The 54,893-nt window shown below is 70.2% G+C and carries 59 protein-coding genes and 5 pseudogenes (1 of these 64 cut by a window edge); 40 read left to right on the top strand and 24 right to left on the bottom strand.

Annotation, left to right across the window (positions count from 1 at the left end):
• Positions 1–24 precede the first annotated feature (24 nt).
• Positions 25–204, top strand: a complete 180-nt coding sequence (locus BN971_RS25235) for a hypothetical protein (protein WP_170322223.1) — start codon at positions 25–27, stop codon at positions 202–204.
• Complete coding sequence (locus tag BN971_RS23725; protein ID WP_090350663.1) at positions 201–1,109, top strand: sigma-70 family RNA polymerase sigma factor; 909 nt, start codon at positions 201–203, stop codon at positions 1,107–1,109. Before BN971_RS25235 ends, BN971_RS23725 begins: the two co-directional genes overlap by 4 nt.
• A gap of 81 nt (positions 1,110–1,190) precedes the next feature.
• On the opposite strand, the pseudogene BN971_RS23720 reads toward BN971_RS23725, so the two are convergent.
• A pseudogene (locus BN971_RS23720) lies at positions 1,191–1,799 on the bottom strand (carboxymuconolactone decarboxylase family protein); the annotation flags it as partial.
• Positions 1,800–1,888: 89 nt separating this feature from the next.
• Between BN971_RS23720 and BN971_RS23715 the strand changes: the two are divergent.
• On the top strand, positions 1,889–3,091 hold the full coding sequence (locus BN971_RS23715; protein ID WP_085182138.1) for a GGDEF domain-containing protein: 1,203 nt from the start codon (positions 1,889–1,891) through the stop codon (positions 3,089–3,091).
• Between the two features lie 4 nt (positions 3,092–3,095).
• Here the strand turns inward: BN971_RS23715 and BN971_RS23710 are convergent, their stop codons facing one another.
• Genes BN971_RS23710 through sdhC form a run of 4 tightly spaced genes read right to left on the bottom strand, consistent with a single transcriptional unit; the run spans position 3,096 to position 6,432 of the window.
• Positions 3,096–3,869 carry a succinate dehydrogenase iron-sulfur subunit gene (locus tag BN971_RS23710; RefSeq protein WP_085182137.1) on the bottom strand — a complete coding sequence of 258 codons (774 nt, stop codon included), beginning with the start codon at positions 3,867–3,869 and terminating at the stop codon, positions 3,096–3,098.
• Positions 3,869–5,623 carry a succinate dehydrogenase flavoprotein subunit gene (sdhA, locus tag BN971_RS23705; protein WP_085182136.1) on the bottom strand — a complete coding sequence of 585 codons (1,755 nt, stop codon included), beginning with the start codon at positions 5,621–5,623 and terminating at the stop codon, positions 3,869–3,871. Before sdhA ends, BN971_RS23710 begins: the two co-directional genes overlap by 1 nt.
• Positions 5,624–5,626: 3 nt before the next feature.
• A complete protein-coding gene (locus BN971_RS23700) occupies positions 5,627–6,097 on the bottom strand; it encodes a succinate dehydrogenase hydrophobic membrane anchor subunit (RefSeq protein ID WP_085182135.1) in 471 nt (156 codons plus the stop codon).
• On the bottom strand, positions 6,094–6,432 hold the full coding sequence (gene sdhC / locus BN971_RS23695; RefSeq protein WP_245836948.1) for a succinate dehydrogenase, cytochrome b556 subunit: 339 nt from the start codon (positions 6,430–6,432) through the stop codon (positions 6,094–6,096). Before sdhC ends, BN971_RS23700 begins: the two co-directional genes overlap by 4 nt.
• Positions 6,433–6,675: 243 nt before the next feature.
• Here sdhC and BN971_RS23690 point away from each other — a divergent pair, with 243 nt between their 5' ends.
• The 3 genes from BN971_RS23690 to BN971_RS23680 are packed head-to-tail and all read left to right on the top strand — an operon-like array spanning position 6,676 to position 9,487.
• On the top strand, positions 6,676–7,071 hold the full coding sequence (locus BN971_RS23690) for a cytidine deaminase (RefSeq protein ID WP_085182133.1): 396 nt from the start codon (positions 6,676–6,678) through the stop codon (positions 7,069–7,071).
• The gene (locus tag BN971_RS23685) at positions 7,068–8,387 is read left to right on the top strand and encodes a thymidine phosphorylase (protein WP_090350661.1); all 1,320 of its coding nucleotides are present in this window, start codon (positions 7,068–7,070) and stop codon (positions 8,385–8,387) included. The genes BN971_RS23690 and BN971_RS23685 overlap by 4 nt, the downstream gene beginning before the upstream one ends.
• A complete protein-coding gene (locus BN971_RS23680) occupies positions 8,384–9,487 on the top strand; it encodes an adenosine deaminase (RefSeq protein WP_085182131.1) in 1,104 nt (367 codons plus the stop codon). Before BN971_RS23685 ends, BN971_RS23680 begins: the two co-directional genes overlap by 4 nt.
• 66 nt (positions 9,488–9,553) lie before the next feature.
• On the opposite strand, the gene BN971_RS23675 is transcribed toward BN971_RS23680, so the two are convergent.
• Both BN971_RS23675 and BN971_RS23670 read right to left on the bottom strand, forming a co-directional pair.
• Positions 9,554–9,838 (bottom strand): GlsB/YeaQ/YmgE family stress response membrane protein, encoded by a 285-nt coding sequence (locus BN971_RS23675; RefSeq protein WP_085182130.1) that lies wholly within the window; start codon positions 9,836–9,838, stop codon positions 9,554–9,556.
• A gap of 89 nt (positions 9,839–9,927) precedes the next feature.
• Positions 9,928–10,605, bottom strand: a complete 678-nt coding sequence (locus BN971_RS23670; protein WP_090350659.1) for a GntR family transcriptional regulator — start codon at positions 10,603–10,605, stop codon at positions 9,928–9,930.
• Positions 10,606–10,752: 147 nt separating this feature from the next.
• On the opposite strand from BN971_RS23670, the gene BN971_RS23665 reads away from it, so the two are divergent.
• Together BN971_RS23665 and BN971_RS23660 are read left to right on the top strand one after the other, a co-directional pair.
• Positions 10,753–11,802: a cupin domain-containing protein gene (locus tag BN971_RS23665; RefSeq protein WP_245836943.1), complete on the top strand. Its 1,050-nt coding sequence runs from the start codon at positions 10,753–10,755 to the stop codon at positions 11,800–11,802.
• Between the two features lie 45 nt (positions 11,803–11,847).
• Positions 11,848–12,855: a VWA domain-containing protein gene (locus BN971_RS23660; RefSeq protein WP_085182128.1), complete on the top strand. Its 1,008-nt coding sequence runs from the start codon at positions 11,848–11,850 to the stop codon at positions 12,853–12,855.
• A gap of 4 nt (positions 12,856–12,859) precedes the next feature.
• On the opposite strand, the gene BN971_RS23655 is transcribed toward BN971_RS23660, so the two are convergent.
• Genes BN971_RS23655 through BN971_RS23645 form a run of 3 tightly spaced genes read right to left on the bottom strand, consistent with a single transcriptional unit; the run spans position 12,860 to position 16,135 of the window.
• On the bottom strand, positions 12,860–13,843 hold the full coding sequence (locus tag BN971_RS23655; protein ID WP_085182127.1) for a VWA domain-containing protein: 984 nt from the start codon (positions 13,841–13,843) through the stop codon (positions 12,860–12,862).
• A 59-nt stretch (positions 13,844–13,902) separates the two neighbouring features.
• On the bottom strand, positions 13,903–15,231 hold the full coding sequence (gene satS / locus BN971_RS23650) for a protein export chaperone SatS (protein WP_085182126.1): 1,329 nt from the start codon (positions 15,229–15,231) through the stop codon (positions 13,903–13,905).
• A gap of 46 nt (positions 15,232–15,277) precedes the next feature.
• Positions 15,278–16,135 carry an alkaline phosphatase family protein gene (locus BN971_RS23645; RefSeq protein ID WP_085182173.1) on the bottom strand — a complete coding sequence of 286 codons (858 nt, stop codon included), beginning with the start codon at positions 16,133–16,135 and terminating at the stop codon, positions 15,278–15,280.
• A gap of 96 nt (positions 16,136–16,231) precedes the next feature.
• On the opposite strand from BN971_RS23645, the gene upp reads away from it, so the two are divergent.
• Positions 16,232–16,855 carry a uracil phosphoribosyltransferase gene (upp, locus tag BN971_RS23640; protein WP_085182125.1) on the top strand — a complete coding sequence of 208 codons (624 nt, stop codon included), beginning with the start codon at positions 16,232–16,234 and terminating at the stop codon, positions 16,853–16,855.
• Here upp and BN971_RS23635 read toward each other — a convergent pair.
• Positions 16,856–17,044: pseudogene (locus BN971_RS23635) on the bottom strand (phospho-sugar mutase); the annotation flags it as partial.
• A gap of 43 nt (positions 17,045–17,087) precedes the next feature.
• Here BN971_RS23635 and BN971_RS23630 point away from each other — a divergent pair.
• Entirely contained in the window at positions 17,088–18,233 is a 1,146-nt protein-coding gene (locus BN971_RS23630) for an amidohydrolase (protein ID WP_090350655.1), read from the top strand.
• Positions 18,234–18,240: 7 nt separating this feature from the next.
• On the opposite strand, the gene BN971_RS23625 is transcribed toward BN971_RS23630, so the two are convergent.
• Positions 18,241–19,035 carry an SDR family NAD(P)-dependent oxidoreductase gene (locus BN971_RS23625; RefSeq protein ID WP_085182119.1) on the bottom strand — a complete coding sequence of 265 codons (795 nt, stop codon included), beginning with the start codon at positions 19,033–19,035 and terminating at the stop codon, positions 18,241–18,243.
• An 11-nt stretch (positions 19,036–19,046) separates the two neighbouring features.
• Entirely contained in the window at positions 19,047–19,520 is a 474-nt protein-coding gene (locus BN971_RS23620; RefSeq protein WP_085182118.1) for a gamma-glutamylcyclotransferase family protein, read from the bottom strand.
• A gap of 78 nt (positions 19,521–19,598) precedes the next feature.
• On the opposite strand from BN971_RS23620, the gene BN971_RS23615 reads away from it, so the two are divergent.
• The 15 genes and pseudogenes from BN971_RS23615 (at position 19,599) to rplO (ending at position 30,443) form a co-directional block, all read left to right on the top strand.
• Positions 19,599–21,014 carry an NAD(P)H-quinone dehydrogenase gene (locus tag BN971_RS23615; RefSeq protein WP_085182117.1) on the top strand — a complete coding sequence of 472 codons (1,416 nt, stop codon included), beginning with the start codon at positions 19,599–19,601 and terminating at the stop codon, positions 21,012–21,014.
• A gap of 56 nt (positions 21,015–21,070) precedes the next feature.
• On the top strand, positions 21,071–22,825 hold the full coding sequence (locus BN971_RS23610) for a glycerol-3-phosphate dehydrogenase/oxidase (RefSeq protein ID WP_085182116.1): 1,755 nt from the start codon (positions 21,071–21,073) through the stop codon (positions 22,823–22,825).
• Positions 22,822–23,679, top strand: a complete 858-nt coding sequence (locus BN971_RS23605) for a pseudouridine synthase (protein ID WP_085182115.1) — start codon at positions 22,822–22,824, stop codon at positions 23,677–23,679. The genes BN971_RS23610 and BN971_RS23605 overlap by 4 nt, the downstream gene beginning before the upstream one ends.
• Positions 23,648–24,550, top strand: a complete 903-nt coding sequence (locus BN971_RS23600; RefSeq protein ID WP_085182114.1) for an alpha/beta fold hydrolase — start codon at positions 23,648–23,650, stop codon at positions 24,548–24,550. The genes BN971_RS23605 and BN971_RS23600 overlap by 32 nt, the downstream gene beginning before the upstream one ends.
• Before the next feature lie 39 nt (positions 24,551–24,589).
• Positions 24,590–26,087, top strand: a pseudogene (locus BN971_RS23595) (HNH endonuclease signature motif containing protein).
• A gap of 193 nt (positions 26,088–26,280) precedes the next feature.
• The gene (rplN, locus tag BN971_RS23590) at positions 26,281–26,649 is read left to right on the top strand and encodes a 50S ribosomal protein L14 (protein ID WP_085179181.1); all 369 of its coding nucleotides are present in this window, start codon (positions 26,281–26,283) and stop codon (positions 26,647–26,649) included.
• On the top strand, positions 26,650–26,967 hold the full coding sequence (gene rplX / locus BN971_RS23585; RefSeq protein ID WP_065145034.1) for a 50S ribosomal protein L24: 318 nt from the start codon (positions 26,650–26,652) through the stop codon (positions 26,965–26,967).
• Entirely contained in the window at positions 26,967–27,530 is a 564-nt protein-coding gene (rplE, locus tag BN971_RS23580) for a 50S ribosomal protein L5 (protein WP_085179180.1), read from the top strand. The genes rplX and rplE overlap by 1 nt, the downstream gene beginning before the upstream one ends.
• A gap of 3 nt (positions 27,531–27,533) precedes the next feature.
• Positions 27,534–27,719: a type Z 30S ribosomal protein S14 gene (locus tag BN971_RS23575; protein ID WP_011739072.1), complete on the top strand. Its 186-nt coding sequence runs from the start codon at positions 27,534–27,536 to the stop codon at positions 27,717–27,719.
• 15 nt (positions 27,720–27,734) lie between these two features.
• Positions 27,735–28,133, top strand: coding sequence for a 30S ribosomal protein S8 (gene rpsH / locus BN971_RS23570; protein WP_085179179.1), 399 nt, complete (start codon positions 27,735–27,737; stop codon positions 28,131–28,133).
• An 11-nt stretch (positions 28,134–28,144) separates the two neighbouring features.
• Positions 28,145–28,684, top strand: coding sequence for a 50S ribosomal protein L6 (gene rplF / locus BN971_RS23565; RefSeq protein WP_085179178.1), 540 nt, complete (start codon positions 28,145–28,147; stop codon positions 28,682–28,684).
• Between the two features lie 38 nt (positions 28,685–28,722).
• On the top strand, positions 28,723–29,091 hold the full coding sequence (gene rplR, locus BN971_RS23560; RefSeq protein WP_085179177.1) for a 50S ribosomal protein L18: 369 nt from the start codon (positions 28,723–28,725) through the stop codon (positions 29,089–29,091).
• Between the two features lie 40 nt (positions 29,092–29,131).
• Positions 29,132–29,803 carry a 30S ribosomal protein S5 gene (rpsE, locus tag BN971_RS23555; protein ID WP_085179176.1) on the top strand — a complete coding sequence of 224 codons (672 nt, stop codon included), beginning with the start codon at positions 29,132–29,134 and terminating at the stop codon, positions 29,801–29,803.
• On the top strand, positions 29,800–30,006 hold the full coding sequence (gene rpmD, locus BN971_RS23550) for a 50S ribosomal protein L30 (RefSeq protein ID WP_085179175.1): 207 nt from the start codon (positions 29,800–29,802) through the stop codon (positions 30,004–30,006). Before rpsE ends, rpmD begins: the two co-directional genes overlap by 4 nt.
• Positions 30,003–30,443 carry a 50S ribosomal protein L15 gene (gene rplO, locus BN971_RS23545; protein ID WP_085179174.1) on the top strand — a complete coding sequence of 147 codons (441 nt, stop codon included), beginning with the start codon at positions 30,003–30,005 and terminating at the stop codon, positions 30,441–30,443. Before rpmD ends, rplO begins: the two co-directional genes overlap by 4 nt.
• Here the strand turns inward: rplO and BN971_RS23540 are convergent, their stop codons facing one another.
• The gene (locus tag BN971_RS23540) at positions 30,444–31,370 is read right to left on the bottom strand and encodes an LLM class flavin-dependent oxidoreductase (RefSeq protein ID WP_085179173.1); all 927 of its coding nucleotides are present in this window, start codon (positions 31,368–31,370) and stop codon (positions 30,444–30,446) included.
• A gap of 39 nt (positions 31,371–31,409) precedes the next feature.
• On the opposite strand from BN971_RS23540, the gene sppA reads away from it, so the two are divergent.
• A complete protein-coding gene (gene sppA / locus BN971_RS23535; protein ID WP_085179172.1) occupies positions 31,410–33,182 on the top strand; it encodes a signal peptide peptidase SppA in 1,773 nt (590 codons plus the stop codon).
• Positions 33,183–33,184: 2 nt separating this feature from the next.
• On the opposite strand, the gene BN971_RS23530 is transcribed toward sppA, so the two are convergent.
• The 3 genes from BN971_RS23530 to BN971_RS23520 are packed head-to-tail and all read right to left on the bottom strand — an operon-like array spanning position 33,185 to position 35,951.
• On the bottom strand, positions 33,185–34,099 hold the full coding sequence (locus BN971_RS23530) for a class I SAM-dependent methyltransferase (protein WP_085179171.1): 915 nt from the start codon (positions 34,097–34,099) through the stop codon (positions 33,185–33,187).
• A 9-nt stretch (positions 34,100–34,108) separates the two neighbouring features.
• The gene (locus BN971_RS23525; protein ID WP_085179170.1) at positions 34,109–35,014 is read right to left on the bottom strand and encodes a class I SAM-dependent methyltransferase; all 906 of its coding nucleotides are present in this window, start codon (positions 35,012–35,014) and stop codon (positions 34,109–34,111) included.
• Entirely contained in the window at positions 35,007–35,951 is a 945-nt protein-coding gene (locus BN971_RS23520; RefSeq protein ID WP_085179474.1) for a class I SAM-dependent methyltransferase, read from the bottom strand. Before BN971_RS23520 ends, BN971_RS23525 begins: the two co-directional genes overlap by 8 nt.
• 90 nt (positions 35,952–36,041) lie before the next feature.
• On the opposite strand from BN971_RS23520, the gene BN971_RS23515 reads away from it, so the two are divergent.
• Entirely contained in the window at positions 36,042–36,830 is a 789-nt protein-coding gene (locus BN971_RS23515) for an SDR family NAD(P)-dependent oxidoreductase (RefSeq protein WP_085179169.1), read from the top strand.
• Entirely contained in the window at positions 36,827–38,068 is a 1,242-nt protein-coding gene (locus BN971_RS23510) for a zinc-dependent alcohol dehydrogenase (RefSeq protein ID WP_085179168.1), read from the top strand. Before BN971_RS23515 ends, BN971_RS23510 begins: the two co-directional genes overlap by 4 nt.
• On the opposite strand, the gene BN971_RS23505 is transcribed toward BN971_RS23510, so the two are convergent.
• Positions 38,043–38,666, bottom strand: a complete 624-nt coding sequence (locus BN971_RS23505) for a TetR/AcrR family transcriptional regulator (protein ID WP_085179167.1) — start codon at positions 38,664–38,666, stop codon at positions 38,043–38,045. The two genes, BN971_RS23510 and BN971_RS23505, sit on opposite strands and share 26 nt — an antisense overlap.
• 100 nt (positions 38,667–38,766) lie before the next feature.
• On the opposite strand from BN971_RS23505, the gene BN971_RS23500 reads away from it, so the two are divergent.
• A complete protein-coding gene (locus BN971_RS23500) occupies positions 38,767–39,606 on the top strand; it encodes an SDR family NAD(P)-dependent oxidoreductase (RefSeq protein ID WP_085179166.1) in 840 nt (279 codons plus the stop codon).
• Between the two features lie 109 nt (positions 39,607–39,715).
• Here the strand turns inward: BN971_RS23500 and BN971_RS23495 are convergent, their stop codons facing one another.
• Genes BN971_RS23495 through BN971_RS23485 form a run of 3 tightly spaced genes read right to left on the bottom strand, consistent with a single transcriptional unit; the run spans position 39,716 to position 42,263 of the window.
• Complete coding sequence (locus BN971_RS23495) at positions 39,716–40,633, bottom strand: MBL fold metallo-hydrolase (RefSeq protein ID WP_090350653.1); 918 nt, start codon at positions 40,631–40,633, stop codon at positions 39,716–39,718.
• Positions 40,633–41,286: an L-fuculose-phosphate aldolase gene (locus BN971_RS23490; protein WP_085179164.1), complete on the bottom strand. Its 654-nt coding sequence runs from the start codon at positions 41,284–41,286 to the stop codon at positions 40,633–40,635. Before BN971_RS23490 ends, BN971_RS23495 begins: the two co-directional genes overlap by 1 nt.
• On the bottom strand, positions 41,283–42,263 hold the full coding sequence (locus tag BN971_RS23485) for an NAD(P)-dependent oxidoreductase (RefSeq protein WP_085179163.1): 981 nt from the start codon (positions 42,261–42,263) through the stop codon (positions 41,283–41,285). The genes BN971_RS23490 and BN971_RS23485 overlap by 4 nt, the downstream gene beginning before the upstream one ends.
• A 30-nt stretch (positions 42,264–42,293) precedes the next feature.
• Between BN971_RS23485 and BN971_RS23480 the strand changes: the two genes are divergently transcribed.
• Complete coding sequence (locus BN971_RS23480; RefSeq protein WP_085179473.1) at positions 42,294–43,652, top strand: xylulokinase; 1,359 nt, start codon at positions 42,294–42,296, stop codon at positions 43,650–43,652.
• A 9-nt stretch (positions 43,653–43,661) separates the two neighbouring features.
• Complete coding sequence (locus tag BN971_RS23475; RefSeq protein WP_085179162.1) at positions 43,662–44,324, top strand: GNAT family N-acetyltransferase; 663 nt, start codon at positions 43,662–43,664, stop codon at positions 44,322–44,324.
• A gap of 6 nt (positions 44,325–44,330) precedes the next feature.
• On the opposite strand, the gene BN971_RS23470 is transcribed toward BN971_RS23475, so the two are convergent.
• Positions 44,331–45,242 (bottom strand): class I SAM-dependent methyltransferase, encoded by a 912-nt coding sequence (locus tag BN971_RS23470; RefSeq protein ID WP_085179161.1) that lies wholly within the window; start codon positions 45,240–45,242, stop codon positions 44,331–44,333.
• Between the two features lie 186 nt (positions 45,243–45,428).
• Here BN971_RS23470 and secY point away from each other — a divergent pair, with 186 nt between their 5' ends.
• The 5 genes and pseudogenes from secY to BN971_RS23445 all read left to right on the top strand — a co-directional run bounded on the left by secY (position 45,429) and on the right by BN971_RS23445 (position 49,394).
• Positions 45,429–46,754 carry a preprotein translocase subunit SecY gene (gene secY / locus BN971_RS23465; RefSeq protein ID WP_085179160.1) on the top strand — a complete coding sequence of 442 codons (1,326 nt, stop codon included), beginning with the start codon at positions 45,429–45,431 and terminating at the stop codon, positions 46,752–46,754.
• A complete protein-coding gene (locus tag BN971_RS23460; RefSeq protein WP_085179159.1) occupies positions 46,751–47,296 on the top strand; it encodes an adenylate kinase in 546 nt (181 codons plus the stop codon). The genes secY and BN971_RS23460 overlap by 4 nt, the downstream gene beginning before the upstream one ends.
• Before the next feature lie 18 nt (positions 47,297–47,314).
• Positions 47,315–48,055, top strand: a pseudogene (gene map, locus BN971_RS23455) (type I methionyl aminopeptidase); the annotation flags it as partial.
• Between the two features lie 44 nt (positions 48,056–48,099).
• Positions 48,100–48,657: a sigma-70 family RNA polymerase sigma factor gene (locus BN971_RS23450; protein WP_085179157.1), complete on the top strand. Its 558-nt coding sequence runs from the start codon at positions 48,100–48,102 to the stop codon at positions 48,655–48,657.
• A gap of 31 nt (positions 48,658–48,688) precedes the next feature.
• Positions 48,689–49,394: pseudogene (locus BN971_RS23445) on the top strand (anti-sigma factor family protein).
• A 13-nt stretch (positions 49,395–49,407) separates the two neighbouring features.
• Here the strand turns inward: BN971_RS23445 and BN971_RS23440 are convergent.
• Both BN971_RS23440 and BN971_RS23435 read right to left on the bottom strand, forming a co-directional pair.
• Complete coding sequence (locus tag BN971_RS23440) at positions 49,408–50,748, bottom strand: FAD-binding oxidoreductase (protein WP_085179155.1); 1,341 nt, start codon at positions 50,746–50,748, stop codon at positions 49,408–49,410.
• 12 nt (positions 50,749–50,760) lie between these two features.
• Positions 50,761–51,042, bottom strand: coding sequence for a hypothetical protein (locus BN971_RS23435; RefSeq protein WP_085179154.1), 282 nt, complete (start codon positions 51,040–51,042; stop codon positions 50,761–50,763).
• A gap of 168 nt (positions 51,043–51,210) precedes the next feature.
• Between BN971_RS23435 and BN971_RS26815 the strand changes: the two genes are divergently transcribed.
• The 4 genes from BN971_RS26815 to BN971_RS23415 form a co-directional block, all read left to right on the top strand.
• Positions 51,211–51,573 (top strand): methyltransferase, encoded by a 363-nt coding sequence (locus BN971_RS26815; RefSeq protein WP_085179153.1) that lies wholly within the window; start codon positions 51,211–51,213, stop codon positions 51,571–51,573.
• Positions 51,574–51,655: 82 nt separating this feature from the next.
• Positions 51,656–53,386 carry a thiamine pyrophosphate-binding protein gene (locus BN971_RS23425; RefSeq protein ID WP_085179152.1) on the top strand — a complete coding sequence of 577 codons (1,731 nt, stop codon included), beginning with the start codon at positions 51,656–51,658 and terminating at the stop codon, positions 53,384–53,386.
• Positions 53,367–54,002 (top strand): SRPBCC family protein, encoded by a 636-nt coding sequence (locus BN971_RS23420; protein ID WP_085179151.1) that lies wholly within the window; start codon positions 53,367–53,369, stop codon positions 54,000–54,002. Before BN971_RS23425 ends, BN971_RS23420 begins: the two co-directional genes overlap by 20 nt.
• An 8-nt stretch (positions 54,003–54,010) precedes the next feature.
• Positions 54,011–54,893, top strand: partial view of a 3-oxoacyl-ACP synthase III family protein gene (locus BN971_RS23415; protein WP_090350686.1) — the 5' portion only. Its footprint extends 131 nt past the window's final position; the window shows 883 of its 1,014 coding nt (coding positions 1–883); it begins with the start codon at positions 54,011–54,013; its stop codon lies off the right edge, out of view.

Genomic DNA, 54,893 nt, shown 5'->3' with positions numbered 1-54,893 from the left:
CTCGTGAGCGTAGCGCTGGGTTTGATGGCGCGGTTCCTCGCTCGCGCCGTTCCGGCGCTCGCCGTCACCGCGCCGGGTTTGATGGCGCGGTTCCTCGCTCGCGCCGTTCCGGCGCTCGCCGTCACCGCGCTAGGTTTGATGGCGCGGTTCCTCACTCGCGCCGTTCCGGCGCTCGCCGTCACCGCGCTAGGCTCGGTGCCATGACCTCAACGCAGGAGGTCGCCGAATTCGAGGCTCTGCGACCGCATCTCATGGCGGTCGCGTACCGGCTGACGGGCACCGTGGCCGACGCCGAGGACATCGTCCAGGAAGCCTGGCTGCGCTGGGACAATCAGGCCGCCGAGATCACAGATCTGCGTGCCTGGCTGACGACCGTGGTCAGCCGGCTGGGCCTGGACAAGCTGCGGTCGGCCGCGCACCGCCGCGAGACCTACACCGGCACCTGGCTGCCGGAACCCGTCGTCACCGGACTGTCCGACACGACCGACCCGCTGTCGGCGGTGGTATCCCGCGAAGACGCCCGGTTCGTGGCGATGGTGGTGCTCGAGCGGCTGTCACCCGACCAGCGGGTCGCGTTCGTGCTGCACGACGGCTTCGCCGTGCCATTCGCCGACGTGGCGCGGGTGCTGGGAACCACCGAGGCCGCCACCCGGCAGCTGGCCTCGCGCGCCCGCAAGGCCGGCGCGGCGCAGCCACCGCCGAAGCCCGACCCGTCGCACGACGAGGTGGTCGGCCGGCTGCTCGCCGCCATGGCGGCCGGCGACATCGACGCCGTGGTGGCGCTGCTGCACCCCGACGTCACCTTCACCGGCGACTCGGACGGCAAGGCGCCCACGGCGGTTCGGGTCATCCACGGGCGCGACAAGGTGGTCCGGTTCATGCTGGGCCTCATGCAGCGCTACGGCCCCGCGATGTTCGCCGCGTCCGAGCTCGCACGGGTCAACGGCGAACTGGGCTTTTACACGGCCGGCCACCCCGCCGGCGACGGCTACCGCGAGCTCCTGCCCCGGATCACGGCGCTGACCGTGCGCGACGGGAAGGTCTGCGCGCTATGGGATGTCGCCAATCCGGACAAGTTCACCGGGTCTCCGCTGCGCGCGTCGCAGTAGTCGCCGGCTGAAGGTTGCGTACCCCGCGGCAGATTACGGCAGCACGCCCGTTCCCCGATTCGGACGACGGCAGACGAGTCCTTAGCTGGCGCCATCGCCGGAAGCCCACGGAATCCGGCACGCGTCACCCGAGCTGAAGCCCTGCTCGGTGATGCCCAGCGCGCAGTTCATCCGCGCCCGCATGTTCTCCAGTCCGATCTGATAGGTCAGCTCGATCACGCCGGCGTCACCGAAGCGCGCGCGCAGGTCGGCGACCTGCTCGTCGGTGACGGTGTGCGGATCGGTGGACATCGCGTCGGCGTAGGCAATGGCGGCGCGCTCGTCCTCGGTGAACGCGGGAGAGGTTGCGTAGCAGTCGATTTCCCTCAGTCGCGTGACGTCGAGGCCGTCCAGGCGCTGCAGCATCGACCCGAAGTCGACGCACCACGAACAGCCGATCGCCCGCGCGGTCCAGAACACCGCGAGCTCGCGCACGCTGACGGGAAGGGTGCGCGACGCCCACTCGACCATCGTTTCGTGGACCGCGCCGGCGACCATCAGCTTGCGATGGTGCGCGGTGACGGTGAAGGGCTCGGGGACTTGGCCGAAGCGCCGCCTGGCAATCCGGTAGATGGCCCGGTTCAGCAGTCCGGCGCGCTTCGGGGGCAGGGGCTGGATGCGGGTTTTCGGTGTCATACCCGTCAGACGAATTGATCCGCGAAAGTGTGACCATTCCCGCATCGCATGCGGCTAGCCTTTTCCCAGCGAGGGCCGGTGGTGGCGATCGGGGAGAGTCAACGATGACTGTGCTGTTCAGCCGTTGGTGGCGGGGCGATCAGTACGACTGGCTTTCCGGGTACCTCGCCTCGCGGGGCGTCAGCGGCGCCACCCGGGCGCTGATGGCGTTCATCGCGGGGTCGATGGTGTTGTGCCTCCTCGCGCTGCTCGCCGGCTCCGACGGTCCCCGCGGACCGGTGCCGGTGGCGATGACATGGATCGCGGTCGCCGGTGGGATCGCGGGGGCACTGCTGTGGATATGGCGCTGGCCGACGCGCTCGCAATCGGTCCTTTTCGGCGTCACGTGCAACATCTCCGTCGCGCTGGCGTGCCTGGCCCACCCGAACCCGCTGGCCGCGCTCATCGGGTGTGTTGCTTTCGCGAGCTTCGGCGCCTACATGGCGTTCTTCCACACCACGGGAATGGTGCTTTATAACTTCGCGGTGGCCGCCGCCGTCGGCACCTGGGAGGCCGTGTCACTGGCGCGATCGGGCCACACCACCCTCGCTGGGGTCGATTTGTGGCTGGTGATCGAGGTCAACATCGCGCTGCCGCTGGCCATCCGAATCCTGGTGCGCGCCTTGTCGGGAGACCTGCTGCGCGCCGACCGCGATCCTTTGACGGGCTTGCTCAACAGGCGCGCATTTGCGCACGAGGCGCTGGGCATGATGCTGGCCCGACGCGGCATCGACTCCCACCTGGTGGTCATGCTGATCGACCTCGACAATTTCAAGGCCCTCAACGACCGGTGCGGTCACGCCGCGGGCGACCACGCCCTGGTCCAAGTCGCCCAGGCGCTGCTGGCCGCCGCCGACAACCAGGCGGTGGTGTCGCGCAGCGGCGGCGAGGAATTCCTCCTGGCCGGCACGTCGCCGAGCTGCAATGCCGAGTCGCTGGCCGAGCGGGTGTGCGCGGGCATCGCGGCATCCGGCGCGGGCGTCACCGCCAGTATCGGCACCGCCTGCGCCCGCCTCGTCGACACCGGATCCGAACCGCAGTCGGTCCTCGATGCGTTGATCACCGCCGCCGACGCCGCGATGTACCAGGCGAAACGGTTGGGCGGCAACCAAAGTACCCACCACGAACTCTGCGCTTCGCCGGGTGCTCGTCGGGATCGGTCGGCGCCCCCGCACAGGCACTTGTTTTTCGGCGCCGGCGGTGCGGGCGAATTGCCCCCGCAGGACACCGGCAGCGCGGTTCCGCCGTACGAGGGTCGGCAGCGCTGACCCCTTAGCGCGAGAACATCAGGGCGCGCTTGACCTCTTGGATCGCCTTGGTGACCTGAATCCCGCGCGGGCAGGCCTCGGTGCAGTTGAACGTGGTGCGGCACCGCCACACGCCGTCGACCTCGTTGAGGATGTCGAGGCGCTCGGCGGCCGCCTCGTCGCGGCTGTCGAAGATGAACCGGTGCGCGTTGACGATCGCCGCCGGGCCGTAGTAGCTGCCCTCGTGCCAGAAGATCGGGCAACTGGTGGTGCAGGCCGCGCACAGGATGCACTTGGTGGTGTCGTCGTAGCGGGCGCGGTCGGTGGGGCTCTGGATGCGTTCGCGCGTCGGCGGATTGCCGGTGGTGACCAGGTAGGGCTTCACCGCCCGGTAGGCGTCGAAGAACGGCTCCATGTCGACCACCAGGTCCTTCTCCACCGGCAGCCCGCGGATCGGCTCGACGGTGACGGTGAGTTGCTTGCCCGGCTTGTCCGGCAGCAGGTCGCGCATCAGCACCTTGCAGGCCAGCCGGTTGACGCCGTTGATCCGCATCGCGTCGGACCCGCACACGCCGTGGGCGCAGGACCGCCGGAACGTCAGCGTCCCGTCGAGATACCCCTTGATGTAGATCAACAGGTTGAGCAGCCGGTCGCTGGGCAGGCAGGGCACCCGAAACGACTGCCAGCCGCCGGTTTTGGCAAACGCGTCGGGATCTTCGGGGTTGAACCGGGCGATCTTCACGGTCACCAGCACCGCGCCTTCGGGAACGGGCGGCAGCGGTGCGTCGTCTTCGGCCATCAGTACTTCCGTTCCATCGGCTCGTAGCGGGTCTGCACGACGGGCTTGAAGTCCAGGGCGATGTCGCTGAGCAGGTCGGTGCCCTGCTTGTAGGCCATCGTGTGGCGCATGTAGTTGACGTCGTCGCGGTTCGGGTAGTCCTGTCGGGCGTGCCCGCCGCGGGACTCCTTGCGGTTCAGCGCCCCGGCCACGGTGACCTCGGCCAGCTCCAGCAGAAACCCCAGCTCGATCGCCTCCAGCAGGTCACTGTTGAAGCGTTTCCCCTTGTCGTGCACGGTTATTCGGGAGTACCGCCCCTTGAGCGCATGGATGTCGCCGAGCGCCTGCTTGAGCGTCTCCTCGGTGCGGAACACCGCGGCGTTGTTGTCCATCGTCTGCTGTAGCGCGCCGCGGATGTCGGCGACGCGCTCGTTGCCGTGCTCGGAGAGGATGTCGCCCACCCAGCCGAGCACCATCGCCTCCGGATTGGGCGGCATGTCGACGAAGTCGTGCCCGCGGGCGTAGTGCACGGCGGCGATGCCGGCGCGGCGGCCGAAGACGTTGATGTCCAGCAGCGAGTTGGTGCCCAGCCGGTTGGCCCCGTGCACCGACACGCACGCGCACTCGCCGGCCGCATAGAGGCCCGGCACCGTAGAGCTGTTGTCGGCCAACACCTGTCCGGTGACGGTGGTCGGGATGCCGCCCATCACGTAGTGACAGGTCGGGTACACGGGGACGAGCTCGCGCACCGGGTCCACGCCCAGGTAGGTGCGGGCGAACTCGGTGACGTCGGGCAGCTTGGCCTCCAGCACGTCCTCGCCCAGGTGGCGGACGTCGATGTAGACGTAGTCCTTGTGCGGGCCGGCGCCGCGGCCCGCCAGGACTTCCAGAACCATCGACCGGGCGACGATGTCCCGGGGCGCCAGGTCGACGATCGTCGGCGCGTAGCGCTCCATGAAGCGTTCGCCCTCGGCGTTGAGCAGCCGGCCGCCCTCGCCCCGCACGGCCTCCGAGATCAGGATGCCCAGCCCGGCCAGGCCCGTCGGGTGAAACTGGTGAAACTCCATGTCCTCCAACGGAAGTCCCTTGCGGAACACGATGCCGAGGCCGTCGCCGGTCAGCGTGTGCGCGTTGGACGTCGTCTTGTACATGCGGCCCGACCCGCCCGTGGCGATCACGACGGCCTTGGCGTGGAAGACGTGGATCTCGCCGGTGGCCAGCTCGTAGGCCACCACGCCGGTGGCCACCGGGCCGCCGGGGGTCTGCGTGAGCACCAGGTCCAGCGCGTAGAACTCGTTGAAGAACTGCACGTCGTGCTTCACGCAGTTCTGGTACAGGGTCTGCAGGATCATGTGTCCGGTGCGGTCGGCGGCGTAGCAGGCGCGGCGCACCGGGGCCTTGCCGTGCTCGCGGGTGTGGCCGCCGAAGCGGCGCTGATCGATGCGGCCCTCGGGGGTGCGGTTGAACGGCATCCCCATCTTCTCCAGGTCGAGCACCGCGTCGATGGCTTCCCGGCACATGATCTCCACGGCGTCCTGGTCGGCGAGGTAGTCGCCGCCCTTGACCGTGTCGAACGTGTGCCACTCCCAGTTGTCGTCCTCGACGTTGGCCAGCGCGGCGCACATGCCGCCCTGCGCGGCCCCGGTGTGGCTGCGGGTCGGATAGAGCTTGGTCAACACCGCGGTGCGCACGCGCGGGCCGGCCTCCACCGCCGCCCGCATGCCGGCGCCCCCGGCGCCGACGATCACCACGTCGTAGCGGTGTTGGGCGATCACGGGTCAGCTCCCGATGTTCGGGTCGAAGGTCATGATCACGTAGGTGCCCAGCGTCAGGGTGAACAGCATCGACACCGCCAGCAGCGAGTTCAGCCAGAAGCGGGTGCTGTCCTTGCGGCTGTAGTCGTCGATGATGATGCGCATGCCGTTGCCGCCGTGCAGCTGAGCCAGCCACAGCAGGAGCAGGTCCCAGGTCTGCCAGAACGGCGAACCCCAGCGCTGCGCCACGAAGTTGAAGTCGATGCGGTAGACCCCGTCGTCCCACATCAGCGTGATGAACAGGTGCCCGAGCGCCAGGACGACGAGCACCACGCCGGAGAACCGCATGAACAGCCAGGCGAACTTCTCGAAGTTGGGGATGCCGGAGCGCCGCCGCGGCGAGCGTGGATTGTCCAGGCCGGCGGGGCGGTCGTGGCTGCGCTGGCGCACGGGCGCGACCTCGCCCCGTCCCAGCTGCAGGTCGGGGCCGCTCATCGGAAGTGGTCCAGCAGGTGGATGCCCAGCACCACGCCGGCCGGGACCAGCAGCAGCGCGTAGACGACGGCGACGATCCACAGCATCGGCCGTTGGTAGCGCGGCCCCTGCGACCAGAAGTCGATGAGGATCACCCGGATCCCGTTGAGCGCGTGGAATCCCACGGCGGCGACCAGTCCGAATTCCATCAGGCCGACGACCGGGGTCTGGTAGTCGTGGATGACCGCGTCGTACGTCTGCGGGCTCACCCGCAGCATCGCGGCGTCGAGCACGTGCACGAACAGGAAGAAGAAGATCGTCGCGCCGCTGATGCGGTGCAGGACCCAGGACCACATCGCGGGGTCGCCCCGGTACAGGGTGCGGGGCGGGCGCCGCCTGCGCGACGGCGCGTGCGAGGTTGTCGCCTGCGTACTCAACCCTGTTCTCACCGCCTTCGCCGGCCACCCGAGCCGGGCAGTCCAGCCTAACCCGGCCGCCCGGATCGAAGTGCCGGCCAGGCGGCTGAGCGCGCCGCGCGCCGGGGCTAGGGTGACGTTCTGAGAGGACCACCAAGGCCCATCGGATCAGCGGGGTTGCGCATGCCGAACATCGACTGGGATATGTTGCGGGACAAGGCGATCGGCGCCGCGTCGGGCGCCTACGCGCCCTATTCCGGGTTCCCGGTGGGGGCGGCCGCGCTCGTCGACGACGGCCGGGTGGTCACCGGATGCAATGTGGAGAACGTCTCATATGGCCTTGGTCTGTGTGCAGAATGCGGGGTGGTGTGCGCCCTGCACGCGACCGGCGGCGGGCGCCTGGTCGCCCTGGCGTGCGTCGACGGGCGGGGGTCGGCGCTGATGCCCTGCGGGCGATGCCGCCAGGTGCTGCTCGAACACGGCGGCCCCGGCCTGCTCGTCGACCACCCGGCCGGACCGCGCCGCCTCGACGCGTTGCTGCCCGACGCCTTCGGCCCCGAAGACCTCGCCCGGGCATGAACGCCTCGTTCGACGCGCCCACGATCATCAGGACCAAGCGCGACGGCGGCCGGCTTTCCGACGCCGCCATCGACTGGATCATCGCGGCCTACACCGACGGCCGGGTCGCCGAGGAGCAGATGGCGGCCCTGGCGATGGCGATCGTGTTTCGCGGGATGGACCGCGCCGAGATCGCCAGGTGGACCGCGGCCATGATCGCCTCGGGGCGGCGCATGGATTTCAGCGACCTCGGCCTGCCGACCGTGGACAAGCACTCCACCGGCGGGGTGGGGGACAAGATCACCCTGCCGCTGGTTCCCGTCGTCGCCGCCTGCGGCGCGGCGGTGCCGCAGGCGGCCGGGCGCGGCCTCGGGCACACCGGGGGCACGCTGGACAAGCTGGAGTCCATCGCCGGGTTCAGCGCCGAACTGCCCGCCGCGCGCATGCGCGAGCAACTCCGCGACGTCGGCGCGGCCATCTTCGCCGCCGGCGAGCTGGCCCCGGCGGACGCCAAGCTGTACGCGCTGCGCGACGTGACCGCCACGGTGGAGTCGCTGCCGCTGATCGCCAGCTCGGTGATGAGCAAGAAGCTGGCCGAGGGGGCGGGCGCGCTGGTGCTCGACGTCAAGGTCGGTTCCGGGGCGTTGCTGGCCTCCGAGCAGCAGTGCCGGGAGCTGGCGCACACCATGGTCGAGCTGGGGGCGGCGCACGGGGTGCCCACCCACGCGTTCCTGACGGACATGAACCGCCCACTGGGGGCGACCGTCGGCAACGCCCTCGAGGTGGCCGAGGCCCTCGAGGTGCTGGCGGGTGGCGGCCCGCCGGACGTGGTGGAGCTGACGCTGCGGCTGGCCACCGAGATGCTCGAGCTGGCCGGCATCGGCGACCGCGACCCCGCCGAGACGCTGCGCGACGGCACCGCGATGGACCGGTTTCGCCGCCTGGTCGCGGCGCAGGGCGGTGACCTGTCGGTGCCGTTGCCGATCGGCGCGCACTCCGAAGTCGTGACCGCCGAGCGGGGCGGCACAATGGGCGATATCGACGCAATGGCGGTGGGGCTGGCGGCCTGGCGGCTGGGCGCGGGAAGAGTCGCCGTGCAGGCGGGCGCCGGCATCCGGATCCACCGCCGCCCGGGGCAACCCGTGGCCCCCGGCGAGCCGCTGTTCACCCTCTACACCGACACCCCGGAGCGCTTCGGGGCCGCCCTGGCCGAGCTGGACGGCGGCTACCGCGTCGGACCCACATCCCTGGTTTCGGGGGCGGACCTGGTTTCGGGGGCGGACCCGGTATCGGAGGCGGCCGCCCGGCCGCTCATCATCGATCGGATCGTGACGTGACAAGACCGCTGGACTTCGAGCAGATCACCCGGGCGCCCAAGGCCCTGCTGCACGATCACCTCGACGGCGGACTGCGGCCGTCGACCGTCATCGACATCGCCGGGGAGATCGGCTACGACGAGCTGCCCGCCACCGAGGCCGACGAGCTCGCGACGTGGTTTCGCACCCGGTCGCACAGCGGATCGCTGGAGCGCTACCTGGAGCCGTTCTCGCACACCGTCGCGGTGATGCAGACCGCCGACTCGCTGCACCGCGTGGCCTACGAGTGCGTGGAGGATTTGGCCGCCGACTCGGTGGTGTACGCCGAGATCCGGTTCGCTCCCGAGCTGCACATCGACCGCAGGCTGACCTTCGACGAGATCGTCGACGCCGTGCTGGCCGGCTTCGCCGACGGCGAGAAGGCCTGCGCCGCGGCGGGGCGCCCCATCGTGGTGCGGCTGCTGGTGACCGCCATGCGCCACGCCGCGGTGTCGCGCGAGATCGCCGAGCTGGCCGTCCGGTGGCGCGACAAGGGCGTGGTCGGCTTCGACATCGCCGGCGCCGAGGCCGGGAACCCGCCGACGCGGCACCTGGACGCGTTCGAGTACATGCGGGACAACAACGCGCGCTTCACGATTCACGCGGGCGAGGCGTTCGGGCTGCCGTCGATCCACGAGGCGATCGCGTTCTGCGGCGCCGACCGGCTGGGTCACGGGGTGCGCATCGTCGACGACATCGCGTTGCTCGACGACGGCGCCGGAGCCGGGAGCGTGCGGCTGGGCCGGCTGGCATCCATATTGCGGGACAAGCGAATTCCGCTCGAGCTGTGCCCCAGCTCGAACGTGCAGACCGGCGCGGTCAAGAGCATCGCCGACCACCCGTTCGACCTGCTGGCCCGCACGCGGTTCCGGGTCACCGTCAACACCGACAACCGGCTCATGAGCGACACCTCGATGAGCCTGGAGATGTCGCGTTTGGCCGAGGCTTTCGGCTACGGGTGGAGCGACCTGGAGCGGTTCACGATCAACGCGATGAAGTCCGCATTCATCCCGTTCGACCAGCGGCTGGCGATCATCGACGAGGTGATCAAGCCGCGGTACGCCGTGCTCATCAGCGGCTAGCGGGCCCCTTCACGCCCGAAAGCCGCCCGCCCGGGGACCGGGCGAGCGGCGATCGGCCGAATATGTCTAGCGGGGCAGCTTCGTGCGGCTACCGCGACCGGTCACGGCCTCGTAGACCGCGATGAGGACGATCGCGCAGACGACTCCGATGAAGAACGGAATCCAGGCGATGCCGCCGTTGGCGTTGTGGTATCCGAATTGGCTGGCGATCACCGAGCCCAGCAGGCCGCCCACGGCGCCGCACGCGATGGTCATGATCATGCCGATGTTCTGCTTACCCGGCATCACGAGACGCGCCACCAAACCGATGATCGCGCCCACCACGATGGCGAGGATTATCGATCCGATCATTTCAGCTCCTGTCGTAGCGGCGCCCGGGGTAGGCGCCATCTTCGACAGGGGTTCCCCAATCCGATGGCTTCGTAACCCCGTCCACGTTCTCACCCGTGCGCCGCGCCGCCGATCACCGACAACTGGTCGCCCGCCACGCCCATGGCCCGCACCGTGCTGGCGAGGTGTGCCCGCACGGCCTCCCGGGCCCGCGCGAGGTCCCCGTCGCGCAACGCCTCGGCGATGCCACGGTGCTCGTCCATGATCCCGGCCGTCCGGCCGGGATCGCGCAGCGCCGACTCGCCGATCATCCGCATCTGCCGGTCCCGCAGCGACGAATAGAAACCGCGCAGGATGGCGTTGCCCGACTCCTCGAGCGTGACCGCGTGAAAGGCGCGGTCGGCCTCCAGGAACCGGACCCAGTCCGCCGCCTCCACCGCGTCGCGCTGCCGGGCCAGTTCGCCGGCCAGTCGCTCGAACACGGCGGCGCAGGCGGCCGGTCCGCGCTCGACCACCTTGGCCGCCGCGAACTGCTCCAACACCCAGCGGGCCTCGATCACCTCCCGCACCTCGTCGGGCGACACCGGCACGACGAGCGCCCCGCGCTGGGGGTACAGCCGCAGCAGGCCCTCGGCCTCCAGCCGCAGGAACGCCTCGCGCACCGGCGTACGCGACATCCCCAGCGCGGTGGCCACGTCGCCCTCGCTGATCAGCTCGCCGCCCGGGAAGGCGCCGGTCAGGACCTGGGTCTTGACGAACTCCAGCGCACGGTCCTTTGCCGAAGCCACCGATCGCCTCCTTGTAGCTGAGTCGTATCCCAACGACACGCCGAACGACCGTACACCGGCCGGAGCGGCCGAGGGGTTCGGTTGACGCTGAGATACAAGAAAGATACGTTAGAGATGTAAGACGCACGCCCTGCCGAAGGAGCTTCCATGAGCGGCTCACCCATGCACACCGCGGGAACCGATCAATCCGTGGTTCCCAATCTGGACCCGACCATTCCCGCCCCGATGATCAACGTCGCCGAGTACGGCTTCGAGGGCCGGTTCGAGGACTGGGCCGACGACGCCGAGTACTTCGAGTACTCCAAGGCCGCCAACCCGATCGGCTCCGGGCACGTCCCGCGCGTGCCGATCACCCGGTTCGACCCCGACGTCTACCTGCACGAGGGGACCGGCGTCATCCCGCTCGACCTGTCCGGCGAGCTGGGCATCACGACCGGCGCGGCGACCAGCCCGGCGTTGCTGGCCAACTTCGTGCGCATCCGCCCCGGCGGGCAGGTCGCCACCAGCCCGAACGCCACCTCGCAGCTGTACTACGTCCTGTTCGGGCGGGGCTTCGCGGCCGTCAACGGCCAGCTGGTGACGTGGGAGAAGGGCGACTTCCTGACGCTGCCCGCCGGCACCCGTGCGGTGTTCTACGGCGCGACCGACACCGCCATGTACTGGGTGCACGACGAGCCGTTGCTGCGCTACCTCGGCGCCGAGGCGACCCAGCCGCGGTTTCGCGCGACGAAGTTCTGCCGTTCGGACGCGGTCGCCAAGCTCGAGGAGATCGCCTCCCGGCCTGGCGCCAACGAGAAGAGCCGGGTCAGCGTGCTGCTGGCCAACGCCGAACAGGAGCAGACCCTGACCATCACGCACGTGCTGTGGGCGATGTTCGGCGTGCTGCCGCCCAACCAGGTGCAGCGTCCGCACCGGCACCAGTCGGTCGCCCTCGACCTGATCCTCGACGCCCCGGAACACGGCTGCTACACCCTGCTGGGCACCCGCCTCGACGAGCGCGGTGACATCGCCGACCCGATCCGGGTCGACTGGCGGGCCGGCTGCGCGTTCACCACGCCCCCGGGCATCTGGCACGCGCACTACAACGAGACCGAGCACCCCGCGCACCTGATCCCCATTCAGGACGCCGGCCTGCAAACCTACCTTCGCAGCCTGGACATCAAGTTCACCCAGCGCCGCGATCTCGTGGCGGGCTGAGGCGGAACACCCCGCCGGCGAAGAAGGCGAATAAGGTGGCTGGACATGAGGCTGCCTCTGCTGGGACCGGTGTCGCTGACGGGCTTCCAGCACGCCTGGTTCTTCCTGTTCCTGCTGGCCGTGCTGCTGGTGCTGGGCATCTACGTCGCGCAGCAGTTCGCCCGCCGCCGCCGGGTGCTGCGGTTCGCCAACATGGAGGTGCTGGAGCGCGTCGCCCCGCCCCGCGCCAGCCGCTGGCGGCACCTGCCGACGGTCCTGCTCGCCGTCTCGCTGGTGTTGCTGACCACCGCGATGGCGGGTCCGACGTCGGACGTGCGCATCCCGCTGAACCGCGCGGTCGTGATGCTGGTGATCGACGTCTCGGAGTCGATGGCCTCCACGGACGTCCCGCCCACCCGGCTGGCCGCGGCGCAGGAGGCCGGCAAGCAATTCGCCGACGAGCTGACGCCGGCGATCAACCTGGGCCTGGTGGAGTTCGCGGCCAACGCCACGCTGCTCGTCCCGCCGACGACCAACCGCGAGGCCGTCAAGAAGGCGATCGACGGCCTGCAGCCGGCCCCGAAAACCGCGACGGGCGAGGGCCTGTTCACGGCGTTGCAGGCGATCGCGACGGTGGGCTCGGTGATGGGCGGCGGCGACGGTCCGCCGCCGGCGCGCATCGTGCTGGAGTCCGACGGCGCCGAGAACGTTCCGCTGGACCCCAACGCGCCGCAGGGCGCGTTCACCGCGGCCCGCGCCGCCAAGGCCGAGGGCGTGCAGATATCGACGATCTCGTTCGGCACGCCGTACGGCACCGTGGACTTCGAGGGCGCGACCATCCCGGTTCCGGTGGACGACCAGACGCTGCAGAAGATCTGCGAGATCACCGACGGCCAGGCGTTCCACGCCGACAGCCTGGAATCGCTCAAGCAGGTGTACACGACCCTGCAGCACCAGATCGGCTACGAGACCGTCAAGGGTGACGCCAGCCTCGCGTGGATGCTGCTCGGTGCGGTGGTCATGGCCGGTGCGATCCTGGCGGGCCTGCTCCTGAACCGCAGGCTGCCCTCCTGAGCGATCAGACGGGCAGGCGCCGGTTGATCAATAGCGCCAGCCCCGTGGCGATCAGGGCGGTGATGACCGCCAGGCGCAGCCACCCCGAACTTCCCGGGCCCGCCACGATGCGGTAGCCGATCTCGCTCTCGATGGCGTCGTAGTCCTTCTCGAGCTCTTTGATGTTGGAGGCGGTGTAGGACTGCCCACCGGACAACTTGGCGATCATCTTCATCTGGTCGGCCGACACCGGGACGGCGACCCGCTGCCCGTTCATCTCGATCTCGCCGTTCTGGGTACCGAACGAGATCGTGGAGATGGGCACCCCCTGGTCCTTGGCCAGGCGCGCCGCGGTGTAGGCGCCGTCGTGCGGATCGCTGGGATCCGTGGGCTTGTTCTCCCGGCCGTCGGAGAGCAGCACGATGCGCGCCGGAGGCGGGTTGTCGCCCCCGGCGATCGCCGTGGCTCCGATCGCGTGCAGGGCGGTGAAGATGGCCTCGCCGGTCGCCGTGCTGTCGGCGAAGTCCAGCTTTTTCAGCGCCTCCAGCGTGGCCTGGTGCTGCGGCGTCGGCGGCACCAGCAGGTACGGCGTTCCGGCGAAACCGACGAGGCCCAGGTTGACGCCCGGGGTCAGCTGGCCGGCGAACTGACTCGCCGCCTGCTCGGCCGCCTTGAGCCGATTGGGCTCGACGTCGGTGGCGCGCATCGACTGGGACATGTCGATCACCAGCATGATCACCGCGCGGTTGCGCGGGATGCGCATGTCGTGGGTGGGCGTGGCCAGCGCGACGGTCAGCAGGACCAGGCTGAGCAGGGCTACCGCGAGCGGGAGGTGCCGCCACCACGATTGCGGCACCCGCTCCTCGGTGTACCGGCGCAGCCGCCGCCGCCGGCCGGCCTGCACCAGCACGTAGCAACCCAGCAGCACGACCGGCACGACCAAAAACAGCAGCATGCCCGGGCGCTGAAACCCGTACAGCGGAAGCGGACCGATGCCGGGAAGCGACACGTGGCCCACCTTCCCCTACGTCTTGATGACCCGTCAAACGCTGGGGCGCCGTAAGCGCCCTACTCGCGGCGCAGCCGCCCGTCGACGAACTGCTCCAGTTTCTCCCACTCGCGCACCGCCGCGGCGTAGGGGGGAGTGGGCTTGCCGATCGAGTCCGGCTCCAGCACGTAGGCGATCAGCTTACCCAGCGGACGGCTGGTCTCCAGCGCCTTGTCGACGGTGCTCTCCTCGGAGTAGTCGCCGATGTCGCGCAGCAGCTCGACGGCCAGGTCCAGCTGGTCGCGGTCCACGGCGTCCGGGCCGTCGGCGAAGTCGTCGGCCAGCCCGCTGAGCACGTAGATGTTGTCGTCGGTGATGTCGATCGCCAGCGAGCCGTCGGTGGCCGCGGTGCGGATGTCGTCGTAGGTGGCCAGGTCCGACAGGTCGTGGTCGTGCTCGTCGGCCAGGTAGCGGGCCAGCGCGCGCTCCGACCCGAACACGCTGATCCGGCCGTTGCGGCCCAAAAAGATCGGCCGGTCGTCGAGATAGCAGCGCAGCGTGTAGAAGGTGCCCGAGCCGGTCATGATCCGGATCGGGTCGATGCCCACCTTGAGCCAGAAGTCCTCGTCGCTGCCCAGCACCGCGCTGTCGCCGGCCGCGCGGGGTTGCTCTTCGTCCTCGTCGGTCTCGTCGTCCTCGTCGGGCGCGTCGGCTGCCGCGGCCTCCTCGGTCTCCCCGGCCTCCTCGCCGTCGGAGTCGTCGGCGGTCGCCTCGGTCGCCTCGGTGGCCTCGTCGGTGTCGGGCTCCTCGCGCTCCTCCTCGAGCTCGTCGGCCGCCTTGGCCGACAGGGCCTCGTCGACCTCGGGGGTGCTGACGATGTCGTCGATCGCGGTCAGCACGTCGTCCCAGCCGCGGGCGATGATCCCGGCGATCGCGTGCCAGCGCTTCTGGCCCGCTTTGCCGGTGAAGTGCTCGATCCCGCCGCTCACGGTGCCCAGGCTGGGGTTGCCGTTGAAGAACTTCGACACGGCGGGCAGCTCGCATACCGAGCCGATGGACGACACGATCGCCAGCACCCCGGCCAGGGCGGCCACCGACTCCTCGGTCGGCTTCTCCGACACCAGCTCCTCGACCACGACCAGATCGAACTGGTCCTTGTCGGCGGGGGAGAACGTGTGCGCGTGCGCCGCGGCGAAGCCCTCCCACGCCGGGTGGTCGGCCAGGTCGTGGTCGGCGCCGGAGCGCACGAACGCCACCAGGTCGGCGACGGTCTCGAAGGCGTACAGGTCCTCGTCCTTGCCCAGGAACGCCTCCCACTCGTCGCCGGCGTCGCGCCAGCGGGGCGCCCAGATGGTGTAGCGCTCACCGGCGGACAGGCTCAGGCGGATCGGCACGAGGTCAGCAGCCATGCGGGCCAGAATAGCGACGGCCGGCCGGGGCGCCCGACGCGCCCGGCTAGCCCCAGACGTCGGTGATCGCGGGAGCGTTGACCGCGTACCCCGTCTTGGGCAGCCCGTACATCTGCTCCAGCGTGGACAGCACGTTGTAGTGGCTGATCTGCTCGGCGTAGTTGCCGGGCTTCACATGCCCGCCGTAGATGACCGTCGGGATCTGGTTGCGCGGGCCGCCGTCGTCCTCGTCCCACGTCACGATCAGCAGGCTGTTGTTGGCCACCGCCCAGTTGGCGTAGCCGGACAACTGGCTGTTCAGCCAGGCGTCGGCCTGCGGGATCGAGCCGTCGTGCATGTTGTCGTCGTTGTTTGGGATGACGAACGACACCGTCGGCAGGGCGGCGTAGTTGCCCATCGGGAACGCCGAGAACGGCAGCGAGTCCGCCGGCGGCACGTTGGTGAAGTTGGCCCACGGCACGTGCTTGCGGGCGTACTTGCCGGCGCTGCACACCGTCGACCCGGCCGCGGGCAGGCCCTCGGCGAACCCGGCGAACGTGTAGCCGGCGGCGAGCAGCTCGGACGCCAGGTTGGGGGCGGCGCCGGCGTCGACGGGGCAGGTGTCGCTGGTCACGCCGAACGTGCTGCCGGCGAACAGGGCCAGGTAGTTCGGCTCGCTGGGGTGCGTCTCGGCGAACGACTGGGTCATGTTCGCGCCGCCGGCCGCCAGCGCGTTGATGAAGGGCGCCGAGTTGTTGCCGATGATGTGGGTCGCCGCGCGGTTCTCCTCGATCACGATCACCACGTGCGCGGGCTGCGGAAGTGCGGCCGCCGCCAGGCTCACCCGCGGGGCCGGCGGCGTGGCCGCCACACCCGCCACCGCCAGCGCGGCGATCAGGGCGCGGGAGGCCCACCGCGTGAGCATGCCGGGACGGAGCACGCCGCGAGTCTAGGGGCGCTTGGCTGCCGCCGACGGCACCGACGCGGGGCGCGGCGCGATCGTTATATAGGGTCGGGCCCCGTGGAGGTACGCGTCGTTGACCACCCGCTGGCGTCGGCCCGGCTGACGACGATGCGCGACAAGCGCACCGACAACGCGGGCTTCCGGGACGCGCTGCGCGACCTGACGGCGATGCTGGTCTACGAGGCCACCCGCGACGCGGCCACCGAGACGTTTCCGGTGCACACGCCGCTGGCCGAGACGCTCGGGGTGCGCCTGGCCGATCCGCCGCTGCTGGTTCCCGTGCTGCGCGCGGGGCTCGGCATGGTCGACCAGGCGCTCGCGCTGATGCCGGGGTGCCGGGTCGGGTTCGTGGGCGTGGCCCGCGACGAGGAAACCCACCGGCCCACCGGCTATTTGGAGTCGCTGCCCGACGACCTGTCCGGCGTCGCGGTCATGATCCTCGACCCGATGCTGGCCACCGGCGGCTCCCTGACACACACGCTCGGCCTGCTGCAGCGCCGCGGCGCCACCGACATCACCGTTCTGTGCGCCGTGGCCGCCCCGGAAGGCGTTGCGGCCCTGGAGAAGACGGCACCGGACGCGCGGCTGTTCACCGCCGCGGTCGACGACCGGCTCAACGAGATCGCCTACATCGTGCCGGGCCTCGGCGACGCGGGCGACCGGCAGTTCGGGCCCCGGTAGTCACCAGCTTTCGACCGCGCCGACCAGCTCGTCGCGCAGCGCGCGGGCCCGGTCGCGCGAGGCGCGCAGATCCCCGCTTACCGCGTGGCGAACCTCGATGTAGCACTTGACCTTTGGCTCGGTTCCCGAGGGGCGCACCACCACGCGCACCCAGCACGCGTCGTCGCCGCCGGTGAAGATCAGCGCGTCGCCGTATCATTAAAAAAACCTCGCCCACACCGCCGAATCGTGGCTGGCCGCGCACGCCGACGACCTCGTCGAGTGGCGCCGGCACATCCACCGCTACCCCGAACTGGGGCGGCAGGAATTCGCCACGACCCAGTTCGTCGCCGAACGGCTGGCCGACGCGGGGCTGAACCCGAAGGTGCTGCCCGGCGGGACCGGGCTGGTCTGCGACCTGGGCCCCGAGGACAAGCCCCGGATCGCGCTGCGGGCCGACATCGACGCGCTGCCCATGGCCGAGCGGACCGGCGCCCCGTACGCCTCGCACATGCCCAACGTCGCGCACGCCTGCGGGCACGACGCGCACACCGCGATCCTGCTGGGCGCCGCGCAGGTGCTGGCGTCCGTGCCGGAGCTGCCGGTCGGGGTGCGGCTGATCTTCCAGGCCGCCGAGGAGCTGATGCCCGGCGGGGCGATCGACGCCATCGCGGCCGGCGCGATCAGCGGGGTGTCGCGGATCTTCGCCCTGCACTGCGATCCGCACCTCGAGGTCGGCCGGGTCGCGGTGCGCCCGGGCCCCATCACCTCGGCCGCCGATTCGATCGAGATCACGCTGCACTCGCCGGGCGGGCACACCTCGCGCCCGCACCTGACCGGCGACCTGGTGTACGGGCTGGGCACCCTGATCACCGGGCTGCCCGGGGTGCTGTCGCGCCGCATCGACCCGCGCAACAGCACGGTGCTGGTGTGGGGAGCGGTCAACGCGGGGGTGGCCGCCAACGCCATCCCGCAGAGCGGGGTGCTGTCCGGCACCGTCCGCACAGCCAGCCGGCAGACCTGGATGGGCCTCGAGGCGATCATCCGCCAGGCCGTCGACGCGCTGCTGTCGCCGCTGGCGATCGAGCACACGCTGCGCTACCACCGCGGCGTCCCGCCGGTGGTCAACGAGGAGGTGTCGACGCACATCCTCACCCACGCGATCGAGGCCGTCGGCCCGGACGTGCTGGCGGACACCCGGCAGTCCGGCGGCGGCGAGGACTTCTCCTGGTACCTGGAGGAGATCCCCGGCGCCATGGCGCGCCTGGGCGTCTGGCCGGGCGAGGGGCCGCAGCTGGACCTGCATCAGCCGACGTTCGACCTCGACGAGCGGGCCATGCCGATCGGCGTGCGCCTGATGGTCAACATCGTCGAGCGGGCGGCCGAGCCGGCCGGCTGACGGGCCGTCAGTCGCCGCCGGGCAGCAGCCGCTGAATGAACCGGTGGGTGCCCAGCACCACCTTCGCGCGGTCCGGGTCGTTGCGGCGCGCCACGTCGTCGGCGTTGCCGCCGGCCACGTACACGGGGCCGTGCGGCAGCTGCGCCAGCCCCTCCCGGGCCACGTCGGCCGGGTCGGCCACCCGCAGACCGGGCACGTCGAAATTCAGCCCGGCCCGCTCCATCGCGGGGGTCCGGGTCACGCCGAGCACGAGTTCGAGCACGTGCACGTCGTACTCGCGCAGCTCGAGCCACAGGCTTTCGGCGAAGATCCGCCCGAACGCCTTCACGCCGCCGTACACGGTGTGCCGCACCGACCCCAGGTAGCCGGCCATCGACCCGACCAGCAGGATGCCGCCGCGCCGCCGCTCGCGCATCGGGCGGCCGAAGTGGTGCACCAGCGCCAGCTGCGCGCTGATGTTGAGGTCGACGACGCGGCCGAAGTCGGCCAGGTCGCCGTCCAGAAATTGCTCGCTGCACGTGTTGGCCCCGGCGTTGTAGACGAGCAGCCCGACCTCCAGGTCGGCCGTCGCCTCGGCGACCGCCGACACGGCGTCCGGTGCGACGAGGTCGAGGGCCAGGGTGCGAACCTGCACGCCCCGCTCGCGGCAGTGTTCCGCGGTGGTTTGCAGCGGGTCGGGTTTGCGCGCGATCAGCACGAGGTTGCGCCCCGCGGTCGCCAGCTGGGTGGCGAATTCGGCGCCGACGCCCTCTGATCCGCCGGCGATCACCGCCCACGGGCCGTACGCGGCCAGATGTTCCATCCGCGGACCGGTCAGGTCCCCGGGCCGATGTTGCTGGCCGGGCGGGTCCGCAGGTCGTGCACGTAATCGGCCGGGGCGCCGGCGATTTCGGCGGCGTCGGCCATCACGCCGAGGTATCGCGCCGACGGCAGGCCGCCCTCCCAGGCGTCCAGCACGTACAGCCAGGCCAGCACCGGGTCGGTGGTGGTGTCCGAGGAAATCCGCTCCACCCGGCAGCGGATCTTCTTGTGGACGCCGAACTCCGATCCCTCCCACCGGTCCAGGTTGTTCTCGTCGGCCGGCGTCATGTCGTAGAGGACGACGAACACCTTGGAATCCGGATCCTCCACGACGGTGGCCAGGGCGCCCTCCCAGCCGATGTCCTCGCCGCCGAAGGTCAACCGCCACCCGTGCAGCCAGCCGGTTCCGGCCATCGGCGAATGCGGCGCGCGCTTGAGCATCTGCTCGGGATCCATGTTCGACCCGTAAGCGGCGTAGAGCGGCACGGGGAAAGCTTAAACGGCCCGCGCTCGCCCGGTGTTCGCGCCGAGCGCTTCGCGCGGCCGCCGACTAGGTTGTGAACCGTGGTGACCCGCATCGTGATCCTGGGCGGAGGCCCGGCCGGTTACGAAGCCGCGCTCGTCGCCGCCACCTCGCACCCCGATTCGGCCCGCGTCACCGTGATCGACTCCGACGGCATCGGCGGGGCCGCCGTGCTCGACGACTGCGTGCCGTCCAAGACGTTCATCGCCTCGACGGGGTTGCGCACCGAGCTGCGAAGGGCGCCGCGGCTGGGCTTCGACATCGACTACGAGGCGGCCACGATCTCGCTGCCCCGGATCCATGAACGGGTCCGGCGCCTGGCCACCGAGCAGTCGGCCGACATCACCGCGCAGCTGCTCAACGTGGGCGTGCAGGTGGTCGCCGGCCGCGGCGAGCTCGTCGACCCCACCCCCGGGCTGGCCTGCCACCGGGTGAAAGCGACCGCCGCAGACGGCTCCACCACCGAACACGAGGCCGACGTCGTGCTGATCGCGACCGGGGCCAGCCCGCGCGTCCTGCCGTCGGCGCAGCCCGACGGCGAGCGGATCCTGACCTGGCGGCAGCTCTACAACCTCGAGTCGCTGCCCGAGCACCTGGTCGTCGTGGGCTCCGGCGTCACCGGGGCGGAGTTCGTCCACGCCTACACCGAGCTCGGGGTGCCCGTCACGGTCGTCGCCAGCCAGGACCGGGTGCTGCCGTACGAGGACGCCGACGCCGCGCTGGTGCTCGAGGAGGCCTTCTCCGAACGGGGCGTCGAGCTGGTCAAGAACGCCCGCGCTGCCTCGGTCACCCGCACCGACACCGGTGTGCTGGTCACCCTGACCGACGGCCGCACCGTCGAGGGCAGCCACGCCCTGATGACCATCGGCTCGGTGCCCAACACCGGCGGCCTGGGCCTGGAACGCGTCGGCATCGAGCTCGGCCGGGGCAACTACATCACCGTCGACCGGGTTTCGCGGACCTCGGTGCTCGGCATCTACGCCGCCGGGGACTGCACCGGCCTGCTGCCGCTGGCGTCGGTCGCCGCCATGCAGGGCCGGATCGCGATGTATCACGCGCTGGGGGAGGGCGTCACCCCGATCCGGCTGCGCACGGTCGCGGCGACGGTGTTCACCCGGCCCGAGATCGCGGCCGTCGGCGTGCCGCAGTCGGCGATCGACGACGGCTCGGTGACGGCGCGGACCATCATGTTGCCGTTGCGCACCAACGCCCGGGCGAAGATGTCGGGCCTGCGGCAGGGCTTCGTCAAGATCTTCTGCCGGCGCTCCACCGGCGTGGTGATCGGCGGCGTGGTGGTCGCGCCGATCGCCTCCGAACTGATCCTGCCGATCGCCGTCGCCGTCACCAACCGCATCACCGTCAACGAGCTGGCGCAGACGCTGGCGGTCTACCCGTCGCTGTCGGGGTCGATCACCGAGGCCGCGCGCCGGCTGATGGCGCACGACGATCTGGATTGAGCGGCTAGCCTTGGGGAACGTCCTACCGACGAGTAACTGGAGGAGGAGTTTCCCTCGTGAGTGACCCGATCCACGCGACCGGCGGGCAGGGCTCGTCGGGTTCGGTGCTGGGACCGCAACAACGCCGGGAGGCCTGGGAACGGCTGGGCGCAGAGCAGTTCGACGTGGTGGTCGTCGGCGGCGGCGTGGTCGGTTCCGGCTGCGCCCTGGACGCGGCCACCCGCGGGCTCAAGGTGGCGCTGGTGGAGGCGCGCGACTTCGCCTCGGGGACGTCGAGCCGGTCGTCGAAGATGTTCCACGGCGGGCTGCGCTACCTCGAGCAGCTGGAATTCGGGCTGGTGCGCGAGGCGCTCTACGAACGCGAGCTGTCCCTGACCACGCTGGCGCCGCACCTGGTCAAGCCGATGCCGTTCCTGTTTCCGCTGACCAAGCGGCTGTGGGAGCGGCCCTATGTCGCCGCGGGCATCTTCCTCTACGACCGGATGGGCGGCGCGAAATCCGTTCCGGCGCAAAAACACCTGACCCGTGCCGGGGCGCTGCGGTTGAGTCCCGGTCTGAAGCGGACGTCCCTGGTGGGCGGGATCCGCTACTACGACACCGTCGTCGACGACGCCCGGCACACCATGACGGTCGCGCGCACCGCCGCGCAGTACGGCGCCGTCGTGCGGTCGTCCACCCAGGTGGTTGCGCTGCTGCGCGAGGGCGACCGGGTGACGGGCGTGCGGGTGCGCGACTCCGAGAACGGCGCGATGACCGAGGTCCGTGGCCACGTCGTCGTCAACGCGACCGGCGTGTGGACCGACGAGATCCAGGCCCTGTCCAAGCAGCGCGGCCGGTTCCAGGTCCGGGCGTCCAAGGGCGTGCACGTGGTGGTGCCCCGCGACCGGATCGTCAGCGACGTCGCGATCATCCTGCGCACCGAGAAGTCGGTGATGTTCGTCATACCGTGGGGCAGCCACTGGATCATCGGCACCACCGACACCGACTGGAACCTCGACCTGGCCCACCCGGCGGCCACCAAGGCCGACATCGACTACATCCTCGGCACCGTCAACACCGTCTTGGCGACCCCGCTGACCCACGCCGACATCGACGGCGTCTACGCCGGGCTGCGGCCGCTGCTGGCGGGGGAGAGCGAGGAGACGTCCAAGCTGTCCCGCGAGCACGCCGTCGCGGTGCCGGCGCCCGGCCTGGTGGCCATCGCCGGCGGCAAATACACCACCTACCGGGTGATGGCCGCCGACGCGATCGACGCCGCGGTCCAGTTCGTCCCGGCCCGGGTGGCGCCGTCGATCACCAAGAAGGTGAGCCTGCTGGGCGCCGACGGCTATTTCGCGCTGATCAACCAGGCCGAGCACGTGGCCGCGGTGCAGGGCCTGCACCCCTACCGCGTGCGTCACCTGCTGGACCGCTACGGATCGCTGATCGGCGACGTGCTGGACCTGGCCGCCGGTGATCCGGAGCTGTTGCGCCCGATCAAGGAGGCACCGGGCTACCTCAAGGTCGAGGCGCTCTACGCCGTCACCGCCGAGGGGGCGCTGCACCTGGAGGACATCCTGGCGCGCCGGATGCGGATCTCGATCGAATACTCACACCGCGGCGTCGACTGCGCCCGCGAGGTGGCCGACGTGGTCGCGCCCGTCCTGGGCTGGAGCGCCGAGGACGCCGAGCGCGAGGTCGCCAACTACGCCGCGCGGGTCGAGGCCGAGGTCCTGTCGCAGGCCCAGCCCGACGACGTGTCGGCCGACGAACTGCGGGCCAGCGCGCCCGAGGCCCGCGCCGAGATCCTCGAGCCGGTGCCCCTCACTTGAGGCCCGCGCCCCTGCCGGTTCGCGACGGCCTTGGGCCCGCCCGGGTGCGGTTGCGCGGCGGCCCGGTGCTGGCCGAATTGACCGCGCGGTTCGGGGAGCCGGCGCGGTGCAAGGTGCTTTCGGGAGAGGTCGTCGACGCCGACGGCGCGGCGGTCGACGGGGCCACGGTCCTGCCCGCCGGGTCGCACGTGTACCTGTACCGCGATCTGCCCGACGAGGTTCCGGTGCCCTTCGACATCCCGGTGCTGCACCGCGACGCGGACGTCGTGGTGGTCGACAAGCCGCCGTTCCTGGCCACCATGCCCCGCGGGCGGCACGTCGCGCAGACCGCGCTGGTGCGGCTGCGGCGCGAACTGGGGTTGCCGGAGCTGAGTCCGGCGCACCGGCTGGACCGGCTGACCGCCGGGGTCCTGGTGTTCACCACCCGCCGCGAGGTCCGCGGCGCCTACCAGACGCTGTTCGCCCGCGGGCTGGTGTCCAAGACGTACCTCGCGCGAGCCGGCGGTGAGCCGGCGGTGACGCTGCCGGTGGTGATCCGCAGCCGGATCGTCAAGCACCGCGGCCGGCTGCAGGCGGTCTGCGAGCCGGGCGAACCCAATGCCGAAACGCTGGTGGAGAGGGTTTCCGGCGGCCTGTACCGGTTGACCCCCCGCACCGGGCGCACCCACCAGCTGCGGGTGCACATGGCGTCGCTGGGGTTGCCGATCGAGGGAGACCCGTTGTATCCCGACGTGATCGACGTTCCCCCCGATGACTTCGGCACGCCGCTGCGGTTGCTGGCGCAGCGTCTGGAGTTCGACGACCCGCTGACGGGAGAGCGGCGTGAGTTCGTCAGCCGCCGACCCGGGCCGTAGCCTGCCGATCCCGCAGGGGGTCGGCACCGGCTGGATGGATGTGCAGGGCATCCGCACCCGGGTGTACGAGGTCGATCCGGGCAACTCGCTCACCCCGCTTGTCCTGCTGCACGGAGCGGGCACCGACTCGGCGCTGGTGTCGTTCGGTTCCGTGCTGGGTTCGCTGGGGAGGCGCCGACGCGTCATCGCGCCGGACCTGCCGGGCTACGGCGACACCCAGTTCACCGCTTCCCCGTATTCCATTCCCTGGTACGCGGATTGGGTCGTCGACCTGATTCGCCGGCTCGGGTTTGATGGGGTCGATCTCGGCGGATTGTCGCTCGGGGGATGGATCACGCTCGAAGTGGCGATCGGTAACCCGGGCGTGGTGCGGCGCATCGTTCCGGTCAACCCCGGCGGCGTCAGCGAGACCGTGCGGTTCATGCGCACCGCCGAGTGGGTGGCCCACCACCCTTTTGTCAATCGGTACATGTATCGGTGGTACGGCCGGTGGGGGCGCGCGCTGGTCCGTCTGCAACTGCGGCAGATCATCGCGAACCCGACGTCGCTGACCGACGACCTGATCGACGCCGTCCTCCTGAACTGCCGGCGCCCCCATGCGGGAGAAGCGTTTTCGGCCACTCAGCGGTGGGCGTTCGGTCTTGGACGGCAGGGCCTGTCGCTCACCTCGCGGCTGTCGCAGGTCCGGGCCAAGACCTTGGTGTTGGCCGGGCGCAACGACAAGATCGTGCCGGTGGCGGACTCCGTCCGCGCCGCTGGGCTGGTTGGGGACGGGGAGGTCCGGGTTTTCGAGCCGTGCGGGCACTGGCTGGTGCGCGACTGTCCCGTCGAGTTCGTCGATGCGGTTGAGCGATTTCTGGATGGCGCCTGACGCGGGGACTTGTCGTACCGCGGTGGCATACTCGCACACATGTTCGAAGATGTGCGGGCGCGGTTCGATGAGCTGATCGAGCGGTGCTATCCGACGACGACGACCGAGTCGGCGGCGTTGGTGGGGCGCATCGGGGTGGCGGCGCGGGTGGAGAATCGGGCGGCGGCTGCGCAGTTGGTGGTGATGGGGGAGTTGTTCGCCTACCGGTTGTCGCGGTGTGCCGAGAGCGAGGACTGGGCGATCGACACCATGGAGGCGGTGGCGGCCGAGGTGGCCGCCGAGCTGCGGATCTCCCAGGCGTTGGCGGCCTCGCGGCTGCGGTATGCCCGGGCGCTGCGGGAGCGGCTGCCCAAGGTGGGGGCGGTGTTTTGCGCCGGGGACATCGATTTTCGGTTGTTCGCCACGATCGTGTATCGCACGGATTTGATCGAGGATCCCGAGGTGTTGGCGGCAGTCGATGCACGGTTGGCGGCGAATGTGGGGCGGTGGCCGTCGATGACGCGCCATCGGTTGGCCGGGCAGGTCGACAAGGTGGTGGCCATGCTCGATGCCGATGCGGTGCGCCGGCGGCAGCGGTTGCGCAGCGACCGGGAGGTGGCCCTCGATGATGTGGTGGGCGGGACCTCGCTGATCCGCGGCAGCCTGTTGACCCCCGACGCCCACGCCCTGGACCGGCGGCTGGACGCGTTGGCCGCCACGGTGTGTGCGCATGATCCGCGCGCGCACGCCCAGCGCCGCGCGGATGCCCTGGGCGCGCTGGCCGCGGGGGCCGATCCTGGGCTGCGGCTGCGGGCGCGCGGACTGCGCCGCGGGCGGGCGCAGACCGGCCTCACCGGTGGTGATTCATGTGATCGCCGAGCAGGCCACGATCGAGGGCAGCGGCACCGCGCCGGGCTCGCTGGTCGGTGCCGACGGGCTGATCACCGCCGACCTCGTCCAGGAACTCGCGGCCACGGCCACGCGGGTGCCGCTGGTGCATCCCGGTGATGCCCCACCCGAGCCGCGCTATACCCCGTCGACGGCGTTGGCCGAGTTCGTGCGGTGCCGGGATCTGACGTGTCGCTGGCCCGGCTGTGACGTGCCGGCCTGGGCCTGCGACCTCGACCACACCATCGCGCACGCCGAGGGTGGGCCGACCCATGCGGGCAACCTGAAGTGTTATTGCCGTACGCATCATTTGCTGAAGACGTTTTGGGGCTGGACCGAGAAACAACTGCCCGACGGCACCCTGATCCTGACCTCCCCGGCCGGGTGCACCTACGTGACCACCCCGGGCAGCGCGCTGCTGTTCCCCAGCCTGTGTTACGCGGTGGGCGGCATGCCCGCACCCGAGGCCGACCCCGCGCCCCCGGACTACTGCGACCAGCGCACCGCCATGATGCCCCGACGCCGGCGCACCCGCACCCAACAGCGCGCAGAGCGGGTCGCCACCGAACGCCGACACAACCGCCAAGCCCGCATGGCGCGCCAGGCCCAAGCCGTGAACCCCACCGGACCCGCCCCACCCCACACCGACGACGACCCACCACCCTTCTGAGTGGGACGCGAATTTGGCGCTGAGCTGGTCGTCGCCTAGACTCTAGGGGTTGCCTTGGGCAGACCTCGGCCGGTGCGTGCAAGCGTTATCGGCCCCGCGTGCCTTTCGGTGACAACTGCTTTTCAAGACCGCGCACGTCAGGCCGTGGGATTCATCCTGCCGTGCACACACGAAACCAGGTCAGGAGACCCGAGTGATTCAGCAGGAATCGCGGCTGAAGGTTGCCGACAACACCGGGGCCAAGGAGATCTTGTGCATCCGGGTGCTCGGCGGTTCGTCGCGACGCTATGCCGGCATCGGTGACGTCATCGTCGCCACGGTGAAGGACGCCATTCCCGGCGGCAACGTCAAGCGGGGCGACGTCGTCAAGGCCGTGGTGGTGCGCACGGTCAAGGAGCGCAGGCGTCCCGACGGCAGTTACATCAGGTTCGACGAGAACGCCGCGGTGATCATCAAGCCCGACAACGATCCGCGCGGCACGCGCATCTTCGGGCCGGTGGGCCGCGAGCTGCGCGAGAAGCGGTTCATGAAGATCATCTCGCTGGCCCCGGAGGTGCTGTAGATGAAGGTCCACAAGGGCGACACCGTCCTGGTCATCGCCGGCAAGGACAAGGGCGCCAAGGGCAAGGTTCTGCAGGCCTACCCGGACCGCAACCGGGTGCTGGTCGAGGGCGTCAACCGGATCAAGAAGCACACCGCGATCTCGACCAACCAGCGCGGAGCCCGCTCGGGCGGGATCGTCACCCAGGAAGCCCCGATCCACGTTTCCAACGTGATGGTGGTCGACTCGGACGGTAAGCCCACCCGGATCGGCTACCGGGTCGACGACGAAACCGGCAAGCGCGTCCGTATCTCCAAGCGCAACGGCAAGGACATCTGATGACGACGGCAGAGAAGGTTCAGCCCCGCCTGAAAGAGAAGTACCGCAGCGAGATTCGTGCCTCGCTGCAGAAAGAGTTCAACTACGCCAACGTCATGCAGGTGCCGACGGTGACCAAGGTCGTCGTCAACATGGGCGTGGGCGAGGCGGCCCGGGACGCCAAGCTGATCAACGGCGCGGTCAACGACCTGGCGCTGATCACCGGGCAACGGCCGGAGATCCGCCGGGCGCGAAAGTCCATCGCGCAGTTCAAGTTGCGCGAGGGAATGCCGATCGGCGTCCGGGTCACCCTGCGCGGGGACAGGATGTGGGAGTTCCTCGACCGACTCACGTCGATTGCGCTGCCCCGCATCCGCGACTTCCGCGGCCTGTCGCCCAAGCAGTTCGACGGACTCGGCAACTACACGTTCGGGCTGGGCGAGCAGTCCGTCTTCCACGAGATCGACGTGGACAAGATCGACCGGGTCCGCGGCATGGACATCAACGTCGTCACCTCGGCGACGTCCGACGACGAAGGACGAGCGCTGTTGCGGGCCCTCGGCTTTCCGTTCAAGGAGAACTGAGCAATGGCTAAAAAGGCACTGGTCAACAAGGCCGCGCGCAAGCCGAAGTTCGCCGTGCGCGGCTACACCCGCTGCAGCAAGTGCGGCCGCCCCCGCGCGGTCTTCCGCAAGTTCGGGCTCTGCCGAATCTGCCTGCGCGAGATGGCGCACGCGGGCGAACTGCCCGGCGTCCAGAAGAGCAGCTGGTGACAGGGGACTGACGATATGACGATGACCGACCCGATCGCAGACTTCCTGACGCGTCTGCGCAACGCCAATTCGGCGTACCACGACGAGGTGACCTTGCCGCACTCCAAGCTCAAGGCCAACATCGCCCAGATCCTCAAGAACGAGGGTTACATCAGCGATTACCGGACCGAAGACGCGCGGGTCGGCAAGGCGCTGGTCGTCCAGCTCAAGTACGGACCCAGCCGGGAGCGCAGCATCGCGGGGTTACGCCGGGTGTCCAAGCCGGGCCTGCGGGTGTACGCGAAATCCACGAACCTGCCGCGGGTTCTCGGCGGCCTGGGAGTGGCGATCATCTCCACCTCCTCGGGCCTGTTGACCGACCGTCAGGCCGCCAGGCAGGGCGTCGGCGGCGAAGTCCTCGCGTACGTGTGGTGAGGGGTTAAAAGATGTCTCGTATTGGTAAGCAACCGATTCCGGTCCCGTCCGGGGTCGACGTAACGATCGACGGCCAGAAGGTGTTGGTGAAGGGCCCCAAGGGCACGCTGGACCTGACGGTCGCCGAGCCGATCACCGTGTCGCGCAGCGACGACGGTGCGATCGTGGTCACCCGGCCCAACGACGAGCGGGAGAACCGCTCGCTGCACGGGCTGTCGCGCACCCTGGTGTCCAATCTGGTCACCGGTGTGACGCAGGGCTACGAGACCAAGATGGAGATTTTCGGCGTCGGCTACCGCGTGCAGCTCAAGGGATCCAACCTGGAGTTCGCGCTCGGATACAGCCACCCCGTGGTGATCGAGGCGCCCGAGGGCATCACGTTCGCGGTCCAGTCACCGACCAAGTTCACGGTGTCGGGCATCGACAAGCAGAAGGTCGGCCAGATCTCGGCGAACATCCGCCGCCTGCGCCGTCCCGACCCGTACAAGGGCAAGGGCGTGCGCTACGAAGGCGAGCAGATCCGCCGCAAGGTCGGAAAGACAGGTAAGTAGCCATGGCGCAAACACAAGCTGACACGGCTCGGAAGCCGGTGGGGCAGAGCGTATCCGCGGCCAGGCGGGTTTCCCGGCTGCGCAGGCACGCGCGGCTCCGCAAGAAGATCGAGGGCACGCCGCAGCGCCCGCGGTTGGTGGTGCACCGGTCGGCGCGGCACATCCACGTGCAACTGGTCAACGACGAGAACGGCACCACGGTGGCGGCCGCGTCGTCGATCGAGGCCGACGTGCGCGGCATGCAGGGCGACAAGAAGGCCCGCAGCGTGCGGGTCGGCCAATTGATCGCCGAGCGGGCCAAGGCCGCCGGCATCGACAGCGCGGTGTTCGACCGCGGCGGATACACCTACGGCGGACGGATCGCCGCGCTGGCGGATGCCGCGCGCGAGAACGGACTGCGATTCTGATGAACAACATCGGTCTGATGACAACTGGAAGGACCGCATAATGGCGGAACAGTCAGCCGGCGGCCCCGAGGCCCGCGGCGACAACCGCGACTCCCGCGGTGATCGCGGACGGCGCGATGGCGGCGGCCGCGGTGGCCGCGATCGCGACGGCGACAAGAGCAACTACCTGGAACGCGTGGTCGCCATCAACCGCGTTTCCAAGGTGGTCAAGGGTGGTCGGCGATTCAGCTTCACCGCCCTGGTCATCGTCGGCGACGGCAACGGCATGGTCGGCGTCGGCTACGGCAAGGCCAAGGAGGTGCCGGCCGCGATCGCCAAGGGCGTCGAGGAGGCGCGCAAGGGCTTCTTCCGGGTCCCGCTGATCGGCGGTACCGTCACCCACCCGGTGCAGGGTGAGGCGGCTGCAGGCGTGGTGTTGTTGCGCCCCGCCAGCCCCGGTACCGGCGTGATCGCCGGCGGCGCGGTGCGCGCGGTGCTGGAATGTGCCGGCGTGCACGACATCCTGGCCAAGTCGCTGGGCAGCGACAACGCGATCAACGTGGTGCACGCCACGGTGGCCGCGCTCAAGATGCTGCAGCGTCCCGAGGAGGTCGCGGCCCGTCGCGGCCTGCCGATCGAGGACGTCGCCCCGCCCTCGATGCTCAAGGCGCGCCGGGAATCCGACGCGCTGGCGAGTGCGGCGGCGGCGAGGGAGGCAAGCGCGCAATCATGAGTCAGCTGAAGATCACCCAGGTTCGCAGCACCATCGGCGCGCGCTGGAAGCAGCGCGAGAGCCTGCGCACCCTGGGCCTGCGGCGGATCAGCCACTCGGTGATCCGCGAGGACAACCCGCAGACCCGCGGCCTGATCGCCGTGGTGAGCCACCTCGTCCAGGTGGAGCCGGCCGAGGCGCAAGCCGGAGGTACTAGCAAATGACCATCAAGCTGCACGACCTGAAGCCCGCGCCCGGGTCCAAAAAGGCGCGCACCCGCGTCGGTCGCGGTGAGGGTTCCAAGGGCAAGACCGCGGGACGCGGCACCAAGGGCACCAAGGCCCGCAAGAACGTGCCGGCGACCTTCGAGGGCGGGCAGATGCCGATCCACATGCGGCTGCCCAAGCTCAAGGGCTTCCGTAACCGGTTCCGCACCGAGTACGCCGTCGTCAACGTCGGCGACATCAATCGGCTGTTCCCCCAAGGGGGTTCGGTCGGCGTCGACGAGCTGGTGGCCAAGGGCGCGGTCCGCAAGAACAGCCTGGTCAAGGTGCTCGGCGACGGCAAGCTGGCCGTGAACGTGAACGTGACGGCACACAAGTTCAGCGGCAGCGCCCGCGACAAGATCACCGCCGCCGGCGGATCGGTCACCGAGCTGTAGTCAGACCAGCCGCGGAATGACTTCCGCGGCAAGGCGTTCCATCTGCTCGCGGTTCTCCGCGACGCCTGCGTCGACGGGGTTGAGCAGCAGGTACTCGGCCCCGGCGTCGATCACCTCGCGCAGCCCGCGGGCCACGTCGTCGGGTGTGCCCGACACCGGGACGGCCTCGACCCCGGGCATCGTGCCGTAGATGCGCCGCAACCCGGCGAGCACCCGCTCGCGGGCGCGCGCCGCGTCGTCGTCGACCATCAGGTAGACGCGCTTGCCGATCGTGAAGCGCGCCGGGTCTTTTCGCTGTCGCTCGAGTTCGTGTCGCACGACGCTGACGGCCCCGGCGAACGCCTCGGTGGTCGACGACCCGGCACCCATGAACGAGTCACCGTGGCGCACCGCCCTGGCCAGCGCCTTGGGCGCCGACCCGCCGAACCAGATCGGGGGGTGCGGTCGCTGCACCGGCTTGGGCTGGATGGGAAGGCCGTCGACGTCGCGGAAACGGCCGTGGAACGTCACCCGCGGCTCGTCGGACCACGCCGCCTTCATCAGCTCGAGCCCCTCGGTGAAATACGAGATGTAGGAGGCTTGCTCGACGCCGAATGCGGCGAACCGGCGGGAACCGCCGCCGCTGCCGACGCCCACGTCGAGGCGCCCGTGGCTGAGCCGGTCGACCGCCGTCACCGACGAGGCCAACTGCAGCGGGTCGTGCAGCGACGTCACCAGCACGGCGACCCCCAGCCGCAGCCGCTCGGTGCCGGCCGCGCACCACGCCAGCAGCTCCAGCGGGGCCAGCAGCGGCGCCTCCCCGGCGATCTGCTCGAGCGCCCAGCCGCCCTCGAAGCCGAGTTCCTCGGCGCGGGCCAGGAAGGACCGCAGCCCGGCGGCGTCGAAGGTGTCGTAGTCGAATTGGGGAATGGCGATCGAATACCTCACCTGACCACCGTACGGTCGTTCGCCGGTACTGTCGCAGGTATGTTCGCATTGCTGCGCTCCCTACCCGGACTCAACGAGCTGCAGGCCCTGGCCGGCAGGGTCGACACCGCCCGCCACCACGGCGTGCCCAACGGTTGCGTGCTCGAGCTCGACGTGCGGACGGTCCCGCCGGAGACGACGGGCTTCGACCCGCTGGCGATCATCAGCGGCAGCCGGCCGATGACGCTGCGCGACACCGTCTCCGCGATCCACCGCGCCGCCGAGGACCCGCGGGTGGCCGGGATGATCGCCCGGGTGCAGTTGGCGGCATCGCCGCCCGGGGCGGTTCAAGAGCTGCGCGAGGCGATCGCGGCGTTCACCGCCGTCAAGCCGTCGCTGGCCTGGGCGGAGACCTACCCGGGCACGCTGTGCTATTACCTGGCTTCGGCCTTCGGCGAGGTGTGGATGCAGCCGGCCGGGACCGTCGGGCTGGTCGGGTTCGCCAGCAACGCCACGTTCCTGCGCGACGCGCTGGACAAGGCCGGAATCGAGGCGCAGATCGTCGCACGCGGCGAATACAAGTCGGCGGCAAACGTTTTCACCGAGCACGGCTTCACCGACGCGCACCGCGAGGCGGTCACCAGGATGCTGGAAAGCCTGCAGGAACAGGTGTGGCAGGGCGTGGCGCGCTCACGCGGGGTCGACGCGGCCGCGCTGGACGCGTTGGCCGACCGGGCGCCGCTACTGCGCGATGACGCCGTCGCCTCGGGACTGATCGACCGGATCGGATTCCGCGATCAGGCCTACTCGCGCATCGCCGAACTCGTTGGCGTGCAGAATCATTCGGAACGAAACTGCCCGCCCCTGCTCTATCTGACCCGCTATGCCGCGGCGTCGCGGCCGCGGTTGGCGCCGCCCGCACCGCCGGTTCCCGGTCGCCGCCCCAAGCCCACCCTCGCGGTGATCACGGTCGACGGCGCGATCGTCGGCGGGCGCGGCGGGCCGCAGATGTTGCCGATCGGCCCGTCTTCCGCGGGAAGCGACACCATCACCGCGGCGCTGCGGGAGGCCGCCGCCGACGATGCGGTGTCCGCCATCGTGCTGCGGGTGGACAGCCCCGGGGGCGCGGTGACCGCGTCGGAGACGATCTGGCGCGAGGTGGCGAGGGCCCGCGAACGCGGCAAGCCGGTGGTGGCGTCCATGGGCGGCGTCGCCGCCTCGGGCGGCTACTACGTCGCGATGGGCGCCGACGCGATCGTCGCCAACCCGGGGACGATCACCGGCTCGATCGGGGTGATCACCGGAAAGCTGGTGGTGCGTGACCTGCTGGAGCGCCTGGGCGTCGGGTCGGACACCGTGCGCACCCACGCCAATGCGGACGCCTGGTCGATCGACGCGCGGTTCACCCCGGAGCAGCGGGCGCACCGCGAGGCCGAGGCGGACCTGTCCTACCGCGACTTCGTCGAGCGGGCCGCCCAGGGCCGCAACATGACGACCGAGGCCATGGATCTCGTTGCGCGGGGCCGGGTCTGGACGGGCACGGACGCCCGCGAGCGCGGCCTGGTCGACGAGCTCGGCGGCTTCCGGACCGCGGTGCGCCGGGCCAAGGTCCTGGCGGGCCTGGACCCGGACACCGACGTGCGACTGATCCGCTATCCGGGTTCCTCGCTGCTGGACATGGTGCGCCCCCGGACCTCGTCGCAGCCCACGGCCGCGTCGCTGCCCGACGCGTTGGGCGGCCTGCTTGCCCGCACGGTGGCCGGAATAGTGGAAAACCTCGAGCGGTCGATGAGCGGCGCCAACGCGCTGTGGCGGGGCTCCTCGCGACTCTAGCCTCAGCCGGCGAGCCGGCCGCTGATGAAGATGATCTCGCCCAGCGGGTCGTCGTTCTCCGGGGCGGGCGCCTCGATCCCGTTGCGCCCGAACAACTCCGTCCGCGTGACGCCCTGCACGTCCCAGCCCTTGGCGCCCAGGTAGTCCAGCACGTGGTTGCGCTCGCCGGCGTAGACCAGGGATGCCATGTCGATGTCGAGCCCGCGCTCCCTGAAGGAACCGGACATCTCCCGGACCCGGTCGGCGTCGAAATCCACGATCCCGGGCACGAATTCGGTCGCGATCGTGCTGCCGGGCACGCTGAGGTCGGTGATGTTGTCGAACAGCCGGTCCTGCGCCTCGGGCGGAAGGTAGATCAGCAGGCCTTCGGCCAGCCAGGCGATCGGCGCGGCGGTGTCGATCCCGGCCGCCTTGAGCGCCGCCGGCCAGTCCGCGCGCAGGTCGATGGGGACGGTCCGCCGGGTGGCGGTCGGCTGGGCGCCGATGTCGGCCAAAGTCGTTGTCTTGAAATCGATCACCCGCGGCTGGTCGAGCTCGTAGACCACCGTGCCGGCCGGCCACGGCAGCCGGTAGGCGCGTGAATCCAGTCCGGAGGCGAGTATCACCGCCTGGCGAACGCCGGCGCCGGCCGCGTCGATGAAGTAGTCGTCGAAAAACCGTGTGCGCACGGCCATCCCGTCGATGATCGCCTGGCGGCGTTCCGGGGGAAAGTCCTCGACCGCCTCGACGTCGAAATCCCCGTCCATCATCTTGACGAACAACTCGATCCCGACCGCCCGGACCAGGGGTTCGGCGAAGGGATCGTCGATCAGGCCGCGGGGATCCTTCGTCGCCATGGCGCGCCCGGCCGCGACCATCGTCGCGGTCGCGCCCACACTGGACGCCAGGTCCCACTCGTCGTCGTGAGTGCGTGGCATGGGGGAACCCTACTTCAGCGTCGCGTCGACGTAGCTCAGGTCTCCGAAGGCCGCGGTGAGCTCCTCGGGGAACTCGAAGCCGTGCCGCTCGTACAGTTCCCGGGCGGGATGGGTCGTCACCCGCCAGCCGTGGCCGGTCAGGTAGTCGACGACGACGCTGCGCTCGCCCCGATAGAACAGGTCGGCGGCGTCGAGGTCGAAACCGGCGCGCTTCCACCGCTCGGTGATGGCCTGCAGGCGCTCGTCGGTGAAGGCGTTGGGGTCCGGCACGTGTTCGGTGGCCAGGCGACTGCCCGGCGCGCTGAGCGCGGTGATGTGGTCGAACAGGCGGTCCTGGGCGTCGGGCGGCAGGTAGGGCAGCAACCCCTCGGCGCTCCACGCGGCGGGCTGGGTCACGTCAAAGCCGCTGTCCCGCAACGCCGCCGGCCAGTCCTCGCGCAGGTCGATGCCGACCGCGCGCCGATCGGCGGTGGGCTGCGCGCCCAGCCCGGCCAGCGTCGTGGTCTTGAAGTCGATGACCCGCGGCTGGTCTATCTCGTAGACCACGGTGCCGGCCGGCCAGCGCAGCCGGTACGGCCGGGTGTCGAGGCCCGACGCGAGAATCACCGCCTGCCGTATCCCCTCGCCGGTGGCGCCGGTGAAGAAGTCGTCGAAGAACCTCGTCCGCACCGCGATCTGCTGAACCCGCGCCTTGCGGTTGAGCAGCGGGTCGTCCTCGAAAGAGGCGTCGCCGTCGATGATCCGGATGAAGGGGTCCAACCCCACGGCGCGCACCAGCGGGTCGGCCAGTGGATCGTCGAGCAGGGCGTCCGGTCCCTGCGAAGCCAGGGCGCGCGACGCCGCCACCATGGTGGCGGTCGCCCCGACGCTCGACGCCAGACCCCAGCTGTCCCCGTCCCTGCGGCCCTTACTCATGGGTGCCGCTGATGTAGAGCACGTCGCCCATGCGGGTGTCCTCGTCCGGCAGCGGGTCGAACCCGTTGGCCTCGAACAACTCCCGGATGCTGCTGGCCTGCAGCCGCCAACCTCGGTCGGCCAGGTACGCGCGGGCCTCGTTGCGGTCACCGAAGTACACCAGCCCCGCCATGTCGAGGTCGAAGCCGTGCGCGCGCCAGCGTTCGGAGATGGTCTGCATGCGCTCCTTCATCTTGGCCTCGTCGCCGGGCTCGGGAGTGGGGGCGCTCTCGGTGGCGAGCCGGCTGCCCGGCGCGCTGAGCTCGGTGATGGTGTCCAGCAGGCGGTCCTGGGCCTCCGGGGGCAGGTAGCCGAGCAGGCCCTCGGCGCTCCATGCCGACGGCTGTGCCGGATCGAAGCCGGCGGCGCGCAGCGCGGCGGGCCAGTCGTCGCGCAGGTCGACGGCCACCACCCGGCGGTCGGCGGTGGGGGCGGCGCCGAGCTCGGCCAGGGTGCGGGATTTGAACTCGATGACCGCGGGCTGGTCGACCTCGTAGACCACCGTGCCGGCCGGCCAGGGCAGGCGGTACGCGCGAGCGTCGAGCCCGGAGGCCAGGATCACCGCCTGCCTGATGCCCGCCTCCGTGGCGCCCAGGAAGAACTCGTCGAAGAACTTGGTGCGCACCGCCATGTTGTCGGCCATGCGGGACATGGCCCCGGCCGACCCGGGCGCGCCGTCGTGGACGTCGTTGAGTTCGGCGGGCTCCAGCTCGCCGCTGGCCAGCCGGGTGAGCAGGTCCACGCCGACCGCCCGCACGAGCGGCTCGGCGAAGGGGTCGTTGATCAGCGGCCGGTCGGCCCGGGTGGCCATCGCGCGGGCGGCGGCGACCATGGTCGCGGTCGCCCCGACGCTGGACGCCAGATCCCAGGTGTCGCCCTCGTACCTGGTCGAGGTCATGTTCATCCCCTGTTCGACGATCGGATACTTAGCCAATATAACAAGCTTCTACCACTGTACGCCGGGGCGCGGACGCGGCAACCTTGACTGATGGCGTACGCGGCGGCGGGCAAACGGGTGCTCATCACCGGTGCCTCGGCGGGCCTGGGAGCGGCGCTGGCCAGGCGGTTGGCCGCGCGGAACGCGGTGGTCGGCCTGATCGCGCGCCGCCGAGATCGCCTGGCCGAGGTGCTGGCCGAGTGCCGGCGGACCTCGCCGGCATCGGCCATGTGGGTGGCGGACTTGGCGGACACCCCGGCGCTATCGGGGCTGGCGCTGCGCGCATGGGACTCGCTCGGCGGCATCGACGTGCTCGTCAACAACGCCGCCATCCCGAAACGGCGCCCGGTCACGGCGCTGGAACCCGGTGAGGTCGAAGACGTCATGCGGGTCAACTTCTTCGCCCCGATGCGGCTGACGCTGGCACTGTTGCCGCGCATGCTGGCGCGGGGATCGGGCATGATCGTCAACGTGTCGAGCATCGGCGGCCGGCTGGGGCTCATCCACGAAACTGCTTACTGCGCAAGCAAGTTCGCGTTGTGCGGCTGGAGCGAGGCGATGGCCGTGGACCTGCACGGCAGCGGGATCGCGGTGAAGCTCATCGAGCCCGGAGCGGTCGACACCGAGATCTGGGACCAACCGGGCAGCGAGGAGCCGCTCTACCGGGGGCCCAAGGCGGCCGCCGACGAGGTCGCCGAAGGCGTCATCGAGGCCTTGGGCGCAGAAGGATTCGAGCATTACATCCCGGATCTACGAGCGGTCGTCGACGCCAAGAACGCCGATATCGACGCGTTCATCGCCGGTGCGGCGAGCCTCGCTAGCGGCGGGTCGCCGCAATGAGGGCCCTGGTCTATGGCGTGCCGCCCGAGCCCTTCGAGGTGCCCGCCGACGCCAACACGCTGACGCGCAACCTCGCCCGGACCCCGACCGCGCTTCGCGATGTGCCCGATCCGGCACTGCCGCACCGCGATTGGGTGCTCACCCGGCCGCGGCTCACCGGCATCTGCGGGTCGGACTCCAAGCAAATTCTGATGGACTTCGGCGAAGGCGACGCCGACAACGCCATGGCCGCCTTCTGCTCGTTTCCGCAAGTGATGGGTCACGAGGTGGTCGCCGACGTGGTGGCCATGGGCCCCGATGCGCGCGGGCTCGAGGTCGGGCAGCGGGTCGTGCTCAACCCGTGGCTGTCCTGCGGGCCGCGCGGCATCGAGCCGTTATGCCCCGCCTGCCGAAGCGGCGACTACAGCCTGTGCTGGAGCTTCACCGACGGCGACATCAAGCCCGGCATCCACACCGGCGTATCCGCCGACGTGACCGGCGGATACGCCGAACTGATGCCCGCCCACGACAGCATGCTGTTCGCCGTCCCCGACTCGATCCCCGACGAGGCGGCCGTGTTCGCCGACCCGTTCTCGGTGTCGCTGCATGCGATCACCCGCCACCCCCCGCCCCGCTCGGGCCGGGTCGTGGTCTACGGCGCCGGCTCGCTGGGGCTGTGCGCGGTCGCGATCCTGCGGGCGCTCTATCCCGATGTGGCCGTCGCCGTGGTGGCGCGCTTCGACGCCCAGGCGGAGTTGGCCCGCCGGTTCGGGGCCGCCGTAGTGCTGGCCCACGAACCGCGCCTGGCCGTCATCGAGGCGCTCGTCGCCTGGGGCGGCGGCCGGCTGCGTCAGCCGCTGCAGGGCCTGCCGATGGCGCACCCCGGGGCCGTCGACGTCGTCTACGACACGATCGGCAAGCCGGAGACCTTCGAGGTCGGTGTGCGGGTCCTGCGCTCGCGGGGCACGCTGGTGAAGGCCGGGGTCCACGCCCCCGGCCGTTGGGAGTGGAGCCCGCTGTACTTCAAGGAGATCGCTTTCGTCGGCAGCAACGCGTTCGGGTTCGAGGAGGTCGAGGGCCGGCGCCAGCACGCCATCGCGCACTACCTCGACCTGGCCGCCGCGGGCCGAATCGAGTTGCGCCCCATGCTGACCCACACCTTTCCGCTGGAGCAGTGGCGAAGCGCCTTCCTGGCGATCGCCGACCAGGGCGAGAGCGGTGCGGTGAAGGTGGCTATTGATCAGCGCCCTGGGCGCTAGTCGGCACGTTGCGCACCCCGTCGACTGCAATTTCGACGGCGCGTTCGGCGACGGCGCGGAGCTGTTCTGTGGTAGCGCCGTTCTGCAGGCACACGAGCGCAGCGGCGATCGCAGCACCCATGACCGAGCCGATGACGGCGGCTGCTGCCGCCAGGTCAACCGCGTCCGCGTAGGCCTGCTGCAGCGCGCGAGCGAGTCGAGCTTCGGCCAGAAAGTAGCGGTGCAGGGTGGCTGCTTGGACGGCGGGCACGGACATGATCATCGGGAGCCGCACCGCCGCCAGACCGCCGTCGACTTCCTCGATAAGTGCGTCGGCCAGCATGTGCTCCATTGCCGCCATAAGGACGTCAGCCATCTGATCATCAGGCGCGCGTTGCTCGATGAGGGCCACCGCGGCGTCGATCCTGCGTGACAGGTGGGGAAAGAGGACCTCATCCTTGCTCGCGAAGTAGTTGAAGAACGTCTTGGTGGAAACCCCAGCGGCAGCGGCGATCTCGGCGACGGTCGTCTGCTCGTAGCCTTTCTTCTCGAAAAGCCGCATGGCCGCGCTGATCAGCTTCTGCCTGGTCTGCTGGCGCTTGCGTTCGCGCAAGCCCACAGTGTTTGCCGTTGCCGTTCCTTCCTGAAAAGCTTATATTTGATGTAATATTACAGCGAGTGTAATCAATTCTTGGGTGGCTCGCCGGAGAGGACCGACCATGCAGCGGTTCGAGAACGCGGTGGCGATTGTCACCGGCGGCGGGATGGGTCTGGGCGAGGCGCTGTGTGAGGAACTGGGGCGTCAAGGAGCGACCGTCGTGGTCGCCGATGTCGACGGCGCCGCTGCGCACCAGGTAGCGGGGCGCCTGAAGCAGACCGGTGCACCGGCACGCGCCGTGCGAGTAGACGTGGCCAACGATGCTGAGGTGGCGCGGCTGATCGAGGGCGCGGTGGCCGAATATGGACGGGTCGACTACATGATCAACAACGCGGGCATCGCCATCGGCGGGGATTCTCGTGACCTCTCGATCCAGCAGTGGCGTCGTGTGCTCGATGTGGACTTGCTGGGTGTCGTGTACGGGACAGTGCACGCCTATCGCGTAATGGCGCGCCAAGGTCATGGACACATAGTCAACGTTTCGTCGCTAAGCGGGCTGGTTCCCCAGCCGGGCAATGTTCCCTATTGCACCAGCAAGCATGGGATCGTGGGGCTTTCGCTTTCGCTGCGGGCCGAGGGAGCAGACCTCGGGGTGAAAGTGAGTGTGGCATGTCCCGGCGATATGAGGACCAAAATCTACGACAACATGGTCGTGGTCAATATGCCGCGCGAGCAGGTGGTGACCTTGAGTCGACGCACCCATTACCTGATGCCGCAGATGAGCGCCGAGGCCGCCGCCCGCGCGATCCTCCGCGGTGTAGGACGTAACTCGCCAGTGATCGTGTTTCCGGCTGCGGTACGAGTCATTTGGCATTTGTACCGCCGGTTCCCGAGCCTGTTACACCGGATCAACATCCATCGCATGAGGCTGCTCCGCACCCTGCGGGCCGTCCCCGGCTGACGCGCCGCGCGCCCCCGAACGACGGCGAGTGTGCACTGGACGTCGTCGTCGCGGGGGAGTGTCGCGTCGCAAAGTTCACACTCGGCACGGCCCCTTGGTCAGCTGCCGCTCACAGGGGATCGAGGTCCAGCCAGCGGTCGACGTCGAATCCGTCGGCGACGGCGCGGATCGTCGCGCCACCGCGGCCGGGGTAGTGCGCGGGAATGACGGCGGCACCGGTCTGCGCGGCCTCGGTGAAGATCCGGCGGCGGGCGGCCGCGGCGGCCGGGGCGTCGATGTCGAAGGCGCAGGCGTCGGCGGGGCGGCGCAGCTGCAGCGGGCTGTGGGTGAGGTCGCCGACGAACGCCGCCGGCGCCCCCGCGTCCAGCCACAGCACCGAGGAGCCCGGCGTGTGCCCGGGGGCGGGTCGCAGCCGCAGCGACGGGCTGACCTGGTGGTCGCCCGACCATTCGACGAGCTGACCCGATTCGGCGACCGGCGCGACGCTGTCGGCGAACACGAGCTGGTCGCCGCGCTGCTGGGCCGCCTCGGCCTCGGTGCGCGGCGATCGCCTGGCCGCGGGGCCGTCGGGCTCGAAGTGGTGGTAGTCGGCCGCGGGCACGACGTAGCGGGCGTTGGGAAACGTCGGGACCCAGGTGTCGTTCTGCCGCATGGTGTTCCATCCGACGTGGTCGGAGTGGACGTGGGTGTTGACCACCACGTCGACCGCCTCGCGCTCGACGCCCGCCGCCCGCAGCGCCGCCAGGAACCCGGTGTTCAGGTGATCAAGCGGCGGCATGTGCGGGCGCGGGCGGTCGTTGCCGACGCCGGTGTCGACGACGACCGTCAGCCCGTCCACCTCGATGACCCAGCTCTGGATCGCGATGTGCCATTGGCAGGTGTCGGGGTCGTAGAAGCCCGGCACCAGCAGGTCGGCGTGGTCGCGCCACCCGGACTCGGGGGTATCGGCGAAAAGCCTTGCCGCCAGGTCGAATTGCAACTCCGGCACGCGCGTCACGGTCGCGCCACCGCACCGGAAACGGTGCATCAGGCGTGTTCGCGCAGGTAGCCGTACACCCCGGCGAAGTTGCGGTTCACGTCCGCCGGGATCGGCACCGGGCCGCCGAGGGCCCTTGCGCCCCAGACGATCTGGGCGGTCCGTTCGACCAGGGCGGTGATGTGCAGCACCTTGTCGGGACGCGGGCCGACGGCCACCAGGCCGTGGTTGGCGATCAGGGCGGCGCCCCGGCCCTCGAGCGCCGTGACCGCGTTGGCGCCCACCTCGGGGGTGCCGGACGCCGCGTACTCGGTGCACCGCACGTCCCCGCCGCAGTAGACGGCGAACTCGTCGATGCAGGCCGGGATCGGCTCGTGCGCGATGGCGAACATGGTCGCCCACACCGGATGGCTGTGGATGACGCTGCCGATGTCGTCGAACGCCCGGTAGCACGCCAGGTGGAGTTGCATCTCCGTCGACGGTGACCGGCCGTCGGCGGCGCGCAGCACGGCGCCGGCCGGGTCGACGAGCACTAGGTCGTCGAGCTGCATGTCGCGGTAGTCCACCGACGACGGCGTGATGACGATGTTCCCGTCGGGCCGCCTGGCCGAGATGTTGCCGGCGGTTCCCTCGACGAGGCCGCGGCGCAGCATGTCCTTGGCCGCGTCCAGTACGGCGGTTTCGGCGTTGTCTACAGACTTCATCTTCCCAGCACCTCCGGGTTGACGATATGCGCCGGCGTGCCGCCGGCCAGCAGGGCTGCCAGGTCGTCGGCCACCATCTGCGCCTGCCGGGCCTCGGTGTTCCAGGTGGCGCCGCCGATGTGCGGGGTCAGGACGACGTTGGGCATGCCCACGAGCGGGTGGTCGGTCGGCAGCCATTCCCCGGCGAAGTGGTCCAGCCCGGCGGCGGCGACCTTGCCGGCGCGCAGCGCGTCGACCAGCGCGTCGGTGTCGTGCAACTGCGCCCGGGCGGTGTTGAGGAAGACCGCGCCCTCGCGCATGGCGGCGAATTGCGCGGCCCCGATCATCCCGACGGTGTCGTCGGTGACGGGGGCGTGCAGCGAGACCACGTCGGCCTCGCTCAGCAGCTCGGAGAGGCCGTGCTCGGCCTCGTCGTTGTACGGGTCGTGCGCGATGACCCGCAGGCCCAGGCCGGACAGCCGCCACCGCGTTGCCCGGCCGACCGCGCCCAGGCCGACCAGACCGGCGGTCAGCCCCGCGATCTCCCAACCGCGGAACCGCTGATACGGGATGCTGCCGTCGCGAAACGTGTTGCCGCTGCGGACATCCGCGTCGGCGCTCAGCAGGTGACGCGTCGCGGCCAGGAGCAGGGCCACCGTCATCTCGGCGACCGCGTCGGCGTTGCGGCCGGGTGTGTTGAGCACCGGGATGCCCGCCGCGGTGGCTCCCGCGACGTCGACGTTATTGGGGTCGCCGCGGGTGGATGCCACGGCGATCAGCCCGTGGGCGAACACCGGTCCGCGCACCGAGTCGCTTTCCACCACAACGATTTCGGCGGACTCGTCCGCGATCCGCTCGGCCAGCTGCTCGGCGCTGTAGATGCGCAGCGGCCGCTGGTCTATCCAGGGGTCGTACACCACCTCGGCCAACTGCCGGAGCTTGTCGAACCCCGGGCCCCGCAGGGGCGCGGTCACCAGGGCGCGTGGTCTTGGCGTCACGAGTGCCAATGCTGGCGTACGGTGACGCCCGTGTCACGCGAAGACGTCACAATCGGCATCGACGTCGGCAGCACCTCGGTCAAGGCGGTGGCCGCCGACGCCGACGGCCGCGTGACGGCGCGGGTGCGCATCCCGCACCGGTTGCGGGTCCCGGCCCCCGACCGGCTGGAGCACGACGCCGACGAGGCGTGGCGGCGCGGCCCCCTGGCGGCGCTGGCGCAACTGGACCGCCCGGGGGCGCGGGCGGTGGCCGTCTCGGCGATGGTGCCGTCGCTGACCGCTGTTGACGCCGAGGGCAGGCCGATCACCCCCGGGCTGCTGTACGGCGACGCCCGCGGGCGGGCGGCGGGTGCCGGCGAGCAGTCGCTCCCCGCCCTGGGTGAGGCCGCGGAGTTCCTGCGCTGGACGGCCGCTCAGGCGCCCGGCGCGGCCGGTTACTGGCCGGCGCCCGCCGTCGCCAACCACGCCCTGGCCGGCGAGGCGGTGATGGACGTCGCGACCGCCGCCACGGCCTACCCGCTGTTCGACGGGACGGCCTGGAACCCGGCCGCGTGCGCGGAGCGGGGGGCGGCCGTGGAGCAGATGCCGCGGGTCGCGCCGATCGGGGCGCCGGTCGGGCGGGTGCGCTCCAACGGCGCCCTGTTGGCGTCGGGCGCCATCGACGCGCTGTGCGAACAGATCGTGGCCGGCGCCGACCGCGAGGGCGACGTGCTGGTGCTGTGCGGCACCACGCTCATCGTGTGGACCACCGTCGGCGAGGCCCGCCAGGTGCCCGGCCTGTGGACCATCCCGCACACCGCCCCGGGCAAGAGCCAGATCGGCGGCGCCAGCAACGCGGGCGGGCTGTTCCTCGGCTGGGTCGACCGCGTGGTGGCCCCGGGCGACCCGGGGACGGCCAGCCCCGGCCGGGTCCCGGTGTGGTCGCCGTACATCCGCGGGGAGCGCACCCCGTTCCACGACCCGGACCGCCGCGCGGTGCTCGACGCCCTGGACCTCACCCACGACGGCGCGGCGCTGCGCCGGGCCGCCTTCGAGGCGTCGGGGTTCGTGGTGCGTCAGCTCATCGAGCTCAGCGGGGCGCCGGTGGCGCGCGTCGTCGCGGCCGGGGGCGGCACCCGGGTCGGGCCGTGGATGCAGGCCATCGCCGACGCCACCGGCCGGCCGGTCCAGGTGTCCGGCGTCGCCGAGGGCGCGGCGCTGGGCGCGGCGTTCCTGGCGCGCATCGGGGCCGGTTTGGAGACGACGATCGCCGACGCGGCCCGCTGGGTGCGCACCGAGCGCGTCGTCGAGCCGGACCCGGCGTGGGCGGTCGCGACCGACGAACGCTACCGGCGCTTCCTGGAGCTGGGGAACAAACCATCCGGCGCGCTGCCGTCGGCGGCGTTCTAGTCTGGTGCAATGACTGACCAAGATCGCAAAGCCGCCCGCCGGGAGATCGCAGACGCGTTGCTGAAAGCGCTCGAGCGCCGGCACGAAATCGCCGACGCCGTGGTCGAGTCGGAGAACAAGGCGGCCGCGCTCGAAGCGGTCGCCGCGCTGCTCGAGACGTCCCACGCGGCCGCCGACGCGGTGATGCGGATGTCCTTCGACATGCTCACCAAGGATTCGCGCAGGAAGATCCTCGCCGAGCTGGAGGACCTGAACAAGCAGCTGAGCTTCACCCTCGGCGAGCGCCCGGCCAGCTCGGGGGAGACCCTCGAGCTGCGGCCGTTCTCCGCGGCGGAGGACCGCGACATCTTCGCCGCCCGCACCCAGGAGATCAAAACGGCCGGCGACGGCCGCGGCGGGCCGGCCGGGCGGTTGGAGGACGAGATCAGCGCCGCGCTGCGACGGGTCGACGACGAGGAGGCGGCGTGGTTCGTGGCCGTCGACTCGGGGCAGAAGGTCGGGATGGTGTTCGGCGAGCTGGTGCACGGCGAGGTGGACCTGCGGATCTGGATCCACCCCGAGCACCGTAAGAAGGGCTACGGCACCGCCGCCCTGCGCAAGTCGCGCTCCGAAATGGCGTGGTGCTTCCCCGCCGTGCCGATGGTCGTCCGGGCCCCGGCCGCCAACATCTGACGCGGGCTAGCTCGAGCCCAGCGTGGCCGTGACGGCGATGATGTTGCGGAGCTGGGACTCCTCGTCGTCGGGGAACACCAGGCCGTAATCGGCGAAGAACTCGCGCCGGGGCCGGGTGCTGACCTGCCAGCCGCGCTCGGTCAGGTAGTCGACGACGTTGTTGCGCTCGCCGTCGAAGAACAGCCCGGACAGGTCGATGTCGCAGCCCAGGCCCGCCCACCGCTTGTTGAACTGCTGCGCGCGCTCGCTCATCGTCCGGCCCGAATCGCCGTGGTATTCGGTCGCCAGCTTGCTCCCGGGCGCGCTGAGATCGGTGATTTTGTCGAAGAGCCGGTCCTGCGCCTCGGGCGGCAGGTACATCAGCAGCCCCTCGGCGCTCCAGGCCGTCGGTTGCGTGGTGTCAAAACCGGCGCGCCGCAACGCCTCCGGCCAGTCGTCGCGCAGATCGACGCTGACGGTCCGCCGGTCGGCGGTCGGTTCGGCACCCAGGTTAGCCATGGCCGTCGTCTTGAACTCCACGACCTTGGGCTGATCCACCTCGTACACCACGGTTCCGGGCGGCCAGGCCAGCCGGTAGGCGCGCGCGTCGAGCCCGGCGGCCAGGATCACCGACTGCCGGACGCCGTCGCGGGCGGCGTTGAGGAAGAAGTCGTCGAAGAACCGGGTCCGCACCGCGATCGAATCGGTCTCCAGCTGCAGGTCCCGCTGCCCCGCCTCGGGGTCGTCGGTGACCACCTCGCCGTCGACGAGGCGGCGGAAGAAGTCCAGCCCGACCGCTCGCACCAACGGCGCCGCGAACGGGTCGTCGATGATGGGGTCGGGCCCCTCGCTCGCCATGGCTCGGGCGGCGGCCACCATCGTGGCCGTCGCGCCAACACTGGATGCCAGATCCCAGGTATCTTGATCGGTGCGCGTCATGCACTCCAATTTACTTAGCGAATGCAACGAGGCAACAGAACACGGCCCTTGACCCGGAGTTGGTCGGGCCAGCTGTTAGTCTCGTACACGATTTGACGCGCTGTAGGTTAGACGGGGCCGTACGTCCTGGCCTGCGGGTGTTGGGCGCGTAATGCAGGATGACCCCCGCTGCGCAGGAGGATAGTAGTGCTTTCCGCTTTCATCTCGTCGCTGCGGACAGTCGACCTGAGACGGAAGATCCTGTTCACCCTCGGCATCCTCCTTCTCTACCGGGTCGGCGCCGCGTTGCCGTCGCCCGGCGTCAACTATCCGCACGTCCAGGAGTGCATCAAGGAGGCCAGCGGCGGCGCGGCAGGGCAGATCTATTCGCTGATCAACCTGTTCTCCGGCGGTGCCCTGCTCAAGCTCACGGTGTTCGCCGTGGGGGTGATGCCCTACATCACCGCCAGCATCATCACCCAGCTGCTCACCGTGGTCATCCCGCGGTTCGAGGAGTTGCGCAAAGAAGGCCAGTCCGGCCAGGCCAAGATGACGCAGTACACCCGCTACCTGGCCGTCGCGCTGGCCATCCTGCAGGCCACCAGCATCGTGGCCCTGGCCGCCAACGGCGGCCTGCTGCAGGGCTGTTCGCTGGACATCATCGCCGACCAGAGCATCTTCACGCTGGTGGTCATCGTGATGGTGATGACCGGCGGTGCGGCGCTGGTGATGTGGATGGGCGAGCTGATCACCGAACGCGGCATCGGCAACGGCATGTCGCTGCTGATCTTCGTCGGCATCGCCGCCCGCATCCCCGGCGAGGGCAAGAGCATCCTGGACAGCCGCGGCGGGGTCATCTTCGCCGCGGTCTGCGTGGCGGCGCTGGCCATCATCGTCGGTGTGGTGTTCGTCGAGCAGGGCCAGCGCCGCATCCCGGTGCAATACGCCAAGCGCATGGTCGGCCGCCGCATGTACGGCGGAACCTCGACGTACCTGCCGCTGAAGGTCAACCAGGCCGGCGTCATCCCGGTGATCTTCGCGTCGTCGCTGATCTACATCCCGCACCTGATCACCCAGCTCGTCCGCAGCGGCAGCGGCGGCGTGGGCAACAGCTGGTGGGACAAATTCGTCGGCACCTACCTGTCCGACCCGAGCGATCCGGTGTACATCAGCATCTATTTCGGGCTGATCATCTTCTTCACGTACTTCTATGTGTCGGTGACGTTCAATCCCGACGAGCGTGCCGACGAGATGAAGAAGTTCGGCGGCTTCATCCCCGGCATCCGGCCGGGCAAGCCCACCGCCGACTACCTGCGTTATGTGCTGAGCCGGATCACCCTGCCGGGCTCGATTTACCTGGGCGCCATCGCCGTATTGCCGAACCTTTTCCTGCAAATCGGCAATGGCGGAACGGTCCAGAATTTGCCGTTCGGCGGTACGGCGGTTTTGATCATGATTGGCGTCGGTTTGGATACGGTCAAACAGATCGAGAGTCAGCTCATGCAGCGCAACTATGAAGGGTTCCTCAAGTGAGAGTCGTTCTGCTGGGGCCACCGGGGGCAGGCAAGGGGACGCAGGCCCAGAAGCTCTCCGAGAAGCTGGGGATCCCGCAGATCTCCACCGGGGAACTGTTCCGGAGCAACATCGAGAACGGCACCAAGCTCGGTCTGGAGGCGAAGCGTTACCTGGACGCCGGTGACCTGGTGCCCTCCGACCTGACCAATCAGCTCGTCGACGACCGGCTGGACGACCCCGACGCGGTCAACGGCTTCATCCTGGACGGGTATCCGCGTTCGCTGGAACAGGCCAAGGCCCTGCACGAGATGCTCGGGCGGCGCGGCACCGACATCGACGCGGTCGTCGAATTCCGCGTCTCCGAGGACGAGCTGCTGCAGCGGCTCAAGGGCCGCGGCCGCGCCGACGACACCGACGACGTCATCCTCAACCGGATGAAGGTCTACCGCGACGAGACGGCGCCGCTGCTGGAGTACTACAGCGACGAGCTGAAGACGGTCGACGCCGTGGGCAGCGTCGACGAGGTGTTCGCCCGCGCGCTGCAAGCGCTGGGCAAGTAACCGTGGGGGCGCTGACCCGCCTGCGCGGCCGCAGGGTCGTGCCGCAGCGCAGCACTGCGGGCCGTGCGGGCGGCCGCGGTGGCCGGGGCGTCGACGCTGAGCCTCGACGAGATCGCCGAGTCCGTGATCCGCGAGGCCGGCGCCATCCCGTCGTTCCTGGGCTATCACGGCTACCCGGCGTCGATCTGCGCATCGGTCAACGACCGAATCGTGCACGGCATCCCGTCCGCGGCGGAGATCCTGGCGCCGGGGGACCTGGTCTCCATCGACTGCGGCGCAGTGCTGGACGGCTGGCACGGCGACGCCGCGATCACCTTCGGGGTCGGGTCCCTGGATCCGGCCGATGAGGCGCTCTCGGACGCGACCAGGGCTTCGCTGGAAGCCGGGATCGCCGCGATGGTCGCCGGAAACCGGCTGACGGACGTGGCGCACGCCATCGAGACGGGTACGCGCGCCGCCGAGCAGCGCTACGGCCGCTCGTTCGGCATCGTGGAGGGCTACGGCGGGCACGGCATCGGTCGGCAGATGCACATGGACCCGTTTTTGCCCAACGAGGGCTCCCCGGGCCGCGGCCCGCTGCTGGCCCCCGGTTCGGTGCTGGCCATCGAGCCGATGCTGACCCTCGGGACGCGCAAGAGCGTGGTGCTCGACGACCGGTGGACGGTCACCACCGCCGACGGGTCCCGCGCGGCCCACTGGGAGCACACCGTCGCCGTCACCGACGCCGGCCCGCGCATACTGACCCTGGATCAGCCCTGAACTAAACGCCCGATCCGCTCGTTTCAGTAAGCGGAGGTGATCCTGTGACCCGTGTGACCGGCACCGCGGGGCCGTCCAGGGGGGCGTCCAGGGCGGCTGAAGCCGCGCTGATGAAGGCGCTCTACGACGAGCACGCCGGGGTCCTGTGGCGCTACGCGCTGCGGCTGACCGGCGACCGGAGCCAATCCGAGGACGTGGTCCAGGAGACGCTGCTGCGGGCGTGGCAGCACCCCGAGGTCATCGGCGACACCCAGAGGTCGGCGCGGGCCTGGCTGTTCACCGTCGCCCGCAACATGATCATCGACGACCGGCGCAGCGCGCGCTTCCGCAACGTCGTCGGCTCGACGGACGAAGAGGGAGCGCCGGAGCAGTCGACGCCGGACGAGGTCAACGCGACGCTGGACCGGATGCTCATCGCCGATGCGGTGGCCCAGTTGTCGGCCGAGCATCGCGCCGTGATCGAGCGGTCGTATTACCGTGGATGGACCACCGCCCAGATCGCCGCGGACCTGCAGATCGCCGAGGGAACAGTGAAGTCGCGACTACATTACGCCGTGCGCGCGTTACGGCTGACTCTCCAGGAACTGGGAGTCACGCGATGACCGGCCGCGAACGCTTGAAGGGTGACCAGAGATGAGCGACATGAGGACACCGGTGACGGGTTTCGGCCCGCCGGGTGACCCCTACGCGACGTGGGACGCCGCCTACGTGCTGGGGTCCCTGTCCGCGGCCGAGCGCCGCGAGTTCGAGGAGCACATGGCCGCCTGCCCGGCGTGCCGGGAGTCGGTCGCCGACCTGAGCGGCGTCCCGGCGCTGCTGTCACGGCTGGACCGTGCGGAAGTGGCCGCGATGAGCGGGGAGCCCCCTCTCACCCCGGAGCTCTCCCCGGACCTGTTGCCCGCGCTGTTGGCGGCGGTGCGGCCGCACCCGGGCCGCGGCGTGGCTCGGCGCGGCGGCGGTCGTGCTGGGAGTCGGCGTGTTCGTCGGGGTCCAGGCCTACTCGTCGGCGCCCGCCCACCAGGTGAGCGCCTCCTCGCAGCCGATGGCGCAGGTCGGCACCACCCTGCTGACCTCGACCGTGCAGGTCAGCAGCCAGAACTGGGGAACGTCGATCAACCTGAACTGCGTGTGCCTGGCCCCGCTGAACGCGCACCACGACACGCTGGCCATGGTCGTGGTCGGGCGCGACGGCAGTCAGACCCGATTGGCGACCTGGGTGGCCGAGCCGGGCCACAGCGCGTCGCCCGCCGGCAGTATCTCGATGCCGGTGGACCAGATCGCCGCGGTGCAGGTGGTGGCCGCCGACAGCGGACAGGTCTTGCTGCAGCGCTCGCTGTGAGCCGCTGAGGGGATCAGTCGCAGCCCATCCAGCGGTGGAACAGGCCCTGCGGGTCGTAGACCGAGCGGACCTTGTCGAGGCGCTTCATGTTCGCCTCGGTGGCGAATCTCGCCGGCCGGCGGCCCAGGTTCTCGTCGGCCAGCGAGATCCCGGTCGCCAGCTCCGACATCGCCGCCATCCGCTCGCTCGTCCAGTCGCAGTATCGGTCGTCGTCGGCCGGGTCCTGCCATGCCGTGTAGAGCGCCAGGTAGAACTCGTCCTCCAGGCCGTACACCATGTCCGCGCGGTGCGGGGACGGCTTCCAGCCCGTGACCAGCAGCTGCGACGGGTGCGACGGCATCGTGTCGATGATGCTGCGGATTCCGGGCAGCAGGTCGGCGGCGGGCGCCGAGGTGAACATGTTGTCGGTGCTGTACCGGTACCCCTGCGGGTAGTTGCCCATCACCGCGGCATACCAGTTGGCCAAAGTCGTTGGCGCGTAAGGCAGGCTGGTGATCGACCGATCGACCACCGGGCAGCCGCCCAGGGCGGCAAGGGCTTTGGTGGCCTCCTGCTCGGTATCGGCGAAGACCGGCGACGCGATCGCGATGACCGGGTGGTCGATGCCGGCGGCCGGGACCCCGCGCGTGGTGCTGATCTGCAACTCGACCCGGTCGTCCAGTTCGGGACCGATCGACAGCGCCCAGCCGAACACCTCGTCGGCCACCTCGGCCGGGTACAGATACAGGCACGTACCCAAGACGTTGGGGCGCTGGTGGATTCGCACCGTGAAGGAGATGACCACCGCGAAGAAGCCCGGTCCCGAGCCGCGCGCGGCCCAGTACAGATCGGCGTCGTGCTCGGGGTCGCAATAGATCCGCTCGCCGTCGGCGGTGACCACCTCGAGGCCGAGCACGCTTTCGCACGCCGTCCCGAGAACCTTGCCGTTCCAGCCGTATCCGCCCTGCAGCAGGTACCCGCCCAGGCCGATCCCCGCGCAGTGGCCGGCGGGGAAGAACAGGCCCTGGGCGTCGAGTTCGAGCGCGAAGTCGCTGGCCGCCTTGCCTGGGCCGACGGTCGCGACCATCGCCTCGGCGTCGACGCTGCAGTGGTCGATGTTGGCGACGTCGATCAGCATTCCCCCGTCGCGCAGGTGGCTCGCGGTCCAGCTGCGCCCGCCCGAGCACACCCCGACGCGGTGGCCGTTCGCCCGCGCGTGGTGCAGGGCGGCCACTACGTCATCCGCTTCGGACGCCCGCACGATCACGTCCGGAAAGCGTTCGGGCACAAGGCCGTTCCACACGGTGCGGCGGCGAGCGGCTTCGTATCCGGGCGCGCCGCGGAAGAAGGTTCGTTCGGCGGGAAGTGCGGGCATGGGTTCGCCTTTCTAGGTCGAGAGGTACGCGGCGGCCCGATCGGCCAGCCGCGTGGCGTTGCGCCGGATCGCGCGCAGCGGGGCGCTGGGCGGTATGCCGTAGCCGATCGCGAACATTCCGTCGCGAAGGTGCCCGGCGAATCCGGCCCGCGGGTTGCCCCGGTCATCGAGCACGCCGAGATGGCCGACCACGCCGTCGAGATCGGTGGCGAAGCCGGTTGCGGCGACGATCGCCTGCGGCGCGACCGAGGCGTCGTCGGCCAGGATCACGCGGGAGGATTCGACCGCCCGCACCGCGGGCTCGCTTCGGCCCCGTATTCGGCCCGCTGTCGGCGGGCCGGTGATTACCACGCACAGGAAAGGCCCCCATCCACGGTCCTCCTCGGGACACGGACCGGGCCGGCGTGCGGTTCATTGAACCCCCCGGCGCGGACCACCGTCATAGCAGGGGGGAGGCGCGAGATGGATGGCATTTCCAGCGCGGGCGTGGGGGGCATCTCCAGTGCTCGCGCGCTGCCGGCCGACGGACACGAGGTCACGGTGTTCGAGCGACGCCCGTACGTGCGGGCGACCGGCGCCGCGGTGACGATGTGGCCCAACGGCGCAACGGTTTTGGACCGCCCCGGCGTGGACACCGGCGACGCCTACATGCTGAAGAACATCGTCCACGACTGGCCCGGCGACAGGGCGGTGCGCATCCTGCGCAACGTCCGCGCATCGGCGCCGCCCGGGGCGGCCGTGCTGCTGGTCGAGATGGTGATCGGGATCTGCTGCGCCAGGCGGGATTCCGGACAACCCGGGTCGTACACACCGCATCGCCGTTGAGCGTCATCGCGGCCAGGGCCGGGCGGCAGGCTGCAATTTCGTTGGCATTGAACCAGTCCCGCGCCCCGGCCGTATATCACATATGGCGAGCAAGCACCGGGTGGTCGACCACATCGTCGAGTACCTCGCCGCCGTGGGGGTGGACTACGTGTTCGGCGTCGACGGCGCCAACATCGAAGACCTCTACGACGCAGCGCATTTCCACTCCGATATCACGGCGGTGCTGGCCAAGCACGAGTTCTCCGCGGCCGCGATGGCCGACGGGTACAGCCGCGGCGGCGCCGGCCTCGGCGTCGTGGCGGCCACGTCCGGCGGGGGAGCGCTTAATCTCGTTCCAGGCCTTGGGGAGTCGTTCGCCAGCCGGGTGCCGGTTCTGGCGTTGGTTGGTCAGCCGCCCACCGGTATGGACGGCCGCGGCAGCTTCCAGGACACCAGCGGCCGCAACGGCTCGCTGAATGCCGAGGCGCTGTTCGCCGAGGTGTCGGTGTATTGCCGGCGGGTGCTAAACCCCGCCGACATCGTCTCGGCGTTGCCCGCCGCGATCGCGGCCGCCAAGGCGGGTGGTCCCGCTGTGTTATTGCTGCCCAAGGACATCCAACAGTCCGAGGTGCCCGCCGGTGCCGACGCCGGCCCCGGCCCCGAGCGGGCGCGTTCCATGGGCGACCCGCATCCGATCGTTCGCGCGCTGCGCCGGGCCGTCGGCCCGGTGACGATCATCGCCGGCGAGCAGGTGGCCCGCGACGACGCCCGCGCCGAGCTGGCGGCGCTGCGCGCGGTGCTGCGCGCACGTGTCGCGTGCGTCCCCGACGCCAAGGACGTCGCCGGCACACCGGGATTCGGGTCGTCGTCGGCGCTGGGCGTCACCGGCGTCATGGGGCACCCGAGTGTGCCGGAGGCGGTGGCCGGCAGCGCGCTGTGTGTGTTGGTGGGCACCCGGCTGCCGGTGACCGCGCGCGCCGGTCTCGACGGTGCGTTGTCGGCGGCGCGCACGGTTTCGCTCGGCTCCGCGCCGCCGTATGTCGCCTGCACGCACGTGCACACCGACGACCTTCGCGCGTCGCTGCGGATGCTGACCGGCGCGCTGACCTCCGCTCGCCCCACCGGCGTCCGGGTGCCCGACGCGGTGCCGCGCAGCGAGCTCACGCCACCGCAATTCGCCGGCCAGGGCGTGCGCTACCGCGACGCCATGGCCGCGCTGGACAGGGCGCTGCCCGCGGGCGTGGACATCGTCGTCGACGCCGGCAATACCGGTGCGGCGGCGATTCACCACCTGCCCGCGCGCCGCGGGGGCCGGTTCCTGGTCGCCCTGGGCATGGGCGGCATGGGCTACAGCTTCGGCGCCGGCCTCGGAATGGCGTTCGGCCGCAGGAAGGATCGGACGCCGAACAAACGCGTGGTGGTGATCGCCGGGGACGGCGCCTTCTTCATGCACGGCATGGAGGTGCACACCGCCGTGCAGTACAAGCTCCCCGTGACGTTCGTGCTGTTCAACAACAACGCCCACGCCATGTGCGTGACGCGTGAGCAGCTCTATTACGACGACCTCTACAGCTACAACCGCTTTGCCCCCAGCCGGCTGGGCGCCGGCCTGGCCGCGATGCTGCCCGGGTTGCGCTCCGTCGACGTCAGCGACGTGGGCGGCTTGACGACGGCCTTGCGCGCGTCGTTCGGCGTCGAGGGTCCGTCGGTGCTGAGCGTCGAATGCTCGGCGGACGAAATGCCGCCGTTCGCACCGTTTCTCGCCGAGGTAGGAAAAGCTGCCGAAGTAACAACAATGAAGGAGAACCGCACTGATGTCCCTGCAAGCGCTTGACGAGATTCCCGGGGTGGTGCGGATCGAGACCGCTCCCCTGGAGGAAACGGCACCGATGTTCATGGCGAAGATGCGTTCGGTGTACCCGCACGACGAGGTCTTCGGCCAGTACTGCACGGTCAGCGACTATGTCGACTGCCCGCCCGACGAGTTGTTCGCGTACCTGGCGCACACCGAAAGCCTCGAGGAATGGACCTATACCCTGCGGGACTTCACGCCCACCGACGAGCCCGGGCTGTGGCTGGCCTATGACCGGCTGCTGCCGGCGACCAAGATCTTCACGCGCACGCGGTCCAACGCCGAGGCGCGCACCGTCGACTACCACTGCGCGTGGGACCAGGGCTCACACCTGTGGATGATCTACCTGATGCGGGTCCTCGACGCGCAGGAGGTGTTGGACAAGCCGGGTTCGGTTGTGCTGTGGACCAATTGCCGCCACCCGTTCTACGACCACAACCCGTATCCCAAGGCGGCCCCGGAGGGTCGCACCGGGTGGGTCGGCGACTTCTGGGACCTCTTCGGCGCCGGTCACGGGCTGGAGCTGAACAACCTCAAGACGATCGCCGAGTACCGCCACCGCAACGGCCTGCCCGTCACCCCGGCGTGGATGAGCTGAGGCACGCCATGAGCCACGTCAGCCTGTCCGACGTTTCCACGTATCTGCCCGGGGAGCCGATCGGCGCCGACTACTACGCCCGGTTCGCCGAGTCCGACGATCTGCGCGACAACCTGATGTTCCGCGCGCCGAGCTTCCGCCACCACGTCGCCCCCGAGGAGACCGCGGCCGACATGATCGAGCGGGCCGCGCAAGGCCTGGTCGACCGGCACGGCCGCGACGTGGTCGAGGGCGCCGACGTGCTGATCCCCCACCCCCAGGTGCCGGACATGCCGTTCTACGGCGGCGGGGGCGGCATCGCCCACCGCCTCGGCATGCGCCCGTCCTGGGTGCTGGACCTGCACAACGGCGGGGGGGCCGCGTTTGTCCTCGCGCTCAACGTGGCCCGCACGCTGCTGACCTCGGGCCAGGGCCGCACCGCGCTGATCGCGATCGCGCAGAACGCCGCGGGGCAGGTGTTCGACCAGCCCGGGGTCCGGCGCAAGGCCCAGTCGTCGGTTCCCGGCGACGGCGCGGCGGTGGGCCTGGTCACGGTGTCCGACCGGTCGCCGATCCTCGACGTGGAGTGCCGCACCTACGGCGAATACGCCGGCGACATGACGCTGGCGATCGACCCGCCCCGCAAGTGGTGGCAGCCCGGCGCGGGGGAGGGCAGCATCGGCTTCACCGAGAGCAAGATCGCCAAGGTGCTGGCCCGCGGCAACCGGCAGGTCCCCGAAGTCGCGCTGGCGGTGTGTGACCGAATCGGTCTGCCCGCCAAGGACATTGACCTGCTGGTCACCAATCAGCCCAACCGGGTGTTCCTGCGCAACTGGCGCGACGCGCTCGAAGTCCCCGAATCCCGACACCTGGACACCTTTGACGAGTGCGGCAACCTGTTCGGTGCCGGAA

It is taken from the genome of Mycobacterium bohemicum DSM 44277 (assembly GCF_001053185.1).
Taxonomy (GTDB): Bacteria; Actinomycetota; Actinomycetes; order Mycobacteriales; family Mycobacteriaceae; genus Mycobacterium; species Mycobacterium bohemicum.
The sequence above is the reverse complement of the archived record's forward strand: the minus strand, read 5'-3'. Positions and strand labels throughout refer to the sequence as shown.

Excerpts from the sequence above, each read along its gene's own strand:
- rplE (WP_085179180.1), top strand. The coding sequence starts at position 26,967 with ATGACGACGGCAGAGAAGGTTCAGCCCCGCCTGAAAGAGAAGTACCGC.
- BN971_RS23625 (WP_085182119.1), bottom strand. The coding sequence starts at position 19,035 with ATGGAACATCTGGCCGCGTACGGCCCGTGGGCGGTGATCGCCGGCGGA.
- BN971_RS26815 (WP_085179153.1), top strand. The coding sequence starts at position 51,211 with ATGGATGGCATTTCCAGCGCGGGCGTGGGGGGCATCTCCAGTGCTCGC.
- BN971_RS23660 (WP_085182128.1), top strand. The coding sequence starts at position 11,848 with ATGAGGCTGCCTCTGCTGGGACCGGTGTCGCTGACGGGCTTCCAGCAC.
- BN971_RS23490 (WP_085179164.1), bottom strand. The coding sequence starts at position 41,286 with ATGAAGTCTGTAGACAACGCCGAAACCGCCGTACTGGACGCGGCCAAG.
- rpsE (WP_085179176.1), top strand. The coding sequence starts at position 29,132 with ATGGCGGAACAGTCAGCCGGCGGCCCCGAGGCCCGCGGCGACAACCGC.
- BN971_RS23440 (WP_085179155.1), bottom strand. The coding sequence starts at position 50,748 with ATGCCCGCACTTCCCGCCGAACGAACCTTCTTCCGCGGCGCGCCCGGA.
- BN971_RS23725 (WP_090350663.1), top strand. The coding sequence starts at position 201 with ATGACCTCAACGCAGGAGGTCGCCGAATTCGAGGCTCTGCGACCGCAT.
- BN971_RS23420 (WP_085179151.1), top strand. The coding sequence starts at position 53,367 with ATGTCCCTGCAAGCGCTTGACGAGATTCCCGGGGTGGTGCGGATCGAG.
- BN971_RS23700 (WP_085182135.1), bottom strand. The coding sequence starts at position 6,097 with ATGAGCGGCCCCGACCTGCAGCTGGGACGGGGCGAGGTCGCGCCCGTG.
- BN971_RS23690 (WP_085182133.1), top strand. The coding sequence starts at position 6,676 with ATGCCGAACATCGACTGGGATATGTTGCGGGACAAGGCGATCGGCGCC.
- BN971_RS23510 (WP_085179168.1), top strand. The coding sequence starts at position 36,827 with ATGAGGGCCCTGGTCTATGGCGTGCCGCCCGAGCCCTTCGAGGTGCCC.
- BN971_RS23470 (WP_085179161.1), bottom strand. The coding sequence starts at position 45,242 with ATGACGCGCACCGATCAAGATACCTGGGATCTGGCATCCAGTGTTGGC.
- BN971_RS23715 (WP_085182138.1), top strand. The coding sequence starts at position 1,889 with ATGACTGTGCTGTTCAGCCGTTGGTGGCGGGGCGATCAGTACGACTGG.
- BN971_RS23500 (WP_085179166.1), top strand. The coding sequence starts at position 38,767 with ATGCAGCGGTTCGAGAACGCGGTGGCGATTGTCACCGGCGGCGGGATG.
- BN971_RS23530 (WP_085179171.1), bottom strand. The coding sequence starts at position 34,099 with ATGCCACGCACTCACGACGACGAGTGGGACCTGGCGTCCAGTGTGGGC.
- satS (WP_085182126.1), bottom strand. The coding sequence starts at position 15,231 with ATGGCTGCTGACCTCGTGCCGATCCGCCTGAGCCTGTCCGCCGGTGAG.
- BN971_RS25235 (WP_170322223.1), top strand. The coding sequence starts at position 25 with ATGGCGCGGTTCCTCGCTCGCGCCGTTCCGGCGCTCGCCGTCACCGCG.
- BN971_RS23575 (WP_011739072.1), top strand. The coding sequence starts at position 27,534 with ATGGCTAAAAAGGCACTGGTCAACAAGGCCGCGCGCAAGCCGAAGTTC.
- BN971_RS23525 (WP_085179170.1), bottom strand. The coding sequence starts at position 35,014 with ATGAGTAAGGGCCGCAGGGACGGGGACAGCTGGGGTCTGGCGTCGAGC.
- sdhC (WP_245836948.1), bottom strand. The coding sequence starts at position 6,432 with ATGTGGTCCTGGGTCCTGCACCGCATCAGCGGCGCGACGATCTTCTTC.
- rpmD (WP_085179175.1), top strand. The coding sequence starts at position 29,800 with ATGAGTCAGCTGAAGATCACCCAGGTTCGCAGCACCATCGGCGCGCGC.
- rplO (WP_085179174.1), top strand. The coding sequence starts at position 30,003 with ATGACCATCAAGCTGCACGACCTGAAGCCCGCGCCCGGGTCCAAAAAG.
- BN971_RS23710 (WP_085182137.1), bottom strand. The coding sequence starts at position 3,869 with ATGGCCGAAGACGACGCACCGCTGCCGCCCGTTCCCGAAGGCGCGGTG.
- BN971_RS23645 (WP_085182173.1), bottom strand. The coding sequence starts at position 16,135 with ATGCTCACGCGGTGGGCCTCCCGCGCCCTGATCGCCGCGCTGGCGGTG.
- BN971_RS23515 (WP_085179169.1), top strand. The coding sequence starts at position 36,042 with ATGGCGTACGCGGCGGCGGGCAAACGGGTGCTCATCACCGGTGCCTCG.
- rpsH (WP_085179179.1), top strand. The coding sequence starts at position 27,735 with ATGACGATGACCGACCCGATCGCAGACTTCCTGACGCGTCTGCGCAAC.
- rplX (WP_065145034.1), top strand. The coding sequence starts at position 26,650 with ATGAAGGTCCACAAGGGCGACACCGTCCTGGTCATCGCCGGCAAGGAC.
- rplF (WP_085179178.1), top strand. The coding sequence starts at position 28,145 with ATGTCTCGTATTGGTAAGCAACCGATTCCGGTCCCGTCCGGGGTCGAC.
- BN971_RS23675 (WP_085182130.1), bottom strand. The coding sequence starts at position 9,838 with ATGATCGGATCGATAATCCTCGCCATCGTGGTGGGCGCGATCATCGGT.
- BN971_RS23665 (WP_245836943.1), top strand. The coding sequence starts at position 10,753 with ATGAGCGGCTCACCCATGCACACCGCGGGAACCGATCAATCCGTGGTT.
- BN971_RS23475 (WP_085179162.1), top strand. The coding sequence starts at position 43,662 with ATGACTGACCAAGATCGCAAAGCCGCCCGCCGGGAGATCGCAGACGCG.
- BN971_RS23685 (WP_090350661.1), top strand. The coding sequence starts at position 7,068 with ATGAACGCCTCGTTCGACGCGCCCACGATCATCAGGACCAAGCGCGAC.
- BN971_RS23495 (WP_090350653.1), bottom strand. The coding sequence starts at position 40,633 with ATGCACCGTTTCCGGTGCGGTGGCGCGACCGTGACGCGCGTGCCGGAG.
- BN971_RS23425 (WP_085179152.1), top strand. The coding sequence starts at position 51,656 with ATGGCGAGCAAGCACCGGGTGGTCGACCACATCGTCGAGTACCTCGCC.
- sppA (WP_085179172.1), top strand. The coding sequence starts at position 31,410 with ATGTTCGCATTGCTGCGCTCCCTACCCGGACTCAACGAGCTGCAGGCC.
- BN971_RS23520 (WP_085179474.1), bottom strand. The coding sequence starts at position 35,951 with ATGACCTCGACCAGGTACGAGGGCGACACCTGGGATCTGGCGTCCAGC.